The following is a 57,671-nucleotide window of genomic DNA, read 5'->3' on the forward strand; positions in this document are numbered from 1 at the left end:
GCCAATAATACCAGCCCGGTGATGCGGGCCAACTGTCTGCGCATATCCAAAATAAACCCCTATTCTGACATCGCCACGCCCACTCCCTGACGCTGGCGACGTACATCAAAACCACATAACCAAATCTGTACTCGCCGGGTTCTTCGCCAATGTGGCGCCCCAAAACGCGGCGGGTATATGCCTGTACGTTATGTAAGACCGGGAATTACCCCAATGGTTGAATATAACCTTCGTTATTTTTACCACCTCCCGCCGCACAGCACCACCGGGGGATTGTTACCCCAGGTTATGACGCGCCACCGGCAGCAGATAACGCTCTGTTTCGGCCAGTATTTGCGCCAGGTAGTCATTGTCCAATTGGCGGAACACTCGCTGAACATAGGGATCTTCCCCTTCTCCGGGAATGCGCTGATCGCCCTGCCAAGCCTGCAGCAATTTGGCGCGAGCCTTTGTTTGCGCTTCTTCTTCCCAGTCGATTTGCTGCGTTTCCGGCTGATAGCACTGACTCAGCCACGCCCAGCCGCTCTTGTTCAGCAACAGCAGCGGCTGACACAGACCGCGCTGATAGCCCGCCAGCAGTTCCGCCAGCTGCGCCTGCGCCTCTTCAGGCGCAAGCGCGGCAAAGCGCCAGGCGGAGTTCTTGCGACCGTACATGCGGCTCTCGCCGGTGCCGCCGGCGCAGCAGTACACCAGGTGCTCCAGCCACAGCAATATGCCGTCCACCGCCGACAACGTAGCGGGCCGCCAGCGCAACAGGCCGTCATCCTGCACCTGATGCAGCCAGCCGCTGAGACGTACGCCGGCGATATCGATATCCAGCTCCAGGCTGTGGCTCTGCGCGCGTTCCGCACGCACCTGCTCGGCCAGTTCGCTCATCTCTTCCTGCTGCTTTTGCCAATAGATCTCGCCGAAGGCGCCATAGGGCAACCCCCGGCGGCGCGCACCCGTTGGAATAGCCGCTCGGGATCGTCGCCGTCGATCAGGGTATTCAGCAGTTGGCTATTGAACTGGTAGCGGCTGAGGTTATCCAGCGTGAAGGGCTCTTCGTCCGGCAGCTCGGTCTCTTCCAGGATAAAACTGACACCCAGCCGCAGCTGGAAGAAGGCGCGAATAGGATGGCGGTAAAACCGCAGCAGCTCATCCAACGCTATTTGCTGCAGCGTTTCGGCGGGCAGCGGCTGGTTGAAGGCCGGGTGCGCCGCCCCGCGCCCGTCGGCGGCGGGCAGCCACTCGGCGGCATAGCTTTGCGCTTCCGAGCCCGGCAAGAAATTCTCGGCGGCGAACGGCATGCGCGCATGCCACTTCAGCAAATGCTCGCCCACTCGCCGGGCGCTGTCGTCTGCGGTGCGCGCCTCGTCTCCCGGCAGGCAATAGCTTTGCTCCAGATACTCCAGCAGCTCGGTAACCAGCACCGAAGGATAGCGCGGGCTGTTGTCCTGAATGGAACGGCCAATGAAGCTGATATACAGCCGTTGTTGCGCGGACAGAATCGCCTCCAGGAACAGATAGCGGTCGTCATCGCGCCGGCTGCGGTCGCCGCGCTTGACCTGCTGCGCCATCAGATCAAACCCCAATGGCGGCAACGTGCGCGGATACACGCCGTCGTTCATGCCCAACAGGCACACCACCTTGAACGGAATCGAGCGCATCGGCATCAGCGTACAGAAGTTGATTTGCCCGGCGAGGAAGCGCTGGCTGATGCGCTCCTGATCGAGGCGCGCCGCCAAATCGTCGCGCAGAATCGTCAAGGGCACGTCATCCGGATAGCGCGCCGCCAGGCCAAAATTGATGGCCTGCTGCCACTGCTGCTCGATCAATGCCAGCACCACTTCGGTATCGCTATCCGCTTCGAAGAAGGCATCCAGCAGCTGTCGGCACAGCGGTAGCCATGCCTCGAGCGAGCGCGCTTCGCTCAAGACTTGCCGCCAATGGCTCAATTGGGCCAGCAGATCCGCCAACTGCCCCGCCAGTTCGGCGACCAACCCGCTCGACTCGTCGTAAGGCAAAATGCCCTGCCAATCGCCGGCGTTGCTGTCCATCGCGTAACCGAGCAGCATGCGCGTAATGCCGAATCGCCAGGTGTGCTGGCCCGTGGCGGGCAGATCCAGTTCGCGCACGTTATCGTCGTCCAGCCCCCAGCGCACGCCGGATTCACCGACCCAGTGACGCAACAGGCGCAGCCCCTCTTCGCCAATGGCGAAACGGGCGGCCAGGGCCGGCACTTCCAACAGCGCCAGCACCTGTTCCGACGTAAAGCGGCTTTGCGGCAGATCGAGCAGGGAGATGAACGCCTGCAAAGCCGGATGCGCCTGTCGCGCTTTACGGTCAGAAATGGCGAACGGCAGGTAGCGCTCGGCGGGAGCATTGCCGAACACGGCCTGAATATAAGGCGTATAGCTGTCGATATCCGCCACCATCACGATGATGTCGCGCGGCGTCAACGCGGGATCCTGCGCGAGCATGGTCAGCAGTTGATCGTGCAGCACCTCCACTTCCCGCTGTGGGCTGTGGCAGGCGTGCAGGCTGAGGGAACGATCTTGCGGATCGAGCCTGCGCTTGCTGAAACTGCTTTCCAGCGTTTCCGCCGTGATGCCGATCACCGCGTGATCTTCCAGCTCCAGCATATCGCGTTGAACGGCGTGCAGCATGGTATCCGCCGGGATATCGACAAAGGCGTCGACCTCTTGCGCCCCTTCCATCTGCGACAGCAAATAGAGGTGATCGCGCCCGAGCTTGCCCCAGGAGGCCAGCAGCGGGTTACTGAGCTGCTGCTGCCCTTCAGCATCAAACAGACGCGCCGCGTCAGCCGGTTCGCGAAACAGCCCTTGCTCGCGCGCCTGATGATAGTGACGGCGCTTGCGGCTCTGCAAGCGGGCCAGGAAAGCGTAATCCTGAATGTCGCCCCAGTAATAACGACAAGGGTTGGTGAACATCAGGTGGATATCGATATGCCGCCCCAGCGCCTGCAGCGCCTCCAGATAGACCGGCGGCAACGCCGAGATGCCGCAGATAAACACCCGCGGCGGCAAACCGGGCGGACACGTTGTTGCCTGCTCCAGCGCGTGGATAAAGCGGCTATACAGATTGGCGCGGTGCCATTCCGGCTGCCCCAATTCGCGCGTGTACTCCACCAGCCGCGCCCAGAGCGGCGCCTGCCACTGCTGAGCCTCGGGCAGACCGTCGATGCGTTCGCCGCGCTGCCAGCTCTCCAGCCACTGCGGGCGATAAACCAAATACTGGTCGAAAAGGTCGGCAACCCGGCCGGCCAATTGGTGGATTTTTCGCTTGTCGCCGTCATCGGTGAGATAGTGCTGCAGTGGCGCGAACGCCGGCTGGGTCAGCATCTCCGGCAGCAGCCACATCAGCTTCCAGGTCATGGCGTCCTTGCTGAAGGCGCTCTCTTTCGGGATATCCGGCAACACGCGGGTGAACATGTCCCAAATGAAGGTCGCCGGCAGCGGAAACGCGACATTGGCGGCGATGCCGAACTGCTCCGCCAGCTGCATTTGCAGCCATTGCGCCATACCGGGGCTCTGAACCAGCACCACTTCCTGTTGAAAAGGATCGGCCAACGGATCTCTGGCTATCAGCGCGCTGGTCAGCGTTTTCAATAAATCCAGCTGATTGGAATGATAAACCGTGAACATGATGGCTCCTTTAAAACAAGATACGTACCGGCTCAAAAACGGGTGCAATACCAGCGGCTCAGCGTCGCCCACTGCCGTTGCGGAGTTTGTACTCTGACCGCCAATCGGCGGCAATCCGCATCCGCGCCGTCGAACGCCGTCTCGCGTCGCCAGCCTTCCGGCAGCGGTTCGGCATCGAGCCGACCGGTGACGGCGAACGCCTCCAACTGCTGATGCGCCATCACCCAGGCTTGCCGGTAGTGCCACTGGCGCTGGAACGACTGCAACAGCACCTGATGATACTGTAACAAGCCCAGCAGCGACACCGAGAACAACAATGCCGCCACCAACACTTCCGGCAGGCTGAAGCCGTTGCGGGATAACCGCCCTACGCAAGCGTTAACCCTCACAGTCGGCCGGCCTTTTCTCGGGGCAAAAATCCAGCCGGCCGCCCGGCTGCGCTTGCACCCTGCCGACCGATTCCGCACCGTCAAACGCCCCCCATTGATACAGCCAAAGCGGCTCACCGCCGCGCATCTCCCCAAGGCCGCGTACCGTCACGACGCCCGCTCTGGCAGACAGCCGGGCGCAGGCCGTCAGTTCCGCGCGCTGCCTGCATAACCAGGCCGCCGCACTCAGCTCGGCGCGCGGCCAACGCTGGAGCATGCCCCAACTCAGCGCGGAAGCGGCCTGATTGTAAGCCTGGAGGTAGCGCTGCTGATCGGCGGCCAGTAACAGCGCGTTATCCAATTGCCGGTGCTGGGCATTGAGCAACATCAACCCCAACGCCAGCAGCAACATTACCGCCGCCAAAGTACTGCCGCCTCGCTGGCTCCGCCGGTTCATGGCAACGCCGCCATTTCGATGCTCCCGCTCAGGCTGCGCCTGATACGCGCATCGCCGACAGAGCGCCCCGCCAGAGTCAAACGGCCCAGCGCACCGCCATGCTCCCCGCGCTCTATCGCCACATGAAACCGCTCAATGCGCACTTCGTCATGATCGAGCAGCCGCTCCCAGCCGCCGCCGTCGCATTGACTTACGCCGCGCTGCCCTTCCAAGCCGCCATTGCGCAGCCGATAACCGAAATAACCTGCATCCTCACCCGAGGTGAGCCATTGCCCGCTGCGGGTGATGTCGTAAGCGACGATAACGCAGCTGCCCGCCGCTTCTCCCGCCGCCTGGCCGATCAGCAGCGGGCGGCCGGCGCACTGCCCGGCACAGAAACCGGCGCGGCGCAGGTCTTTCTCAATACCGAACGCCAGTTGCCGCAGCGTTGACTCCAGCCGAAAATGCTGGCCGACGGCCACGTTTTGCTGGCGCAACAGCGGATAGGTTTTCGCGGCGCCGAGCGCGATCACGCTGCCGAACACCAGCGCCAACATCATCTCCGGCAAGGTAAAACCGCGTTCGACAGTCAGCATGGCGCGATCCCCCTTATCCGGAGCCCTTCGCTGCACAAACGCAGCCGCCCTCGGGCGGACAGCACCAGCCGCAGGCCGCCTGCCTCGTTGCTGAGCAGGATGTGCCCCGCCTGCGCGGTATTGCGCAAGCCGTAAAACCCGATCTCTTTGTCGGTGTAGCCGCTCAAAACGACGTCGCGGTAAGACGGTGAGAAAACGGAACCCTCGGCGGAAGCGCAATCCGGCGGCGGCACACCGCCGCCCAGGCACCAGGGCGTGCCGTTCTTGAACCACAGCAGCGTCGTGCGGTTGCGCCAGTTGGCGTCCGCCTGCAGTCGCAGTAAAAACGCCAGCAGCTGCTGGGCAGTATGTTCCAGACGCAACGTTTGCTGATGGTGGCGCCATTGACCGACGCCCCAGCCGGTGAGCATGCCGGCGATCAGGAGCGCCGCCAGCAGCTCAATCAGTGTCATGCCACGCTGGCGGTCATCGATGTTCGAGAGCGTATTTTTTTTCATGCGGCCAGTTTAAGGGCCGTAACAAGGCGGTAAAGCCGCATGCGCAAGCCTTGCGGCAAGCTGCGCAATGTTTTCCCTATAGCGACAAATGGCGACAATAAAATGCGGCGCGGCGCGCAATGCGGATAAAAAAAAGGGGACGCAATCGCTGCGCCCCTGGTGTGATGCGGTTAAGGTCAGATCGCGACCGGCGCCTTGATGGCCGGGTGCGGATCGTAACCTTCGATCTCGAAGTCTTCGAAACGGTAATCGAACAGCGAAGCCGGCTTGCGTTTGATCACCAGCTTCGGCAACGGACGGGGTTCACGCGTCAGCTGCAGCTTCGTCTGTTCCATATGATTACTGTACAGATGGGTATCGCCACCGGTCCAGACGAAGTCGCCGACGTCCAAATCGCACTGCTGCGCCATCATATGCACCAACAGCGCGTAGCTGGCGATGTTGAACGGCAGGCCGAGGAACACGTCGCAGGAACGCTGGTACAGCTGGCAAGAGAGCTTGCCGTCCGCCACGTAGAACTGGAAGAACGCGTGGCACGGCGCCAGCGCCATCTGGTCCAGCTCACCGACGTTCCAGGCGGAAACGATGATGCGGCGCGAATCCGGATCTTGTTTCAGTTGCTGGAGTACGTTGCTCAGCTGATCGATCTGACGACCGTCCGCCGCCCCCCAGGCTCGCCACTGCTTGCCGTACACCGGGCCGAGATCGCCGTTTTCATCGGCCCACTCGTCCCAAATGGTGACCTTGTTGTCACGCAGATAGGCGATGTTGGTATCGCCGTTCAGGAACCACAACAGCTCATGAATGATCGAACGCAGATGACATTTCTTGGTGGTCACCAACGGGAAGCCTTCCTGCAAATTGAAACGCATCTGGTGGCCGAAAATCGACAACGTGCCAGTGCCGGTACGGTCGGCTTTAGGAGTGCCCTCGGCGAGCACCTTGTTCATCAAATCCAGATACTGTTTCATTTGTCCCTCACGACAGTTGTTGCTGCGGGCGACGACGGTACGCCCAAATCATCATAATAACACCGGCCACCACCATCGGGATGGACAGGATCTGCCCCATGCTGATCACGCCGTCGAACAGGCCAAGCTGGGCATCCGGCTGGCGGAACGCTTCAACGATGATGCGGAATGCGCCATAACCGATCAGGAACAGGCCCGATACGGCACCCATCGGCCGCGGCTTGCGGATGAACAGGTTCAGAATGATAAACAGCACCACGCCTTCAAGCAGCAGTTCATACAGCTGGGACGGGTGACGCGGCAGCACGCCATACTGATTCAGCAGCGGCAGCAGAGAAGGATCGGCGGCGGCGAGCGCCACGTCTTCGCTGCGCGAGCTTGGGAACAGCATCGCCCAAGGGGTGTCGGTGGTCACGCGGCCCCACAGTTCACCGTTGATGAAGTTGCCGAGGCGGCCGGCGCCCAAACCGAACGGGATCAATGGCGCGATAAAATCGGAAACCTGGAAGAAGGTGCGTTTGGTGCGGCGAGCGAACCAGAACATCACCAGAATCACCCCCATCAATCCGCCGTGGAACGACATGCCGCCATCCCAGACTTTAAACAGATAGAGCGGATTATCCAGGAACAACGGCAGGTTGTAGAACAGCACATAGCCCACGCGGCCGCCGACGAATACGCCCAGGAAACCGGCGTAGAGCAGGTTTTCCACTTCGTCTTTGGTCCAGCCGCTGCCCGGCTTGTTGGCGCGGCGCACCGCCAGCCACATGGCAAAAACGAAGCCGACCAGATACATCAGGCCGTACCAATGCAAAGAAACCGGGCCAATGGAGAAAATGACCGGATCAAATTTAGGAAACGCCAGATAGCTATTGCTCATCTATCACCACAACATGTCTGTTATTTTTCCCCATGCGGGGGCGGCAGGTGCCAAACGTCGGCGCAGGTTGTCACACGCCTTTCAAACGGCAGCGTTGGCCGCTGCGGTTTGCAAGACGACGAACATGCGTCGCGCTGAGGTTGCGCATCATAACATAGGCTTAGCGCGGTCCGGGCCGGCAGCGCGGGAAAAGTTCTGTAAAAAAATCACATCGCGCGGCGATTATCTGCCGCCGCGAATCAACCCGCCCATGCCGCGTCGCTCCATAAACGCCGCCACCAAATGGCGCACTTCCGTGGTCATTTGGGTGTTCAACACTCGGTGCGCCAACACTTCGGCGTCGGCAAGATCGATATGCCGCAGCAGGTATTTGATGCGCGCCACGCTGCGTCCGTTCATGCTCAGATTGCGATAGCCCATGCCTACCAGCAACAGCGCGCCCATCGGATCGCCGGCCAGTTCACCGCACAGGCTAAGCTGCAGCCCGGCCGCTTTCCCCTGTTCGGCGATCAGCTTCAGCACCTGCAGCATCGCGGGATGCAGGCTGTCGTACAGCGAGGCTACCCGCGTGTTGTTGCGATCCACCGCCAGCAGGTACTGGGTCAAATCGTTGGTGCCTACCGAGATGAAGTCGACGCGCCCGGCCAAATGCGGGATCAGGAAAATCATCGACGGCACTTCCAGCATCACGCCGATTTTCGGTTTCGGGATCGCGTAGCCAAGCACCTCTTCCACCTCGCGCCCGGCGCGGTCAATCAAGCGCTTGGCCTCATCGACCTCTTCCAGGCTGGTGACCATCGGCAGCAAAATGCCCAGGTTGCCGGTGCCGGCATTGGCGCGCAGCATGGCGCGCACCTGTATCAAAAAAATCTCCGGCTGGTCCAGAGTGATGCGAATGCCGCGCCAGCCCAGGCAGGGATTTTCTTCGCTGATCGGCATGTAGGGCAGTTGCTTGTCGGCGCCGATGTCCAGCGTGCGCAGCGTGACCGGTTTGTTGGGGTAAAGCTGCAGCATGCCTTGATACTGCGCGACCTGTTCTTCTTCAGAAGGGAAACCGCTTTGCAACATGAACGGAATTTCAGTGCGGTACAACCCCACGCCGTCCACCCGGCCGCCCAACAGCTGTTCATGTTCCGGGCTGAGGCCGGCGTTCAACATCACCTGAACGCGTTCGCCGCTTTTCAACTGCGCCGGCTGTTCGACGTCGTCTTCCGCCAGCTTGCTCAGTTCCTGTTCTTCGCTGATCAGCCGTTGGTATTCCTGCACCAGCACCGGCTCAGGATCGACCAGCAGTTCGCCGCGATACCCATCGACGATCAGCAGCCGCTGGCTGAGCAGAGAAGGCTGGATGTCGGCGCCCATCACCGTCGGCACCCCCATCGCCCGCACCAAAATCGCCGCATGCGAATTGGCGGCGCCGTCGCGCACGACCACGCCAACCAGGCGATCCTGCGGCACTTCGGCCAGCAATGTCGCGGTCAGTTCATCCGCCACCAGCACAAAACGCGCCGGCCACTGGGTGGCCCCCTGAGTGGTGTCGTCGAGGTGGAACAGCAGGCGCTGGCCCAGCGCACGCAGGTCGCTGCCGCGCTCGCGCATATAGGTGTCCTGCAGTTTGGCGAACTGTTCGGCAAAGGCTTCTATCACCTGCTTCACCGCCCATTCCGCCACCGAGCCGTTGTCAATTTCGGCGAACAATTCGCGCTTGAGGCGGGCGTCGTTTAGCAGGTGAGAATAAAGATCGAAGATCGCCGCGCTCTCTTTTTGCGAGCTGGCGGCAAAACGCTTGCTGAAGCGGCGAAATTCCGCGCCGGCCTCTTCCAACGCCAACGTCAGGCGCTCGCGCTCGCTGGCGGTGTCCAGCGTCGACGCGCGGTAAACCTGATCGAGCGAAGGCTGGCTGCTGTCCTGCCACCCTTCCGCCACCGCTACGCCGGGCGAGGCCGCCAGCGCGCGCACGCGCGTTTGGCGATACTGGCCGAAAATGGCATTAAGCTGCGACTGTGAAAGGATCCCGGCCATCTGCGTGGCCAGGGTGACCATGAACGACTCTTCGCTTTCGTCGAACTGGCGCAGCTCGCGCTGCTGCACCACCAACACCCCCAACAGCTGGCGCCGGTGAATGATCGGTACCCCGAGGAAGGATCGGAAACGATCCTCTTTGACCTGCGGAACGTACTTGAAGCTGGGATGGCTTTGGGCATCGGCCAGGTTGATGGGTTCGGCCCGGCGGCCGACCAACCCGACGACACCTTCGTCAAACGCCAATGCGATAGTGCGCCCGCGCGGCTTTTTCAGCCCGCGCGTGGCCATCAGGTAGTAACAGCGGCGATCGTTGTCCGCCAGGTAAATGGAGCACACTTCGGTGTCCATCGCCAGACAGGTTTCATTGACCAGCAGATCCAGCGCATCCGTCAGACTGGCCGCCGCGGCCACCTTCTCTACAATTTCTCGCAAGCGCGTGAGCATAGTCGGCTTAACTTAACCTCTCTTTCGGCGATAAGCGGGGGCCTGCCGCGGCGCCGCCTGCTCTTGCATCGGCATCACGGTCACGGCGAATTCTTTCATCACCCGGCGGTAGACGTCGCGTTTAAATGACACCACCTGGCGCACCGGATACCAGAAGCTCACCCAGCGCCAACCGTCGAACTCCGGCGTGCTGCTGCGCTGCATGTTGATATCAGCGTCATTGCACAGTAGCTGCAACAAAAACCATTTTTGCTTTTGGCCGATACAAACCGGCTTTGTGTCCCAACGCACCAAACGTTTCGGCAATTTATAGCGCAACCAGTTGCGGGTCGAAGCCAGGATGCGCACATCCTTTTTACTCAGCCCCACTTCTTCGAACAGCTCACGGTACATCGCCTGCTCCGCAGTTTCGCCAGGGTTAATCCCACCTTGGGGAAACTGCCAGGAGTGCTGACCGTAACGGCGGGCCCATAAGACCTGCCCCTGACGATTACAGATTACGATACCAACATTCGGGCGGTAGCCATCATCATCGATCACCGGACTACCTCGATAAGCTTAAATTCGCATAGATGTCCTGATTGTTTCACACAAGCTACAGGCGGTAAACCACTGCTTTACGGCGCTGCGGGCCGGATAACATTGGGATAACTCACAGATATAGGCAAAGTTATAAACATGCATCGGCATTTCAGACCGGTTTTATTCACTTTTTCTGTGGATAGGTGTGTGTAGAACTCGAGGGATAAGCCGGTAAAACTCTCGTCCCCGAAAATCCCCCTCACACCGAAGAAACAATATTATTCCTAAAAACATATAATTAACCAATATTCCACAGTTATGTACAGGGCAAAAATGTGATCTATGCACGGTAAGGATCTTACCCTGGCGAAAGATCCACCAACGCCGTTTTTATCCACAGATTATCCGGGCAAGTTACGCACAAAACGGACAAATTCGTAAAAAACCGCCCGAGTCAAGGCTGTAAATTGAACCAGTGATCGGTAAAAATTTGGGTTATCCCATAAATCTGTGGATAAATAGGTGTAAGATCCTGTTTATTGTCGGTGGCTTCAGGTGAACAAGCCTCGCGGGTGCATTGTCGCCCGCGCAAGAAAAAGAAAAAAAGTCATGTAAAATCATGCTACTATTATTCTTTTCCCCAGGCGACTGGGGTTACCGTTTCCCGTGTATCTTTGCAGTACGTTTTTCAACCAAATTCGACAGGCTTGATTTATGGCGTTTTTATCCCCTCTGCCACCCCCGCCGGAAAATGAACGGCAGCTGTTCGAGCGCGCTCAGGCGCTGGCCGGCTTCAGTTTTGGCGAACTGGCCGCCCGCGCGCAGTTGCCGATCCCCAAGGATCTGAAACGCGATAAAGGCTGGGTGGGCATGCTGCTGGAGCTGTACCTCGGCGCCATGGCCGGCAGCAAACCGGAACAGGATTTTCCTGAGCTGGGCATTGAGCTGAAAACCATTCCTGTCGACGCCGCCGGCAAACCGCTGGAGACCACTTTCGTCTGCGTGGCCCCGCTCACCGGCAACAGCGGCGTCACCTGGGCCAGCAGCCACGTTCGCCACAAGCTGGCGCGCGTGTTGTGGATACCGGTAGAGGGCGAACGGCAAATCCCGCTGGCGCAGCGCCGCGTCGGTTCGCCGCTGCTGTGGAGCCCGAGCGCTGCAGAAGAAGAGATGCTGCGCCGCGATTGGGAAGAGCTGATGGATCTGATTGTACTCGGTCACGTAGAACGCATCACCGCACGCCACGGCGAAGTGCTGCAACTGCGCCCCAAAGCGGCCAACAACAAGGCGCTCACCGAAGCCATCGGCGAACAGGGGCAACCTATCATGACGCTGCCGCGCGGTTTCTATCTGAAAAAGGGTTTTACCGGCGCGCTGCTGGCAAGACATTTCTCAATCTAAGCGATTTCGTTTAACTCTGGTTTAGCTAACCCTGTCAGCGCCACGATAAACGCGTATAATTCACGCTTTGCATTTATTAAGTATTAAGGTGTGTCGGGCAATGTTCGAATGGATTATGGATCCCAATGCCTGGTTAGCGTTAGGTACGCTAACCATTCTTGAGATCGTACTGGGTATTGATAACATCATTTTTCTGTCGCTGGTGGTGGCCAAGCTGCCCAAAGCGCAACAGAACAAAGCTCGCCGGCTCGGGCTGGCCGCCGCCATGATTATGCGTCTGGCGCTGCTGGCCTCCATCGCCTGGGTGATCCGCTTGACGCACCCGCTGTTCACCGTGCTGGATCACGCCATTTCCGCCCGCGATCTGATCCTGCTGCTCGGTGGATTGTTCCTGATCTGGAAAGCCAGCAAAGAGATCCACGAAACCATCGAAGGCACGGAAGAAGAGCACCACACCAAGGTGCACAGCTTCTTCGGCGCGATCGTACAGATCATGCTGTTGGATATCATCTTCAGCCTGGATTCGGTGATTACCGCCGTAGGCCTTTCCGATCACCTGTTCATCATGATGGCGGCGGTGGTGATTGCCGTCGGCGTGATGATGTTCGCCGCACGGCCGATCGGCGAGTTCGTCAATCGCCATCCGTCGGTGAAAATGCTGGCGCTGGCGTTCCTGATCCTGGTGGGCTTCACGCTGATGCTGGAAAGTTTCCAGGTGCACGTGCCGAAAGGCTACATCTACTTCGCCATGTTCTTCTCCATGTCGGTAGAAGCGCTCAATCTGATGCGCAGCAAGAAAAACCGTTCGCCGGAATAACCCTACGCGGAGGCCGCCATCGGCGGCTTCCGCCGTTTCGTTGCCCCCCTCATTTCAGTTTTTCTTATCAGATAAAGACTTATCTGAGACGCTCTCTGCCAAGAGTTTGCTAATCTTGAAAGAACATTGTTTTCTGCATAATCGAGGATCCGCAGGATGAAAAAGTGGGTAATGGCAGTGTCTGCGCTGGTTATGGCCGCCGGTTTGGCGGGATGTTCCAGCGACTACGTCATGGCGACCAAAGACGGCAACATGATCCTGACGCAAGGCAAACCGGAGATCGACACAGACACCGGGCTCATCAGTTATAAAGATGAGAAAGGCAATCACCGCCAGATCAACGGCGATCAGGTTTCCCAGGTTATCGAACGCTAATCACCGCACGCCGGCTATCGCCCGCTCGAGCGCGGTAGCCCTCATTCGTGTCCGCACGGAATCCGCTTCCCCCATCTTCACCGCTTGGTTATAGTCAGGAAAGGCGACATCGCCGCCCGACGGACTTTGCGCCGTCTTCTGAATTGGGCTCCTGTTTCACCGGGCCGCACGGCCCGTCAGCGCTAACAAGAAAGGAAGGCCGTTAATGCAATACCACCGTATTCCCCACAGTTCTTTAGAAGTGAGCGTGCTGGGACTGGGCACCATGACCTTTGGCGAACAGAACAGCGAAGCCGACGCCCATGCGCAACTGGACTATGCATTGGCCGCAGGCGTGAACCTGATAGATACCGCCGAACTGTACCCGGTGCCGCCCCGCCCGGAAACCCAGGGCCTGACCGAAAGCTATATCGGCAGTTGGATCAAAGCGCGCGGCAATCGCGAAAAAATCGTCCTGGCCAGCAAAGTCTCGGGCCCGGTGCGCGGCACTGACAGCAGCATCCGCCCGCAGCAGGCGCTCGATCGCAAAAACATCCGCGCCGCTCTGGACGCCAGCCTCAAGCGGCTGAACACCGATTATCTCGATCTTTACCAATTGCACTGGCCGCAGCGCGCCACCAACTGCTTTGGCAAACTCAACTATCAATATACCGATGACAAAGCCACGGTCACGCTGCTGGAAACCCTGGAGGCGCTGACCGAGCAGGTGCGCGCCGGTAAAATTCGCTATATCGGGGTCTCCAACGAAACGCCCTGGGGCGTGATGCGCTATCTGCAACTGGCGGAGAAACACGAGCTGCCGCGCATCGTGTCGATTCAAAACCCGTACAGCCTGCTGAACCGCAGCTTTGAGATTGGCCTGGCCGAAATCAGCCAGCACGAAGGGGTAGAACTGCTGGCCTATTCCAGCCTGGCGTTCGGCACGCTGAGCGGTAAATACCTCAACGGCGCTAAACCGGCCGGTGCGCGCAATACGCTGTTCACCCGCTTCAACCGTTATTCAGGGCAGCAAACCCAACGGGCGATCGCCGAATACGTGGCGCTGGCCAAAAAACACGGGCTGGATCCTTCGCAGATGGCGTTGGCCTTCGTGCGTCAGCAGCCGTTCGTCGCCAGCACCCTGCTGGGCGCCACCTCGGTGGAGCAGTTGAAAATCAACCTCGACAGCCTCGACGTGATTCTGGATGAGGACGTGCTACAGGCGCTCGAAGAAATCCACACCCGGTTTACCATTCCGGCGCCTTGATAGCCTGAGGGCGCAGCCTGGCTGCGCCCCGTTTCACCGCCGCTGCGACCACCACAACGCGCTAATCGCCAGCGCAAACACCACGCCAAACCCTACGCCGACGCCCACCACCGGCACGCCCAGCTTCACGACCAAAGAATACAGGCCCAGCATCAGTAACATCGCGGCGTTTTCACCCAGGTTTTGCACTGCGATCGCATTGCCGGCGCCGACCGAATGTTTGCCCCGCTCCTGCAGCAACGCATTGAGCGGCACGACGAAGAAGCCCCCCAGCATGCCGATGAGCGCCAGCAAGACGTAGGCATTGAGCATGGTCGTTTGCAGCGCAAACACCGCGACCGCGACGCCGATCAGGATCCCGGCCGGCATACAGCGTTTCACCGTTTTAAGCGTGACGAAGCGCGCGGCGGCACCCGCGCCCACCACGATGCCGACGGCCACCATGGCGTTCAGCAGCGTTGGCGTGGCGTTATCGGCGATGCCGAGCGCCACCGGTACCCACAGCACCAGCAGAAAACGCAGCGTCACGCCGGCCCCCCAAAACAGGCTGGTGCCAATCAATGAGAAACGCGTCTGTCCATCGCGCCACAGCGTAACGCAGGCAGCAAAGAAGCTGTGCGTCATGGCCTGCGGACGCCACGAAGCGCCAGGACGCGCCGCCGCCAAACGCGGAATATACAGGTTGGCGACCACCGCTCCCGCGTAAACCAACGCGCAGGCCGCCAGCGCCGCCGCCACGTGCCAGTCCGCCAGAATACCGCCGGCCACCGAACCGGTCAGAATGGCCGCAATGGTCGAAGCCTCGATCAGGCCGTTAGCCTTGACCAGTTTCTCGCCGCTGGTGATCTCGCCCAGAATGCCGTATTTAGCCGGTGAATACGCGGCGGCTCCCACGCCGACCAGGCTGTAACCCAGAAACGGATTCACCCCAAAACAGATCACCAATGCCCCCGCCAATTTCAGGGCGTTGGCGAACATCATCACCCGCCCTTTGGCAAAGCTGTCGGCGATCTGGCCGACGAACGGAGCCAGAATGATATAGGTGGCGACAAAGGCCATCTGCAGGATCGGCTGGCTCCAGTCCGGATACAGCTGCTGCTTGATCAACGCCAGCGTGGCGAACAGCAACGCATTGTCGCCGAACGCCGAAAGGAACTGCGCGCTGATCACCGCGATCATGCCGCGTGACAACAAAGGGGATTCGGTCGAAGGATTCATCAGGCACTCTCCGGCTGTTCGGCCATATGACGCAGGGTGACGAAATCAGGTTTGCCGCTACCGAGCACCGGCAGCGTTTTCAACAGGCGAATATCGCGCGGCACCGCCAGCTCCGGGCTGCCCAGTTCGCGCGCCACCCGCAGCAATGCCTCGCGGGTAATGGCGGGATCGGTGGTGAACAGCACCAACGCCTCGCCTTTGCTGCTGTCGCTTTTGACCGTGGCGGCATGCAGTTTATCCGGCGACAGCCGTTGCGCCAGCAGTTCGACGCTCTCCAGCGACACCATCTCGCCCGCGAGCTTGGCGAAGCGCTTCACGCGCCCGCGAATGGTGCAGTAACCCTGCTCATCCAGGCTGACGATATCGCCGGTGTCATACCAGCCCGGCTGCAGCACGCCGTTCGCATCTTCCGCCGCCGGCGGCTCCAGTTCGCCGGGGCGTTCAACCCGCAGATAGCCTTTCATGATATTCGGCCCCTTCAACTGCAGACGGCCGCCGTTATCAATACCCGGCACCGCGATCAGACGCGCCTCCATCTGCGGCATGATGCGGCCGACGGTGCCCACCTTGGTCGCCAGCGGCACGTTGATCGAGACCACCGGCGCGCACTCGGTCACGCCATAGCCTTCCAGAATGCGGATGCCGTATTTGTCCTGATAGATCTGTTTGGTGCTGTCCGCCAGTTTCTCCGCGCCGGCCACGACATAGCGCAGGCGGGCAAAATCATACGGATGCGCGAAGCGCGCATAGTTGTTAAGGAAGGTCGCCGTGCCGAACAGCACCGTGCAGTTACGGTCATACACCAGCTCCGGCACCACGCGATAGTGCAGCGGGCTGGGGTAGAGGAAAATGCGGCTGCCGGTGATCAGCGGCGTAAGCAGCCCCACCGTCAGACCGAACGAGTGGAACAGCGGCAGCGACGACATGAAGCGGTCGCGCGGCGTGAAATCGGCGATGGTGCGGATTTGTTCTACGTTGGCCAGCAGGCTGGCGTGCGAATGCACCACGCCCTTGGGATGGCCTTCGGATCCGGACGTGAACAGGATCAGCGCCGGATCCTCCGGACGTTGCGGCAACGCCGCGCGCTGCGGCTGCAGCAAGTTACGCAGGATCCACAGCTTATCCGCCAGCGTGACCGTATCTTTCAGATCTTCCAGATACACCCAGTTAGCCTGTGGCACCTGTTCCGGCAGGTGGGTCAGCTTGCCTTTCTCCAGAAACTGGCGCGAGGTGACGATGGTCTTGATGCCGGCGGCCGTCATCGCGCTGTTCAGGCCGTTGGCGCCTGCGGTGTAGTTGAGCATCGCCGGGATGCGATTGCGCAGCGAAGCGCCGAAGATCGCCGCCGCGGTAATGGTGGCGTTGGGCAACAGCAGCCCAACGTGCTCCCCCTCGGCGGTAAAGCGCTGCAGAATGCGGCTGACGCCCAGCGATTTCTTGACTAGCGTCTGGTAACTGTCTTCTTTGAAAGCGATGTCTTCGATGCAAGGCTTGCGGCGCCCATAGCGGTGCTGCGCCGCCAGCAAAGCATGGAACAGCGTTTGCGGCTCGCGCGTCTCCATCCGCGCCCGCATCATGATCTGCATCAGCCGATCGCCCGCCAGCGCCCGGCGTTCACGCGCGCGCGGCGCTTCCGGCATCGACAGCGTGGTCGGCGGCAAGATGCGGATGCTGATTTGCGGGAACCAGCGGATCTTGAACACCCCGGCCATGCGGCCAAACGGGCTGAACTCCGGGCCATCGATCCGCACCGGCACCACGGTCGCGCCCGATTTGGCGGCGATAAACGCCGCTCCGTCGTAAATTTTCATCAGCGCACCGGTCACGGTGATGCGCCCTTCAGGGAACACCACGATCGGCCGTCCCTGCTCGACCATGCGCACCAGTTGCTTGATGGCCATCGGCTTGGTGGGATCGAGCGAGACAAAATCGATGTAAGGCCGCAGCCAGCGCATAAACCAGCTCTCGCCGATGCTGGCATAGACCGCAAACACCGGTTTTATCGGCAGGAACAGCGCCAGCAGTACGCCGTCGAGGAAAGAGACGTGGTTCGGCGTAATCAGTAATTTTTGCCGCTCGAAGTGCTGGACGTCCCCTTCGACCCGTACCCGAAACAACAGGCGAAACAGCGCGCGCAGCAGTGAAAAGATCATGCCCTTCTCCCTTGGCCATGGAGGCGTAAATCGTTGTAGGGAAAAGAATACTATATGGCAGGCAAAAAAAAACCTACGCATCCGCGTAGGTTGGTGCAATTGAAAATGGCTTCAGCATGCAAGGCACGCTGATTTCTCACCAATCAATACCTCTGGGATCACCTACTCTAGAGAGATGGCGTGCAGGAAACTACCGGCGAATCGCAAGAGTTCTGCTCCAAATGCAACCAGCTGTAAATTTCCCACGATCTGCTGTAATAACTCAATGAAACTTAAACCTTACCGCAGCGACGAAAATAAATATAACAACGACGAGCCAGTGACCCAGACGTGAAATATTCACTCATCGTGCGCTGACCTCGACCAGGCAGCTCATGGCGTTCGGCCCCTGCGTCAGCGGCGAGGTGCCGATATCCAGCGTCAGCACGTTCGGGTTGCCCGCCTGCTCGACCGGCCGACGCTGCGCGTCGAAACCCGGCTCGAACCAGGCACCGGTCGCCATCAGCACCACGCCGCGCGTCACGCCATCGGTGAGCGATACCCCCGCCAGACAGCTGCCGCGCGCGTTGCTGACCAGCACTTCGGCACCGTCCGCCAGGCCGCGCGGCGCCGCATCGTCCGGATGCATGTACAAGGTTTCTCGCCCGGCGGTCTTGTTGCCCTGCGCCAGCGGCGCCGGATCCATCTGGCTATGCAGGCGATCGCTCGGCTGAATGGAGATCAGGTGCAGCGGCCAGTTTTTGGCCTGCGGCGCGCCCAGCCACTCCACCGGCGGCCGCCACTGCGGATGCGGAGCGAAATCTTCGTAGCGATAGCCGGCGATCCGCTCGCTGAACAGCTCTATCTTGCCGCTGGGCGTTTGCAGCGGGTTAGCCTGCGGATCGGCGCGGAATGCGTCAAAAAATACGAACTCTTTAGCCGGCGCGGGCAGCTCGACATAGCCCCGTTGCCAGAAGGCCTCAAACTCGGGCCAGGCGACGCCGGCGCGCTGCTGCGCTGTGCCGCATTGCCGGTAGATAGCTTCGATCCAGGCCCGCTCGTCGCGATTCTCGGTAAAGCGCTCACGATAGCCGAGACGCTCCGCCAGATCGGCGAAGATATCGAAATCGTTGCGCGCCTGATGCTGCGGCGCAATGGCCTGATGCATCGCCAACACGTAGCGATCGCGCGACGAGCCGCCGATATCGTTACGCTCCAGCGAACTGGTGACCGGCAGCACGATGTCTGCCATTTTGGCCGCCGCCGTCCACCAGATATCTTGAACGATCACCGTGTCCGGCTTCTGCCAGCCCTCCACCAGCCGATTCAACTGCTGATGATGATGGAACGGGTTGCCGCCGGCCCAGTGCACCAAATGGATATCCGGATAATGCCGCGTCTCGCCGCAAAATTGATAGGCCTCACCGGGGTGCAACAGCATGTCGCAGATGCGCGCCACCGGGATCGCCAGCCCGGCCGGATTTTCGCCTACCGGCATGGTCGGCGCAGGCGTATCCACGCGCGGATTGCCGACGCCGTTCATCGAACCGTGGCCGAACGAGAAACCGCCGCCCGGCAGCCCCACCTGGCCCAGCATCGCCGACAGCGCGATCATCATCCAATACGGTTGCTCCCCCCGATGCGCGCGTTGCACGGAGTAGGAACAGGTGATGAAACTGCGCACGCCGATCAGTTGCCGCGCCAGCAGCGCGATGCGCGCCGCCGGAATGCCGGTAATGGCGCTGGCCCAAACGGGGGTTTTCGCCACGCCGTCACCGGTGCCGTTCAGGTAATCCGCCAGTTGTTGATAGCCCACGCAGTGGCTGTGCAGGAAGGCTTCATCCTGCGCGTCCAGCCGCTGGATTTCGTAAGCCAGCGCCAGCATCAGCGCCACGTCGGTATTCGGCCGGATCGGGATCCATTCCGCGTTGACAAACTCGGGACAATCATCGCGCATCGGGCTGATGTTGATAACCGGCGTGCCCTTGCGCGCCAGCTTTTGCAGCCAGGGCTTGAGCGCATGTTCCGCCGCGCCGCCGGAAGAGACCTGAGCGTTTTTCAGCGCCAATCCGCCAAACGCCACAAACAGCTCGCAATGCTCCACCACGCTAGGCCAACTGGTGACGCGCCCGGTCAAGGGCGAAAAAGTGCCGATCACATACGGCAGAAAGAACTGCGCCGCGCCCCAGCTGTAGTTGCCCTGCTGATCGACGCCGCCGCCGCCGCTGAAGTAGAACCGCCGCACCAGCGAGCGGGCATGGTGCAGCCGCCCGGCCGACGACCAGCCATAAGAGCCGGTAAACAACCCGGAGGCGCCGTAACGCTCGCGCACCCGGCGATTCTCTTGCGCCACCAAATCGAGCGCCAATTCCCAGTCCACCTCGACGAAATCTTCCCTGCCGCGCAGCGTACGGTCGCTGCCCTCGCGCTTTTGCAGCCACGAGCGGCGCACCGCCGGCTTGCGGATGCGTTTGTCGGAGTAGACCATCGGGACGATGGAATCGAGCAGCGGCGAAGGATCAGGATCGTCGACGAAGGGTTCACAACGGATAAGCCGGCCGTCTTCAACCACGGCGGTATAAGCGCCCCAATGGGCGAGCTGCGGATAGCGTTTAATGGACATGGCGTTCTCGGCGCAAATCGGAATGCACAGACGTTACCTCAGCCCGCCGCCAGTGCCAACGTACAAATTGCGCTATCGTTCGGTAGCAGTCGGTTATGCGTACAGACGCGAAGAGATTCTGCAACCGCCACCACAAGTTGCGCACGAGACCGCTTGCAGCCCCGGTTTTTTTCCGCAAAACTGGGGGATGTAAGCGATTACCCAGGATGTGTTGACTGATATGGCTACGATAAAGGATGTTGCCAGGCTGGCGGGTGTTTCCGTGGCCACGGTATCCCGCGTGATAAACAATTCCCCCAAGGCCAGCGAAGGGTCGCGCACTGCGGTGCAGGCCGCCATGGAACAGCTGCAGTATCACCCTAACGCCAACGCACGAGCGCTGGCGCAGCAATCCACCGAGACGCTGGGGCTGATCGTCTCCGACGTTTCCGATCCCTTCTTCGGCGCGATGGTCAAGGCGGTCGAGCAGGTGGCCTACGCCACTCACAATTTTCTGCTGATTGGCAACGGTTACCACGACGCCGAAAAAGAGCGTCAGGCGATTGAACAGCTGGTGCGGCACCGCTGCGAAGCGCTGGTGGTGCACGCCAAAAGGCTAAGCGATCAGGAACTTTTCGGCTGGATGCAACAGATCCCGGGCATGGTGCTCATCAATCGCACGCTGCCGGGGTTTGAAACGCGCTGCGTGGCGCTCGACGATCGCTACGGCGCCTGGCTGGCGACCCGACATCTGATCCAGCAAGGGCACCAGCGCATCGCCATCATCTGCTCCACTCACCAGATTTCCGACGCCACCGATCGTCTGCAAGGCTATCTCGACGCGCTGCAGGAACACGGCATTGCGGTGGATGAAAAGCTGATCGCCTACGGCGAACCGGACGAGATCGGCGGCGAACAGGCGATGACCGAATTGCTCGGCCGCGGCCGTTCGTTCTCCGCCATTACCTGCTATAACGATCCGATGGCCGCCGGCGCGCTGTCGGTGCTGAGCGATAACAGCGTCGACGTACCGGGAGAAATTTCGCTGATCGGTTTCGACGACGTGTTGATTTCGCGCTACCTGCGCCCACGCCTGACCACCATTCGCTACCCTATCGTGGCGATGGCCACCCAGGCGGCGGAGCTGGCGCTGGCGCTGGCCAACCGGCAACCGCTGCCGGAAATCACCAACATGTTCAGCCCAACGCTGGTGCGCCGCCACTCGGTCGCCACCCTCAACAACGCGCACGAACAGCCGTAATCATGCCGCCGCATGGGTGAGCCGTCACCCATGCGCTCAGATTGCGCAGCCCGCCGCATTTCTCGCTTTTGGATTTTTTCCGCTCCCTACGTTCGTGCAGATTGTTGGCACAATAACCTTTACGCTATATAGCATAAACACTATATTCGAAGCGCATCATGTGGCAAGTGGTGACCGTCGAACGATTCGACGACTGGTTTTTGGCGCTGAACAACGCCCAGCAAACAAGCATCCTGGCGGCGATCTTCAAATTACAACGTTCGGCCCGCAGTTGGCGCGGCCGCACGCCGATACGCTGCATTTTTCCGAAGCGGCCCGGCAGTTGAAGGAGTTGCGCGTTCAACATCGCGGGCGCCCTTTCAGGGTGTTTTTCGCCTTTGCCCCACAGCGGCAAGCAGTATTGCTGTGCGGTGGCGATAAAACCGGCGACAAACGCTTTTACCAGCGCATGTTGCCCATCGCTGCCATGGAATTTTCACATTATCTGGCAACCCGGAGGTAGTGCAGATGGCCAAACCGTTATCCCAACTGATCGACAAGCTCGATCCCGCCGTCGTTGCCGCAGCCAGGCAAAAGGCGGACAAGGAAATTTTCGAACTGCGGCTGGCAATGCTGAGGGAAGAGCTGGCGGTCTCTCAGGTTGAATTGGCGAAGCGGCTCGGTATCAGCCAACCCTCCGTCGCCAATTTGGAAAAGCGCGGCAGCGAAATAAAGCTGTCGTCGCTCAAACGCTATATCGAGGCGATGGGCGGCACGCTATCGCTGGATGTGCAATTGCCCAATGGCCAGCACCGCCGCATGACGCTGTAAAGCGGGCGCAAAGCGCCCGCCCGCTTATCAGATAAGTTCCAGCGCGATCAGTTCTTCGATGGTTTGGCGGCGGCGGATCAAACGCGGCTCGCCGTTTTCGAACAGCACTTCAGGCAACAGCGGACGGCTGTTGTAGTTGGAGGACATCGATGCGCCGTAGGCGCCGGTATCGTGAAACACCAGATAATCGCCGATCTGCACCGGCGGCAGCTCGCGGGTTTCCACGCCGCCGCCCGCCTGCTGGGTGAAGACATCGCCGGATTCGCACAGCGGCCCGGCGATCACCGTGCCGCGCAGCGGTTGTTCCGAGGTGTCGCGCCCATCGGCCGGCAACAGCGAAATATGGTGATAGCTGCCGTACATCGCCGGGCGCATCAGATCGTTAAAACCGGCATCCACCAGCACAAAGTGGCGGCTCCCCATGTCTTTTACCGCCCGCACCTCGGCCACCAATACGCCCGCCTCCGCCATCAGGAAACGTCCGGGTTCAATCTCCAACTGCACCGGGTGCCCCAGATGCGCGGCGATGCGCTCACGCGCCCGGTTCCACAAACCGAAATAGTGTTCGGTATCGATCGCCTCTTCGCCGTACTGATACGGGATAGACAGGCCGCCGCCGGCGGAAATGGCGCTGATGTCATGACCGAGATCGATCACCTGCTGCACCATCGCATCGCAGACGCGCTCAAGATGCTGGTAATCGACGCCGGAGCCGATATGCATATGCACGCCGATCAGCTTCAGGCCGTAGCGGCGGATCTTCTCCACCGCCTGCGGCAGGTCGGCATACCAGATGCCGTGCTTGCTGTTCTCGCCGCCGGTGTTGGTTTTCTGGCTGTGGCCATGGCCAAACCCCGGATTAATGCGCAGCCACACCGGATGCCCCGCGGAAGCCTGGCCGAGCTGATCCAGCATATCGATGGAACCGGCGTTGACCGGGATCTTCAATGCGCTGACGCGCGCCAGCGTCGCATGATCCAATACGTCCGCGGTAAACACGATATCGCTCGGCTCACCGCCCGGCTGAAAACCGGCCTGCAACGCCCGCTCGATTTCGCCGAGCGACACCGAATCCACTTTCACGCCCTGCTCGCGCATCAGGCGCAAAATATGAATGTTCGAACAGGCTTTCTGCGCGAAACGGATAGTGTCGAAGTGGCGCAGCTGAGCGATGCGCTGGCTGATGATGTCGGCATCATAAGCCCAGACCGGGCAACCGAAGCGCTGCGGCAAGGCCAGCAGGTTAGCGGCGTTCAACGCGGTGGAGGTGTCGTGCAACGGGCGTGGCATGGCGATATTCCCAATTCGAAAGTAACGGCAGATAAGGCCATAGTGCCGCACGCTGAATCGGGTGGAAAATATCTATTTAGCCGTAGTCTATTCATTTATGATATAGCTTTCTCTACAGTCGAGCAGCCTCGTCATGCACAGCATCTCTTTGCGGCAGATAGAAATCTTTCGGGCGGTGATGACCACCGGCAACCTGACCGAGGCGGCGGCCCTGCTGCAAACCTCGCAACCCACCGTCAGCCGTGAGCTGGCGCGCTTTGAGAAGCTGATTCGGCTGCAGCTGTTCGATCGGGTTCGCGGGCGCTTGTCCCCCACGGTGCAGGGCCTACGGCTGTTCGAAGAGGTGCAACGCTCCTATTATGGCCTCGATCGCATCGTCAACGCCGCCGCCGGCATTCGCCAGTTTCAGCAGGCGCAGCTGTCGATCGTGTGCCTGCCGGTATTTTCCCAATCGCTGCTGCCGGCGGTGTGCCGGCCCTTTATCGAACGTTACCCGGAAGTCAGCTTCAGCGTGATCCCGCAAGAATCGCCGCTGCTGGAAGAGTGGCTGTCGGCCCAGCGCCACGATCTGGGGCTGACGGAAACCACCCTGACGCCGGCGGGCACCGAGCGGGTGACGCTGATGACGTTGAATGAAGTCTGCGTGCTGCCGACGGGTCACCCCCTGCTGGCAAAAGACCTTCTGACGCCACAGGACTTCACCGGGCAGAACTTTATCAGCCTGTCGAACACTGACAGCTATCGCCACTTGCTCGATGCGCTGTTCGCCGAGCAGGGCGTCGAGCGCCGCATGGTGATGGAAACGCACAGCGCGGCGTCGGTGTGCGCCATGGTGAGAGCCGGCGTGGGGGTCTCGATCGTCAACCCGCTGACGGCGCTCGACTATGCCGGCAGCGGCGTGCACGTGCGGCCATTCAGCATCGACGTGCCGTTCACCGTCAGCCTGATACGGCCGCTGCACCGCCCTTCATCGGCGCTGGTGACGGCCTTTATCGACCATCTGCATCAACAGGCGGCACTGTTCTCCGCCCGCCTGGCCGCCGCCGTCAAACGGTGAAAACGGCGTGGGAATGTTGCCGCGGCCTTAGCGCAGCGTCGCCTGCCACTGCGGATCGCTGGCGAACCATTCCACCAGAAAGTCCAGCATGGTGCGCAAGGTGGCGGGCATTTGTCGGCGTGAGGTGTAGATGCCGTAGATACCCATCGATTGCGGCCGGTAACCCGGCAGCAGCTCCACCAGTTCGCCGCTGGCCAACAGCGGCGCCGCCGAATAGTAGGGCTGCAGGGAAATGCCCGCCCCCTGCACCGTACCGGCCATCAGCACCACCGATTCGTTGGCGCTCAGGTTGCCGCTGACCGCCACCGCCGATTTCACCCCCTGAGCGTCGAAATGCCACAGGCTTTTGCCGAAATAGGAATAAGTCAGGCAGTTGTGTAACGCCAGATCCTGCGGCTGGCGCGGCGTGCCGTGCGCCGCCAGATACGCCGGCGCGGCGCACACCACCGACGCGCAGGTGGACAGCGGCCGGGCGATCAGGTTGGGATCCAGCTCATTGGTGATGCGCAGCGCCAGATCGATGCGCTCTTCCACCAGGTTCACCGCCCGGTTGTTCATCTGCAGATCGACCGCCACCTGCGGATGACGCTTCAGATACTGGGCGACGGCCCCCACCAGCGCCGTTTGCCCGAGCGATTGCGAACAGGTGATGCGCAGCAGGCCGCGCAGTTCGTCGCTCTGCCCTTCCTCCACCAGATCGATTTCCCCCGCCAGCGCCAACATTTGTCGGCAGCGCTCCAAAGTACGCTCACCGGCGTCGGTCAGACTAAGCTTACGGGTAGTGCGGTGCAGTAAACGCGCCCCGGCCCATTGCTCCATCTGGGCCAGGTAGCGAGTGACCATCGCGCGCGACATCTCCAGCGTTTCCGCAGCGGCGATCATGCTGCCGCGATCGACGATGGTGACAAAAACCTCAGCGGCGGTAATGCGATCCATGATTAGTCCGATTTATGCAACGAATAATTGCTTATTATCCGGTTTTTCTATCGCTTTATGCAACCTAACATCATTACAACATTAACCGATACCTAAGGACCTCTGCCCATGTTTAAGAAATCACTGTTAACTCTGGCCTTCACCGGCGTCGCCACCCTGAGCACCTACGCCACTGCTGCCGATACCCTGACCATGGAAGTGTATAACCCGGGCGAGAAAAGCGTGTTCCCGGTGTCTTCAGAAATCATCAGCGGCAAACACGAAGTGGCGCTGATCGACGCACAGTTCCAGCGCAACGATGCCGAAGAGCTGGTGAAAAAGATCAAGGCGACCGGCAAGAAACTGACCACCGTCTACATCAGCCACTCAGATCCGGATTTCTATTTCGGTCTGGACGTGATTAAGGCCGCTTTCCCGGAGGCGAAAATCATCGCTTCGCCTGGCACCATCAAGGACATTAACGCCACCAAAGACGGCAAAATCGCCTACTGGGGCCCAATCCTGAAAGACAACGCGCCGAAAACCGTGATCGTGCCGCAGCCGCTGCAGGGCGACAGCTTCACCATCGACGGTCAAAAAGTGGAAGTGAAAGGCCTGAACGGCCCGACTCCCGATCGCACCTTCGTGTGGATCCCGGCGCTGAAAGCGGTCGTGGGCGGCGTGGCGGTCGCCGGTGACAATATCCATCCGTGGATCGCCGATAACCAGAGCGTAGAATCGCGCCAGCACTGGCAGCAGACGCTGAAAAACATCGAAGCGCTGAAGCCGCAGGTCGTCGTGCCGGGCCACTTCCTGCCGGGTGCCGCACAGACGCTGGCATCGGTGCACTTTACCCAAAAATACCTGACCACGCTGGAAGCCGAACTGCCGAAAGCCAAGGATTCCACCGCGCTGATTGAAGCGATGAAAAAGCACTACCCGACGCTGAAAGACGAATCGAGCCTGGAACTGAGCGCGAAAGTGCTGAAAGGCGAGATGAAGTGGCCGCAATAAGCGCCCGAGCGTGATTGAACCAGCCCTGGCGCCGCGGCGGCTTGCCGCGCGCCAAGCGAGGAGTAAAAATGACCGAAACCACTCTGCATTACATTTTCGATCCGCTGTGCGGTTGGTGCTACGGCGCCGCGCCGCTGGTGAAAGCGGCTCAGAGCCTCCCCGGGCTGAAGGTCGTGCCGCACGCCGGCGGCATGATGACCGGCAACAACCGCCGTCAGATTACCGACGAATGGCGCAACTACGTCATTCCGCACGACAAGCGCATCGCCGAGATGACGGGCCAGCCTTTCGGCGAAGCCTATTTCAACGGCCTGCTGCGCGACACCACGGCGGTGATGGATTCCGAGCCGCCGATCACGGCTATCCTGGCGGCGGAAAAACTGGCGGGACGCGGGCTGGACATGCTGCACCGCATTCAGCAGGCGCACTATCAGGAAGGGCGACGCATCGCCGACACGCCGGTGCTGGAAGCGTTGGCGAAAGAGCTGGGGTTGCCTTCGGCGGCGTTTATCGCCGAAATGCGCTTCAACAGCGGTGCGCCGACCGCGCAACACATCGCGGAAAGCCGGGCGCTGCTGGCCAAAGTGCAGGGCCAGGGCTTCCCGACCTTTGCGTTGCAGGATAGCGAGGGCCAGCTGCACCTGCTGCCGGCCGGCAATTATCTGGGCAATGTGGAAGCCTGGAAGAATCTGTTGGGCGCCGCCGCGCTGGCGTAACCCTTCTCGCCCCGGCCACCGGGGCGGGTCATTCGACCCGCACGAACCGCCCTTCCGCCCGCACATTGTGGCCGAACCCGCAATCCCCCGCGTATGCATCTCCAGCGCTTGCTCGCCAAACGCCATCGTCACGTCGCAGACCTGCGCGCTTTCCGAGTCATGTTGATGGTAGACGGCCTTGCCGTGCTCAATGGGCAGCTCGGCGGTGAAGTCGCCCATGTTCGGGCCGTAATACAGCCCCATCTGCGGCATGGCGTAGCCGGAAAAATCGATCAGCCAGCGCTCGCCCTGCGGCTTCACCACCACTTCGCTCCACACGCCGCGCCCGGCGTATTGCCAGTACACGCCGCCCGGCCCCTGCGGCTGCGGCCGCTGCGCCAGGCGTTGGCGCAACAGACTCATGTTGTGCTGCGATTTGTCATCGTGCGGCGCCAGCGCCAGATAGGCCTGCGCCTTGAGCAATTCACCGGCGTGCATCAGCGACAGCGCCACGTTGTTGTAAGCCGTGGCGACAGCCTGCTCGCTCAGACCGCAAAACTCGCTCCAGGCCGCCTGATCGCGAAAGATGTCGGCGGCTTTGGCGTAATCCTGGCGCTGATAGGCCTTTTTTCCCAGTTCGGCGTAGCTCGCCACCTTTTGGCAGTCGGCGGCGATGTCCGGCTCGTCAATGTGCGCCCAGACCCGGGCGCTGGCGAAGACGCCGCAGGTCAGCAACAGGGGAAACCAAGCCTTCATCGTTTATCCTTTCTGCAAAAATTCGGCGCCAGTATAACCGCCCGGCGCCGGAGTGTATGCCGCAATTGCGCTCACCTGCGCGCCGCCGGCGATTCAGCCGCCTTATTTCAAACGGTTAGCGGAGTCAAAACTGCTTACAGTCGCGGTTTGTTTGTTACCGGCCCGCAGCCCATGCTGAACAAAATATCGCAATTATCGAGCCGTTATGAACGCAACCCCCTTGCAGAGACACGCCATTTGGCAGTTGATCAAACCCTTTTGGGTGTCGGAGGAACGATGGCGCGCCTGGATGATGCTGATCGCCATCGTCGTCCTGTCGCTCGGCCTGGTCTATATCAGCGTGCAGATCAACCAGTGGAACCAGGTGTTCTACGACGCGCTGCAGAACAAAAACTACCCGGTATTCAAGGCGCAGCTGTGGCGCTTTACCTATCTGGCGCTGATCTTCATCGTGCTGGCGGTCTACAAGATCTACCTGACTCAGGGGCTGCAGATGCGCTGGCGGCGCTGGATGACGGAAAGGTTCATGGGAAAATGGCTGGCGCACCAGGCGTATTACCACACCGAGCAGCAGCAGATCGTCGATAACCCCGATCAGCGTATCGCTGAAGATCTCAACGTGCTGACTCAATATACCCTGTCGCTGTCGCTCGGGCTGCTCTCCAGCCTGGTGACGCTGTTTTCCTTTATCGACATTTTATGGCACGTCAGCGGGCCGATGACCTTCGCGCTCGGGCAACACGCCATCACCTTGCCCGGCTATATGGTGTGGTTCGCGCTGCTGTATGCGGTGTTGGGATCGCTGCTGATCTGGTGGGTCGGCAAACCGCTGGTCATGCTGGGCTTCAACCAGGAACGGTATGAGGCGAACTTCCGTTTCGGCCTGATCCGCATCCGCGAAAACAACGACGCCATTGCGCTGTACCACGGCGAACCGCGCGAGGCGCAGCAGTTGGGCGACCGTTTCGACACCATTCGCAGCAACTGGTGGGCGATCATGCGCATCACCCGGCGGCTCAACATCGCCACCAACTTCTACGGCCAGTTCGCCATCGTGTTTCCCCTGCTGGTGGCGGCGCCGCGCTACTTCTCCGGCGCCATCCAGATGGGCGGCCTGATGCAGATCGCCTCGGCCTTCGGCCAGGTGCAGGGCGCGCTGTCGTGGTTTATCGACGCGTTTAACGATTTGGCGACCTGGAAAGCCTGCGTTAACCGTCTGGCCGGCTTCAACGCCGCCGTCGATCAGGTTCACCATCAGCCGCGCGGCATTCAACTGCGGGAGGAGACCGCCCATCCGTTAACGCTGGACAACCTCAGCCTGCACTTGCCGGACGGCCAGCCGCTGCTGACCGGCGCCGAGATGACGCTGCAACGCGGCGATCGCCTGCTGATCGTCGGGCCTTCCGGCTGCGGCAAGTCGACGCTGCTGCGCGCCATCGCCGGTATCTGGCCTTACGGCGCGGGCGCCATCGGGGTAGAGGGCAACGCCAACATGCTGTTCCTGCCGCAGCGCAGCTACATTCCGATCGGCACGCTGCGCGAAGCGCTGAGCTACCCGAGCCTGGCGTCGGAATACAGCGACGCGCAGCTGATGCGGGTGCTGGAAAACTGCCGCCTGAAGCACCTGCAGCGCTGGCTGGACACCTCCGCCAACTGGAGCCATCGCCTGTCGCCGGGCGAGCAACAGCGGCTGGCCTTCGCCCGCGCCCTGTTGATTCGCCCGAGCATCCTGTTCCTCGACGAGGCCACCAGCGCGCTGGACGACGAAACCGAGCAACTGATGTACTGCCTGCTGGTGGATGAACTGCCGGACGTGACGCTGGTCAGCGTGGCGCACCGCAACAGCGTGGCGAAATACCACCAGACCTGCTGGCGCTTCAGCCGCGGCGAAGACCAACCGGCGCGTCTGGCGCTGAGCCCGTTGCCGGCCTAACTCACGTAGCCGGGCGCGCCCGCGCCCGGTTTTCGTTCAGATGCCGTCGGCCTGCGCGTCTTCGCACTTCACTCGGCGGCGTTCATGCCACAGGCTGGTCAGGCCGCGTTTACCGCACGCCAGCGCCACCTCGCGAAATTCATCCAGGCTCAGTCCGTCACGTTCCAGCATCATTTCCGCCGCCAGCTGCATGTTGACGCCGGTCAGCACTTCGCAATCACCCCGCGCATCCGCCAGTTCACAGGCGCTGCGAAACGGCGAACCGCCGAGCATGTCGGTCAGGAACACCACGCCGTCCGGCTGCGCCACCGCGACCAGCGCCGAGCGTAAGGCGTCCCTGAGCTGCGCGGTGCTCATCTGTTCGGGGAAATCGACCGCCGCGCAATGTCGCTGCGGCCCCACCACCTGTTCCACCGCCTGCAGCAGCCCGGAGGCAAAGCCGCCGTGGCCGGTAATCACAATGCCTGGCATATCCCGCTCCTCACAAAATGCCGATAAATTTGCCCGCCACGCCGATCGCTACCGTGACGCCAATCAGCTTCACCGGCGAGAATCCGCGCTTCATCAGGAAGAAAATGAGCAGCGTGAAGCACAGCGGCAGCAAGTTGGGCATCAACTTGTCCAGCACGTCGGTCTGCAGTGCCACGCTGGCCTTGCCGGCATGCATCACCAGCGGCGTGGACAGGTGCACGTACGAGGCCACCAGCGCGCCGATCACCGTCATGCCGACAATGGAAGCGGCGTGAGAAATGCGCCGGGTATGGGTCTTCAGCAGCGCCAGCGCGCTGGTGCCGGCCTGATAGCCGTAGTGCGCCAGCCCAAAACGCAGGCCGAAGTGGAACAGGTTGAACAGCAGCAGGAAGACGATCGGCCCGAACAGGCTGCCCTCCAATGCCAGCGAAGCGCCTATGCCGGCGCAGATTGGCAACAGCGTCAGCCAAAACAGCGCGTCGCCGATACCGCCGAGCGGCCCCATCAGCGCCACTTTCACCGCGCGAATAGTGGAGATCTTTTCCTTGTTCTGCTCCATCGCCAGCACCAGGCCGGACAGGAAGGTGACGTCGAACGGGTGCACGTTGATAAATTCCATGTGCATCTTCATCGAGTTGGCCAGATCCTGCGGGTTGCGGTGGATCTTGCGCAGCGCGGGGATCAGCTGATACAGCCAGCCGCCCGCCTGCATGCGCTCGTAGTTGAACGACGCCTGCAGCAGCAGCGAACGCCAGGCCATGCGGTTGATGTCGCCGCGCGTCAGCGCTTCGGCGGGCCGGCTGTCCAGATAGTCGTCCTGCTCCACCTGGCTGGTGGCCAGCGCCTGCGCCATACGCTGCTCGGCCTTTTGCGCCAGCAGATCGTCGGAATCGTTAAATGCCATCTTCGGCGTCCTCCTGCGGAGCGGGCCGGGCCGTCGCCTCTGCCGCGCCGCGTTGCGTGTTGAAGAAATCAATCAAAGCGATCGCCAGGGCGCCCAGCGCCACCGCCAGGATCGGCAGCTTGAGAAACGTGACCGAGATGAAACCGAGGATAAAATAGGCTACGTAGGTTTTTTTCATCATCACCTTCATCAGCAGCGAGAAACCGATCGCCGGCATCATGCCGCCCGCCACCGCCAGCCCGTCCAGCAGCCAGCCCGGCGCTTTCTGCACCATGGCGCTGGCCGCATCGGCGCCGAAGTAAATCGGCAGGAACGCCACCACGAAATAGAAGATGAACAGAATGCCGATGCCGAGATAGTTCACCCGTTCGATGCCGCGCCAGTTCAGCTCCTTCACCATGCGATCGCAGCGGTGCATCATCGGTGAGAACAACGTAAACAGCAGCGTGATGCAGCCCTGCACCGCGATCGAGAACGGCACCGCCACGCCGATCGCCACTTTAGGATCGGCTTTGGTCAGAATGGCGAATGCGGTGCCGATCACCCCGCCGATCACCACGTTAGGCGGTTGGGCTCCCGCCAACGGCACCATCCCCATCCACACCAGCTCCAGCGTGCCGCCCACCAGCAACCCGGTATAGACATCGCCCAAAATCAGCCCCACCAGCGGCCCCATCACTACCGGCCGGTGGAAGTGGGTCAGACCGTCGAACAGGTCAACCCCCGCCAGCCCGGCCAACAGCGCAATCAATAACGCATCCGTCAACATGCTTTCCCCCTGGCTCAAAAGAGCAGTTTGCCGATCGCCTCACCCGCTTCATCCGGCACCCGGCGCACTTCGCACTCCACGCCCAGTTCCGCCAGCGCGCGGAACGCGGCCACGTCGCCGTCGTCCAGCGACACCGTTTTGTGCACCTGCCGCTTCCCCTCGGCGAAGTGCATATTGCCGACGTTGACGAAACGGATCGGCACCCCGCCGCGCACCAGCGTCAACACGTCCTGCGGCGTTTTGCACACCAGAAAGATCTTCTGCCGATCCGCCGCCTTGTGGATCACGTCAATGGTTTTCTGCAGCGTGAAATAACGGGTCTGCACCCCTTCCGCCACCACCATGTCCATCAGGTTCTGCTGCACCGGATCGGCGGCGGCCTCGTCGTTGGCCACCACCACCAGGTTGGCGCCGAGGGTATTGGTCCAGGTCACGCCCACCTGGCCGTGCACCAGGCGATTGTCAATGCGGGTCATTAAAATGTTCGGCATGCTAGCGGCCCTCCGGGTAACAGGCGGCGTGGTAATCGTCGAGTACCTGCGTCACTTTATGCAGCACCCACTCCTGCGGATCGGCGCTCAATTCGCCGGCATTCAGCGCCCGCGCCTGATCCGGCAGGTACTGGCTGAGCAGCGCCAACGGCGCCGGGTTGCGGCGCAGGTTATCCAGCAAGCCGTCGACCGCCTGCTGCACCTGCGGCTGCGGCCAGTAGTAACGCACCCGATCGCTCAGGCTGTAGTGGCGATCGAGATACTGTTGGAGCGGCGTGCCGTGGTAATAGCGGCTCCACTGCTGCGGCTGCTCGCGCATCACCTGTTCCAGCGTGGCGCGCAGCTGCGACGACTGGCGTTCCCCCAGCCATTCACGCTCGATGCGATCGAGGGCGAACAGCGCTTCTCGCAGCGCAAAGGTCAGCGCCGGCCCCACCTTCAGGATGGCGAAGTGATCGCGCACCAACTGGCGATAGGCCTGCGGCGGTTGGTAATCCGTAGAGTGCGCTTCATAGATCATGCCCGGCTGCCGTTCGATGAAATGGCTCAATGCGTCGGCGCGCTGCGGCTGATAACGTTCGACGCTGTGGTGATCGAACTCGACGCCCGGCTGCACCACCAGCGCAATGGTTCGCTGCCAGGCATCGTTCAGCTCGGCTTTTTGCCAGGCGATACGGTGCATTTCCAGCGTTTGCGCCACCGCCTGCGGCGTGGTGACCTGCAGGCCCGCCAACGCCTCCTGCGCCCCGCCCGGCACCGGCACCTCGGTGCCGATCACATAGACCGGCGCTTCGCCGCCGCTCTGCGCCCAGGCGCGTTCCGCCACCGCGCACAGGCGCGCCGCACGCTCGGCGACCGCCGCATCTCCCAGGGGCGAGGGATCGCCGGCGCACGACATGGAACAATCGAGATGAATTTTGCGAAATCCGGCGCGAACGTAATCGTCGATCAACGTTTCCGCCAGCGCCATCGCTTCCTGAGCCGGGCGATCCTGCCAGGCGTTCGGCCCCAGATGATCGCCGCCCAGCCACACGCGCTCGCGCGCCAGGCCAACCTCATCCGCCAGACGCCAAAGCGCATCGCGGAACTGGGCCGCCGTTTGGCCGGTATAGCCGCCGAACTGATTGACCTGGTTGGAGGTCGCTTCCACCAACACCGGCGTGCCGCGGCTTTTAGCCTGCCGCAGCGCGGCCTTCAGAACCCAGGGATGGGCGGAACAGACGGAAAAAATCCCGACCGGCATACCGGCCTTGTGCTGCTCGACAAGCTGTAACAAGTGCTGCATGAAGCCCCCATGCAGGCGCCGTGCTACCGATCGGCGATGATGACCTCCACGCCCAGCTCGGTTAACGCCCGCTCGTAATCGTCCGGAAGACGGCTGTCAGTGATCAGCCGATGGATTTGTCCGGCTTCGCGAATCATGCAAAAGCTCTTGCGACCGAATTTGCTGGCATCCGCCACCGCGATAATCTCGCGCGCCACCTCGCACATCACGCGATTGAGGTGCGCTTCACCGGGGTGAGGCGTGGTGATGCCGGCGCTCAGATCGAACCCGTCGACGCCCAAAAACAGCTTGTCGAAGCGGTACTGACGCAATTGCTGCTCGGCAGCCGGACCGTAGAGCGAGTAAGAGTTGCGGCGCACGCTGCCCCCCAGCACCATGACTTCCACCCCGTCGTTTCCCGAAAGCTCATAGGCAATGTTCAGCGCGTTGGTCATCACCACCAGATCGCGCCGCCCCTTCAAGAACGGCACAATCTGCGCGGTGGTTGAACCGGAATCGAGGATCAGCGCCTCGCCGTCGCGCACATAGCCGGCCGCCGCGTTGGCGATCAGCGTTTTGACATCGCGATTCAACCGCCCTTTGTCCCGCAGCGGCCGATCGAAAGCGAATTGCTGATTGAGCATTGCGCCGCCGTAAGCGCGCAGCGCACACCCTTTTCGTTCCAGAAAGCGCAGATCGTTGCGGATCGTCACCGTGGATACTGCAAACTGTTTGCTGAGCTGTTCCACACGCACGCTGCCGTGCTCGCATAACAGATCGATGATGTGTTCACGTCGCTTTGCGGTATTCACTGGCATGAGCTGCGGTCCTCAGGTTTCCGGTATCGCCGGGGAGAAGATGGCTTTCGCTCTACTGCGCTGGCATTACAGCAAAGCGAAAGCAATGAAATTGTGATCGGGCTTACAGCCCCGTTTTAGCAAAAAAACCGCCAAAAAACCTTTCGAATCGAAACGAATCGAAAAGCAAAAAAATGGAATGGGAGAAAAATGAAATGCCATGACGAGCATGAGCGCCGGAGAGCAGCCGCACCGGCGGCGGCAGAAGTGAAAGCGCTGCAGACCCCGTTCTGCGCCATGACTTTTAGTTCGCTAAGTGACCAGGATCACATAATGGTAATTATCCCGCGGCCGGTGGGGGCCAGCCCTCTCCATCCCGCCGGGCCATCCCCTTGTCAGCACGAGCCATCTTCCCTACACTTGCGATCAGATATCGGCTTCTTGTCGGTACGTAAGCGTTAACGTCAATCAACGCATCACGCCATGCAGCGCTGATTGTCTGCATGCCCTGGTGCGAGGAACTCATGCCGCAACCCGCTTCATCGTCATCATCCATCGCGACCCCGCGTCGCCGTTTGCATCGCCCTGTTTTGCTGATCGTTGGCATCATGCTGATCGCGGCTAACCTGCGCGCCGCCCTCACCAGCGTCGGCCCGCTGCTGGAACAGATTCAGCAACAGCTGGCGTTGTCCGCCACCGCCGCCGGCCTGATCAACTCGCTGCCGCTGATCCTGTTCGCCGTCCTCTCGCCACTCACCCCGGCACTGGCGAAACGCTTCGGAATCGAACGCACCCTGGGCTTTGCCCTCGCACTGCTGGTTTGCGGCATCGCGCTGCGTTCCCTGCCGCAAGACGCCATGCTGTGGCTGGGAAGCGTTCTGATCGGCGCCGCCATCGCCTTCGCCAATGTGGTGCTGCCAACGCTGGTGAAAAGAGATTTTCCTCATCGCGCCGCCGCGATGATAGCGGCCTATGCGGCGGTGATGTCACTGGTCGCCGCCATCGCCTCCGGTCTGGCGGTGCCGCTGGCTTCCCTGGCCGATCTCGGCTGGCGCTTCTCCTTGCTGTGCTGGGGATTACCTGCGCTGTTGGCGCTGTTGATCTGGTTGCCGCAGCTGCGGCGCACAGCCATACCCGCAGCCAAAGAGCCACAATCGGCAGAGCCGCAACGCTATCGCTCTCCCTGGGGCAGCGCGCTGGGCTGGCAAGTGGCGATGTTCATGGGGCTGCAATCGATCGCCTTCTACACCATTATCGGCTGGTTCAGCGCCTTTGCCGTCAGCCACGGCGCCTCAGCCCAGCAGGCGGGCTTCGAGCTGTTCGTTTATCAGGTGGTGGCGATCGTCGCCAACTTTGTCATGGTGGTGATTTTGCCGCGGGCGCGCGATCAGCGGGCGATAGCGCTGGGCAGTTCTCTGCTGATCTTTATCGGCGTCGGGGGATTATTGGTGCAACCCGCCAGTTCACTGGTGTGGCTGACGTTTGCCGGGTTGGGAGCGGGGAGTTCGCTGGTGCTGGCACTGTCGTTTTTTGGATTGCGCAGTCAGCATCATCATCAGGCGACGCTGCTGTCGGGCATGGCGCAATCCGTCGGTTATCTGTTGGCCGCGCTGGGGCCCACCTTATTCGGCCTGTTGCACGATCTGACGGAAGGCTGGCGCTGGCCGTTGATCGCTCTGCTATGCCTGACCGTCTTGCAAATGCTGTTCGGCGCGCTGGCCGGCCGCAGCCGCGTGATCGGCTAACGTCGCTGAGCGATGGGCCGCGCCGCTTCGGGGGCGGTATCCTGCCATAAATCTTCAATAAAGGCGCGCTGCTCATCGCTCAGCACCCATGAAGGCGGAATTTTTTGACTGCGCGCGACGCTGAGCGCCCTCACGGTTTTTAGCCTGCTTCTTGTTCACGAATCGTCTTCCTGCTTAACCTGCTAACTCAGTAACCAGTAAATCACGGCAGCGGTTAGCAGCCAGAACAGCCCACTAACGATAAACACGCATAGCCATGCTTTACGTTTGATATTTGATCCATCCTTGCTCACCACAGCGCCCCTAACCAATAGATTAAACCATTCAAAATAAAATTATTGATCTATTTTAACGATCAATAAAGTCGTTTTTTCCTATGGAAATTTAAAAAAATGCTGCTACCCATAGGTCTGCATTGCCGAATCAGCCAGAACGGCACCGTGGATATCACTGTTATCGGCAGGCGAGAACGTGTTTTGATAGGCGAACGAATGCGCAGTGTGCCACACCTTTAAAGGTCAAAATTAAACCACCAGTAAATAATTCAAACATCAATTATTTGACTGGTCGTAAGCCAAATCGGCAGCAGACAGCATTGGAGGAGGGAGAGAAAATGAAGCGACGCACTGAAATAATGCGCGGGAGAAGCGCCGGCCCGTTTTGGTCTGGCACGGGCCGGCGTAAGTTAACCGATCCTGCTGACGGAATCCCGGCTGGCGTGTTCACGCTCGCTGCCGGTCAACTCGCGTAAATGGCCTGAGCGCATCTCCAGCAACCGATCGGCGTGTTCGAAATAGTGATCGTCATGGCTGATGGCGAACACCGTTTTGCCTAACGCACGCAGCGCCGGCAACAGTTCGCGATAGAAAATGCGCCGGAACTGCGGATCCTGATCAGCGGCCCATTCATCCAACAGCAAAATATCGCGTTGTTCCGCCACCGCCAGCAACAGGGCCAGACGTTTGCGCTGCCCCTGCGACAGTTGCGGGTTGGTCACTCTGGCGCCGTCGAACTGCAATTTGCTTTTCATATTCAACCGTTCAAGCCAATGCGCGACCAGCGCCGCATCAGGTTCGCCGCCTTCCGGTCCTTGTAAACGATCGAACTGATGAAAATCGGTGAAAATCGCTGAAAACAGCCGGCGATAGTCCGGCATATCCGCCGCGGTCTGTGCGACACCATCCAGAACGATGTGCCCGCTTACCGGCCGATACAATCCGGTCAACAGCATCGCCAGCGTTGACTTGCCGCTGCCGTTGCCGCCGATAAGAAACACCAGCTCACCGCGCCGCAGCGTCAGATTAAGCGGCCCGACGGTAAAACCGGGCTGTTGTTCCGCATCTGCATAGTGAAAAACCACGTCGCGCAGCTCCAGCGTCTGCCAGGAACGGCCAACGGCGGCTGGAAACCCCGGCTGATACTCGGCCAGACGTAGCGCTTTCAGCTTGTTGAAGGCCACTTCGGCGCCGACCAGCGTCGGAAACGCCCCCACGGCCTGCAGTAAGGGCGTGCGCAAGAACAGCAGCGTCAGCGAGTAGGTCGCGGCCACCGTCGAGTCCGCCCATCCCAAACTGTTGGCCATAAAGAACACCAACCCGATCGCCCCCAACATCATGATGTTTGACCAATTGAGCGCACTCAAATGGAAGGTATCGGCGCGAATGATATGGTAGCGATAGGCTTGCGCGTCGGGCTGATAGGCCTGCTCGTATAACGCCTGCGCCCGTTTGCGGTTCAACGTCAGTTCCTTACGGCCGTCAATCACCGATTCATAACGATGATAGAGACGCTCTTCTGACTCGCGCAAACTGGCCATATGGCGATAAACCCGTGACACCAGGCAGCCGCTACCCACCACTGTCACCGCCACCCAAACCGCCGTGACCGCCAGCATTTTCGGCGATAACCACCCCAGATAGGCCGCTGCCCCCAGGGTCAAAATCACCCCTTGCACCAATTCGGGCAAGCGCACGAAGGCGATGGTGATATTGCGGATGTCACTGGACAGACTGGCCAGCAATGAGGCGCTGCCTAACTGTTCGAGGCGCTCGATCTCGGTATCCAGAATGCGCTTCACCAGTTGCCCACGCAGCCGATAGACGAAGTAATGGCCCAATGTGGTCAGCGCCAGCTGTGAACCCAACGTGACCGCTATCAACAATGCCAGCAGGGCGAGAAACATCGGCAACACGGCCAATGGGTTGCCGCTGACGTCCATCAGATATTGATTGATAAAAGCAATGATACCGATGCCTAAACCGGCGCTGGCCATGGTCAATGCCATAACCGCCAGAAATGGCCAACGATACTGGCGATAAACCACCCGTAACAGTTCCATGAACAAACCTCTGAAGTCGCGATCTGGCAGGCATTGTAAGCGGCGTGAGAATGAGATCAAGACGAATTCTCATCGCAGCTTATCAAGCACCGGTTGGGGTGAGACGTTATCGCGGTTGCCGCCTGCCGGCGGCCAATTCGCAGCATCGTTCGCTCTGGGCGCTAAATATTCGCCAATTAAATAATCTGCTAAAGAAAATAGATCTATAAAATCAAAATACATTCACTAAAAAAATAACAAAAATAAAAAGATAAAATAAACCCATGCTTTGGAAAATAAAATTATTTATTTTCTTTGCCGCCTATTATGTTCCAATGCTTTAATAAAACTTCATGATGGAAATCGCCAGTACCAGATACGCAGGAAAGGAAAATGAAAAAAAGGAAATTCCTTAGCCAGATTGAAATTGAACAACTGATTGCCGCCGTGCATGAGGGTAAAAATAGCATTCGAGATCGTTGTTTACTATTAATGTGCTTCATTCACGGCTTGCGGGTGAGCGAACTGCGATCATTACGCCTGCAAGATATTGATCTTACCTCCCATCGGATCCATATATCTCGGCTAAAGAACGGTTTTTCCGTTCAGCACCCCATTCAGCCGCGAGAACGACAGGCGCTGTTAAACTGGCTGGCCCAGCGGGCGAACTATCCTGACGCCAATTCCCCATGGTTATTTCTGTCGCGCCACGGCGGGCAAATTTCACGTCAGCAACTGTATCGCCTAATGAGAATGTACGGTGAAATGGCCGGTATTAGCGTTCAGGTTCATCCTCACATGCTGCGACACTCCTGCGGTTACGCGCTTGCAGATAACGGGGTCGATACGCGCTTGATTCAGGATTATTTAGGGCACAAAAATATCCAGAATACGGTGATCTACACCGCCACCAATGTAGAGCGATTCCGCACGATCAGCATTTAATCTTACGATGGAAATAACGGTGCAGGCGCTCATCTTCTTTTAACATGCGCATCGAGTAAGGTAAAAAATATCGGATGGGAAAATGCAGCCCGGCACGTCAACAACGGTCTAATTCAGCACTATTCCAACGCCGAGCTGCTTTCATCCACCCGCCCAGGGGAACACTTGTTTGATTGTTTTTTCAACGCCTATGCTACCTGCTTATACCCTGTCATTAACGATTAAGTCCCCTTTGACCACTTCCCGCCAAATTGTCGCGTAATATTGCCGTGCAATGAAAATAGTTCGCTGTCATTCTTCACCTGCAGTTTGCGCATGGCGCTGCATTTATGCGCGCTGATCGTCTTGATGCTGCGGCGTTGCAATTCGGCAATTTGCCGCAGGCTCATGCCGTTGAACAAAAAGGCCAACACATCAGTCTCGCAGCGAGTCAGCTTTCGGGTGAACACCTCATCTGCGCTAACCGAGGGTGCCAGAAAAGTCCCTATCTGTGGGCTCAACACTCGCTCCCCAAGCAAGACCCGATTAAAAAACTCCGCCACCAGCGGTAAAGCGTCATCTCTGGCGACGATGCTGACATTGGGCTGAGGCAACAATCGCCCTAACTCTTCTGCATTACGGCAACGGGTATAGGCAATCACCCGTAATTCGGGCAGTTGCGTGCACAGGGCCAGCAACGCTTCCCTGCCCTTAGCGGGCGTCTCATCTTCACCGTCCAGTTCGGTAATCAGCACGTCAGCCTGCTGATAGACCACGCTATCCACTACCGCACGTACGCTGGTTTCCTTTACGACGACTTTTATCTGGGTTGGCAGCGTTTTTAAAAAACTGGCCAGCCCTTCCAGCGTCAATGGACATCTGTCCATTAATGCTATGTTCAGCGGTTGCTGACGCCATAAATGCATAATCTGCTCCTATGCTTGCTTGCCCACGAGACCTCGTGCGCTTGCCTAGCGAACCAAGGATGAACCTTGCGCAGCCATCCATTTCCCCTGAAGATACAGTTCACCATCGCTGTGAAACCCCAGCTTCAACATCGCATTGCGTTTATGGGTGCTGACGGTGCGGATATCACGGCACATGGTCAGCGCCACGCTGGTCACGCTCTTACCGGAAAACAGTTGGGTCAACACATCCAGTTCCTTCGCCGTCAGCGGTTTATCGGCGCCAGCCTCATGCAATTGACGTTGGCGTACCCGGTGGCTGAAGCTGCAACTGCCTGTCAGGACTTGCTGAACACAGTGGGTCAATGCAATAGCCGGTTCCTGCTTCAGCATCAGGCCGCGAATGCCGGAAGCGATGAGCTGCCGCAACAGCCTCGGTTCATCCAATGCCGTACAAATGACAATCGCGGTGTCCGGCGAGTTTTCCCGCACCTCGGCGATCAGCTTGAATCCCTCCAATACCGACTCTGATTGACCACACAGCTCCATCACCAATAAACGATGCGGATGCTCAGTCAATAAGGCTCTCAGTTCCACCAGATTCGCCACCTGCCGAATGTTTCCAGGTTGGAGACCGCAGGATTCAATCAACCGGTTTCTCATCCCCAGAGCCGTCATGGCGCAGGGTTCCATGACAGCCACGGCGCCCGCCGCTTCATTGCCCGCCGCCAAGGCCATTCCATTGGGATAATTGATTTTCATATCATCACCTTAACTCTGTCGTTAACCTTCCGCCCACGCCGGTCCTTTTGTCCCATTGCCTACTGATAGACAAAAGTGACCTGCAGAGCGCCGTCTATTGAACCTGGCGTCGATCCGCCATGGGTGCTGTATGCCCGCGCACGCAAATCGAATCTGGCATTATTCGTCGCGCGATCCACCAGTTGCGTCATGCTCTTGCCATTGCCCAGGTTGGCCCCTTGGCTATTCTGCAACTCAATTTGCACCCGACGAGAGCCGCCGTTGCTCTTGTACAAGCTGGCGCTTTCCTCGGCGGGCGTCCCGCTGAAGGTCGCGACGACAGAGGTGGTGGTGCTTGGGCAGTTTTTTAACGTCAGAGGAAGCTCTATCCAGGGGCTGAAAGCCCCGGACGTCGCCAGGGTAGCAGCGGAAATATCGTCTCCCAAATTGACGGACACAGTGCCGTTCGCACCGTCGATTTCGCAGGGGGCGGCTTTAATGTTGCCGCTAATCACTATTTTCGATACCGCGTGCGCCGCCGGTACGGTCAAAAGCAACGCGCCGGTCAGCGCCAGGTTGCAGCCAAAACGATTACACATTTTCACCATAATCTGCTCCTTGTCGTTAAACGCAGGGGCCCGTCAGCCCGCTGCCGTTGAAATATCCGTTTATTGGATTTCGGCCTGAATGGTCGCCGTGGCATTAAACTGCCCCACTGAAGGGGCTTGCCCGGTGGTATTGATCGGATACACGCTGATCTGAGAACTGCCCTTTTGGTCGGGATAGTTGAAGTCATCGATGGGCAAGCGCCCGCTCTGCGGCCGTATCACATTGCCCTGCATATCCTTAATCATCACGCCGATATCGCGGTTGCTGGTCTTCAGCGCCTCCGGCATGTTGCCGTCGGCCTCGCCGCGAAATGACAGACTGACTTTGACGCCCTCGGAAATATTGCGACAAGACAGCGTCAGCGTTCTCTCTTCCGGTGTGAAACGAGGTGGCATCGCGCCTTTCGTTTGGAAATGGGTGCTGACGATATCGCCAAAGTCGATCACCACCGTCTGGGGACTGATCTCGCAACTCTGCGGCACGGTGACGGTCCCGCTCATAGAGATGGTGGAAACCGGCGTATCGCTTTTCACGCCACTCACTACCGATACATACGTTTCCACCAGTCGGGTATTCGGGATCGCCGTCACGCCAACGAAGGGCCGACGGAAATACAGATGAATGCGCCCACGCGCGCCGCTGTTGTAGGGCGAACGGGCGCAGGATTCATCATCGCCATCCATGCTGGTCTTACGGTTAGTCTCATTGGTAAAGGGTGCAGCAAGGTATTCATTGCGCTGCCCCGCCACGAAGACCTCGCTGGCGACGCCCAGATATTCGTTCAACGCGTAATACGTCAATCCGCCCTCCTGAAATACCGGGTTGGTCAACAGCATTTTGGCGGTGATGTAAGAAGCCGTGCGAGCGGTACATTCGCATTTCACATAATACGAACCGGGCAAGTTCCATGCGTTCTTATCCGCGTTCTTGATAATCCGCCCCGTCACGTTTTGCGATGGGTCGCTTAAGCTTGGGGAAAAGGCAAATGAAAAGCCGTGCGTTCCTGATATCGGCGTACACTGCCCTGGCGCCGCCTGCACCTGCTGTACAGCCAGTATTGCGCACGCCAGCAGCCCACCGGCGATCGCCCTGCGTTGAATCGATATTCCTGTCGCCATTGTCTGCACCTTATAAACACAGTCCGTTAACGAGACGTATTCCGCCGCTCTCTGGCTGATTAGCCAATTGATAGTTAGCCTGACACTGCTGAGCCGCGTCATTGCCCCACTTAACCTGCAGCCGGCCACTCTCCGCCATGCCGGCCAAATAAACCTGCCCGCCGTCACCGACAATGCCGGCATTATCAGAGGGGCTATTGAGATTGCTGACGGTGGCGCCGAACGGCACCGGATTGCCACTGCGCGTCAGTAACGTCAGCAACACGCGGGCACCGACATCCGGATTGAAGCTGGCACGCACCACGGCGCCACGGGTTGGGATCACCGTTTGGCTGCTCAAGGTCATATCGACATCCTCGGCGAAAGACTCGCCGTCCAGGCCGACGATATTGCGCCGATAAGGCGTCAGGTAAGGCACAACCGCATAGCCGCGCCAGTCGGTGCTGACCCCGGTCTGGTTCAAAACATCCACCCCTGAAGCGCCGGGCGCCTGCACTAATGCCACCGTATCGCCCAGCGGCTGCGACAGCGTGACGCCGTTTTGGTGCACCAGAACACCGCCCTGCACGCCGTAGCTCACCTGTTGGCGATGGCGATCGTAGCCATACCCCAGGTTCCACTCGGCGAGGGCGCCTTTGTAGTCCGCCTGAATATTGCCGTTCGCCCCCACGCCCCTGCCGGTGTAGCCCTGGCTGATGCTGTAGTTCAGGTTGTTGCCCGGCAAAGCGGTGCCGCTCAACCCAAGATTGTTGCTGGTGGCGCCGTTGCGGCTGGCGTTCATGTTGTAGGTGGCGTAGCTGCCAGGCAGCCATTTGCTGAGCGGCACGCTGACGTTGAAAGCCACGATATGGTCGCGAATATTGCTGCGGTTGCCGTTGTTGTCATACCCGTTCTGGCTGAAGGTGTAATTCAGTCCGTAACTGACAGCTTCCCAACTGTTGTTGTAGCTGAGGCTGACCGACTGCGAACGACGATTGTCATTCCAGTAGTCTTCGTTAAACAGGCTGAGCGACAGCGTTCCTCCCAGATCCCACAGGCTCTGGCTCATCGTCAACTCGGCACGGCTCTTTTTGTGATCGTTATAGATCGCGCTGTTGCCGCCGTAACTCTCCAGCGCCTCTTGCAGGTTATAAAAACCACGCGTGGAATAGCGGTAGCTGGCCAAGCTGAAGTTAGTGCCGGTTTCAATGAAGTTTTTGCCGTAACGCAGGCGCCATGATTGCCCTTGCTCTTTCGGCCGAGTTTCCTGCTTGGTCCATGCCTGAGTGACATCAGCGGACAGCGCCTCCCACCGCCCCCATGTTCTGCCCCCACCGCAGAAACCAGAGACTGGTACTTACTGGCGGCTTGCACGCCGCCGCTACAACGTGGCCCCCCACGGCAAACCGTAGATGCCGGTGGCCTGGCTGAACGGACGTTCATCAACGCCGCCGCTGTATGAACGGTATTTCCCGCTGGTCAGGCTGTATTTGAAACGCCCTTCGCGCTGAAGCACCGGCACCACGGCGTAAGGCACCACGAAATGTTGCTCCTGCCCGTCAGCCTCACGCACGCTGACGTTCAGATCGCCGCTGCCGCCCGTGGGGTACAGATCGGTAATTTCAAACGCACCCGGCGGCACATAACTTTGATATATCACGTAGCCGTTTTGCCGGATCACGATTTGCGCGTTAGTGCGCGCAATCCCGCGCACCACCGGCGAGTAGCCCTTCATGCTGTCCGGCAGAATGTCATCTTCAGAAGCCAATTGCCCGCCGCGGAACTGTACGCTGTCGAACACCTCGCTGGACGTTGTGCTGTCGCCCAGAGTCAGGCGGCTTTGCAACGCAACAATATCGCGCTGCAGATAGGTATTGATTGAACGCCAGGATGAAGCGCCGCCGGTGTAGTGATTCCAGATGGAATAGTTACGCAAACGCCAGGCGCCCCAGTTAATGCCCGAGCGCAGATTGAGGTAATAGTTATTGTTGTTCTGCCGTTCGCTGTCGCGTGTTTGGCTATTGGCGCCGCTGAAGTTGTAATTGACCAACAGCGCCGGTATGCCGGAGTCCCATTTATCCGGAGAAACATAATCGCGCGCATTTAAGTTCAATGCCGCTTGCGGAATGCTCAGATTCAATCTCAGCTGATTAAACAGGAACACCGCCGAAGCCTGAGGAATGGCCTGCGCCAGATTGACGCAGCGCTCCTCCGCCGCGATCGCCGGGAACATGGAGACTCTCACCCCCAATTCGGCCAATTTTTCCGCGCTGAAACAAGGCTGCAGCGCTTGCTTTCCGCCAGCCGTCGGCATCAGCCGGAACTCGACGTCGAGACTGTCAACCTGTTCGCCGTTAAGGTAAAGATCGACCCGATAAGTGCCGGGCGCCTGGCTGTTGTTTTCCTCAAATACGGAGAGATCGGCGCCGCGCAGCGCCGGGTTGTCAATCTCTAACAGCGCCGGGTTGAAGTAATCGCGCGCATGCGCCGCACCGATTGGATAAAGCAGCGCCACCTGGCAAGACATCAAACCGGCCAAAATCGATCGTGTCCCTGGTAAACCAATGCAATTCGGGTTATTCATCCTTTTAACTCCCTGTCCCGATTGGCTCAGCCGCCTAAAATTCAGGTAGGCCGAACGCCGGCCCCAGCGTTACTCCGGGGCCAAAAAACACGCATCGCGGCCCGGCTATAACGTGCCGGTAAAGGTCTGGCCGGTTCCGCCATAGTCGTTGATGATTTGCCAGCTCAGGCTGCCTCCCCCACCTTGCGCCATCGGTAACGGAAAACTGGCGGTAGCTTGCGGCGCAACCATGGTGTTGCCGGTAATGGCACTGCCGTTCAGCTTCAAATTAAAAAAGGTGAGGTAATAGGGTGAAGGGTTGGTCACCTGCAGCCGATCGCCGCTGCGCCGCCACGTCACTTTGCCGGCCGCTTCTTCCGGATTGCCGGCCAGCCCCTGGGGACGATAAATCAGCTTGATGCGGGTCTTGATCGCAATTTGCAGCGTGTTTTCTTTCTTTTCTACCGAAGGAATAGACTTCACATTCAGCCAATACAGCGATTCTCTGTCCGTCGGCAAATTGCCGCCCGCACGCACTACGCGCAGCAGGTTATTTTGGCCGCCGTCCAAGCGAAACAACGGAGGCGTGATGATGAAAGGCGCTTTAGCGCTTTCACCTTCTTGAGCATCGACCCAGGATTGGATCAAATAAGGCACCGCATCCGGATTATTGATATTCAGAGCGGACTCTTTTTACCCCGTCGTATATCAGCCGAGTCCCGCCCACGATCACGCCGGCCTGAGCCGGAGCCCAAAGCGCCATCAATAACGCTGCCGTCAGCGCAAAATATCCCGCTTTCATTTTGTTACCTTCCCCGATGAATAAAGAGCCAGAGACGCAGCCTCTGGCCCATTTTTCTAACGCTCACACCGACATAACGGCGTGAATTTACTGATAGACAATAGTGAAGTTGGCGGTGGCGTTCGCACTACCGACAGAGACGGTGTCGTAAGCGAAGTAGCGCGCCACGAAGCCCAGAACGTTGTCTTTGTTCTCTGCCAGCGCATATACGCGGGAATCGTTGCCGATATTGAGTACGTTGCTGCCGTCGTCCAGCAGCTGTACGCCAATGCCGCCTGCCACCCCAGGGGTGCCGGCGCCGGTCAGTTTCAACAGCCCGGACTGACCCTGCACCTGAGTGCCATCAAAGCGAACGGTAGCGCCAGTCACGGTGTCCGGGCAGTTTTTCAGGATCAGGTTGAACGCTTTGGCGCCAGCGGTGGCGCCAGCGTTAGGAAACGCATCTTTAGCGATTTTGCCCAGAGCAACCTGCTTGTTCTGGGAATCCGGATCGACGGTGCAAGACTGATCGGTAATGGTGCCAGTGATATTCAGCGCGCCGTCAGCAGCAAATACAGAGGTGGTAAATGCAGACGCGGTCAAAACAGCTACAGCCAGCAGATTCTTTTTCATCCTACTTTCCTTAAAATTATGCAAAATATGCATGGTTTTATTTCCGACATATCCTTAATGTCATTCCCTTTTATTTAGTTCCACGAAGAGCAAATACCCTTGACCAAACTTATTGATGGCCTAAGGCTTATTCACCCAAACGATTCATTTTGAACTAAAGTGACTCCTTTGGTTTTTAAAACCAAAAAACAAATAAAAGACAGAATTTAAAGCCAAATAGAAAACAAAATAACCTCAAATCAGACCAAAAAACCAAGGGATTGGCCGATTGATTTAAACTGACTTTTCTTTGATTAGGATTTTGCTTAGATGGCTGGAGTGCGGAAGAAATGAAACATGAACACAACGCTATGTTTTTAAATAAAATTTTCCTTTATCAGGCAAAGTGAGCGTAGGAATATTGACATTGTTTTTACGCGTCCTTACAGTATGTTTCAGTTTAGTTCAAAGTGACTCCTTGTCGTTACTCTATTAAATCGCGCTTACCAAATTTCTTTAAAGCGCTGTGCATTGCTGGCGGTATAAATCACTGTATTCTGAATATTTCGGTGCCCGAGGTAATCCTGAATTAATCGGGTATCGATACCTCGGTCCGCCAACGCAAATCCGCAACCATGCCGCAGCATATGCGGATGGGCGTTAATCTCCAGTTTCGCCACCTTACTGTAATGACGAAGCAGGCCGTAAATACGTTGGCGCGACAAACGCCCGCCCCGATTGGAAAGAAATAACCATTCCTGATCGGCCCAGCGGTGTTGCCGGCGTTTATCCAGCCAACGCCGCAAACATTGCCTTTCTCGCAGATACAGCGGATGCACCGTGGAAAAACCATTCTTCAAACGATGAACATAAATGTTACCGCCTTCCAGATCGATGTCCGACAAACGCCATCCCCCAATTTCGCTGGCGCGGCAACCATGAATAAAACACATATAAATCAGACAATAATCGCGTTCTGGATTCTTTCCATGCAGCGTGACCTCAAGCAGTCTCTCCACTTCAGAAGGCGTCAGATGTTTACGATTAGACATACAACCTCTATTACTTTGATCGGAAAAATGTGGCTGTCATTTTCCTTTTACATCACCACAATGGACACTCAGGGTTTCCCCTGGCTATGGATAGGTTCCTGCATCCAGCGCGGAGTATAACGGATTTGCCAAACGCGAACAGTGTACAGGGATTAATCCCCCTTCAGCGCCTCCCTTGAGGCCCCCTCATTAATCAAAACCGCAGCTCAACTGCCACCATCAGAAATAATAAGGACGGCATACTTCCCGATTCACTTTAGTTTGCGTTAATACTTCCATTTCACACATGCGCTGAAATTGGCAAACAAACCGACAAAACAAAGAAAAATCCTAATAAAATCGCGAGGCGCCATGGGTTTCAAAGCGTTATACGGCTCGTAAAAAAACGAAATAAATCCGCCGGCGCGAACGTATCTTAACCAAACTGATAAGTATTAATCTTTATGTGAATCGATAAGAGGAACGGTCAGGGCAGGAGGAAATAAAGTCACGATGGGGAATAACCCAGGCCTGACCGCATCACACGGCCGCCTGGGGGAGAATTATTGACTGGTCATAACGTGACACAGCTCGCCAAGGGTCAGGTCAGGCCGTTCGATAAACATTTCCGCATTGAGCGTAATGCCGAACTCACGCCTAACCAGCAGCATCAACTCCATATAATCCAGGCTGTCCAACCCCAACTGTTGCAGCGGCATATCGGCCGACAGCAGCGTTCTGTCCAATCCTTTGGCTTCATACAACAGGCCGCAAATCGCCTCATACAATCGATGATACTTTTCCATAGGCCCTACCGTTATTCATTGTGATAACCAAATACCAGCGCCGCATTAGCACCGCCGAAACCGAAGTTGAGACTCATGACATTGCGCAAACGACCGCGACGATGCCCCTCGCGAATATAATCAAGATCGCATTCGGGATCGCTCTCGTGCAAATGGCAGGTTGCCGGCATCATTTGCTGCTGCAATGCCTGTAGGCAGACGATCGCCTCAAAGCTGCCGGATGCGGCGAGCAAGTGCCCGGTATAGGATTTCGTGCTGGAAATCGGCGTGCGATAAGCATCGCGCCCCAGCGCCGCCTTGATCGCAACGGTTTCGTTCACATCGCTTTGCGCCGTCGACGTGCCATGCGCATTGATATAGTCGATCTCATGATTGCTTAGCCCCGCCTGCTCCAGAGCCCGTCGAATGGTTTTCACCTTGGCCTGCGGATCCTCCGCCGGCGCGGTAAGATCAAAAGCGTCTGAAAAGTTGCCGTATCCCTTGACCTCCCCCAGTATTGTCGCGCCGCGCGCTAAAGCCGCCTCTCGCTCCTCAAGACACAACACGGCGGCCCCTTCCGCCAACACGAAGCCGCTGCGCTCCCGGCTGAACGGGCAACTGGCCTTGGTGATATCCTTTTGCTCCCGACTCAGCAAACGCAGCGCGTCGATGTTCCATATCGCGCCATTGCCGCTCAGTGATTCCGACGCGCCGGCCAACATCATTGAAGCGCGGCCGCTGCGGATCACCTCAAACGCATCGCCAATCGCGATGCCGCCGGTCGCGCAGGCCGCCGCCGGCGAGCCCTGATAGCCCCGCAGCAACCAATGTTGGCCGCATATGGCGGTCGCGATATTGGGCATCGCGTGAAAACAGCCAAACAGCTGCCCCATGCCGGATTGCAGATAATCCGCATTGTTTTGCATGATCTCATCCTGGCCGCCCCAGCCGCTGCCGATAATCGCCCCGCACTCCAACGATGAATAAAAGTGCGCAGGCCCCACAAAACTGGATGAAAACGCCATGTCGACCGCCTCCGAGGCGGCGGCCAGCGCCAGCCTGGCGAATCTGGGCAGCCGGCGGCTTACCCGCGCGGCAACACCTTCCAACGCCGGTTCGGCCTCCAGCAAAGCAAAAAAGCGCGCGTGGATCCCCGCCGCCGATTTATCGTGATAGCGATAGGCCAAACGGTTGGCCATGATAGCCTGCCAGTTTTGCTGCGCGTTGCCACCCAGCGCGGTGACGGCGCCGTAACCGGTGACCACCACACGTCTTGTATTCCGTTCTTTGTCCATGCTTACTCCCCTTGCCCGGATGCGAAAGCCTCGTTGCCGCCCAGCGCCAGCCAGAGCTGCATCGTGGCGTTCAGGTAGCGATATTGCAGTGCCGACAGTGAATTCTCGCTGGCTAACACCGCCTCTTGCGCGTCCAGCAACGTTTGCAGCGCGACGGAACCGGCCTGATATTGATGGCGGGCCAATGCCACGGCTTGTCGTCCCATCGCCAGATGCCGCTGCTGATTGCCGATTTGCCGCTGCGCTTCCAGACGTTCCCGCATGGCGCTGTCTACCTCAGCCAGCGCGCGGTAAACCGCATCGCGAAATTGAATCTCCGCGCGCTGCGCCTGCAACGCCGCTTTGTCGCTGGACAAGCGCATCTTGCGCCACTCGATGAACGGCAGCGTCAACGTCGCACCCAGCGAGCGCGAAGGTTCACTGAACCATTGGCGGAAAAGCCCGCTGCCGGCATCCAGTGCGGCATCCAGACTCAGCGTCGGATAAAAACGCAATGTAGCGGCCTCCGCACCGGCCAGCGCCGCCCGCAGGCGCCGCTCCGCCGCCTGCACGTCCGGCCGTCGCGCCATCACCGCCGCCGGCAGACGTGGCGCAATGGGCACCTCGTTGATCGGTAGCGCTCGCCTTTCGCTGTATCGCAGCAAGGGTGAACGGCCGAACAACAGCGCCAGCGAGTTGCGAGCGTCTTCCCGCTGCCGTACCAGTTCATCCCGTTGATTCTCCCGCGCCAATAGGTTTTGCTCCGCCTGCAATAACTCGAATCGGCCGACGTCGCCGGCGGTGTGACGTGCCGCCACCAGCCGTACAGTCTCGCGCGCGAACGCCACCGCCTGTTGTTGATGGGTGACTTGCTGATTCAAATCGGCGATCTGCCAATACCCGCGAGCGGTAGCGCCGATCAAAGTCAACGCGGTATTGCGCCGATCCAACTCCGAAGCGACGGCCAGCCACTGAGCCTGCTCGCGAATACGCGCCAGCTTGCCCCATAAATCCAGTTCATAACTCAATGACAGCCCTGCGCGGTAACTTTCTTGCGGCCGCGCCGCGCCGCGCAATGCCTTGGTATTGCGGCCACTCAGGCTGGCGGCCAGGTCGGGGGTCGCATTGCCGGCTACCAACCCGGCCTCCAACATCGCCTCACGCCACTGCAATCCAGCCAGCGCCAGATCCTGATTCGCGATGAGCACGCCATCGATCAGCGAGGAAAGCTGCGGATCATTGAAGTTTTCCCACCAGGCGACGCCTGCCCGCAATGAACCTGAACGTTCATCGACCACGCGCCACTGCTGCGGCAACGACGGTGGCGCCGTGGCGTCGATCGGCCGCCCTCCGCAAGCGCTCAAAGACAGCATGACCAGTCCGTAAATCCAAAGTCGGTTCATTCTCGCGCCAACGCCTCCACCGGCTGCAGGCGCGCGGCGGCACGGGCTGGAAAGAAACCGAACCCGACGCCGATCAACGCCGAGAACCCGCAGGCCAGCAGCAACGGCGGCCAGGTAAAGATCATCGTCACCTGCGGCGCCAAGCCGCTCAGAATCCCTTTAACCAGCGCGGCGCAGGCGATCCCCAACACGCCCCCCAGGCTGCAGATCACCACCGCCTCAATCAAAAATTGCCGCATAATGTCTTTCTCAGCGGCGCCCACCGCCAATCGAATGCCGATCTCATGGGTTCGTTCCGTCACCGAAACCAACATGATGTTCATCACCCCCACCCCGCCGACCAGCAGCGAGATGGCGGCAATCGCGGTAATCAGCAATCGCATGGAGTCGGAGGCACGCTGAATGGATTGCGTCAGCTGATCGTCGGTCAGTGTGAAAAAATCCCGCCGGCCATGTTCTACGGTCAAACGCCGGGTCACATCCCGCCTTGCCGCTTCCAACGTCAATTTTTCATTCACTCGCATCACAATCGATTCCAGCGGCATATCGCCGGCGATGCGGCCAGTCAGGGAGGTATGGGGCAGCCAGGCAAGCGGTTGAGAACCGGCGTATTGGGCGCCGCGGCGCTGCGCGACGCCGATCACCCGATAAGGCACACCCGCGATCAGCAAAACCGCGCCCACCGGATCTTGCCGGGAAGAAAACAGAGCCTGTTGCAGCAAGGTATCGATCACCGCCACCGGTGCGCGGTCACTCAGATCCTGCGCAGTAAACAGGCCACCGGAAAGCAGCCGAATGCCCTGCGTGCGGAAATACCCTTCGCCGACGCCCATCACGGCGAGCGGCACCTGCTTGCCTTCGCGCACGGCCGACAGTTGAGTGCTGATAACCGGCGAAACGCTGTCGACATAAGGCAAGGCCGCCAGCAGCGCTGCATCCCGCGCACTCAGCGAACGCGCAAAATCGGGACGCGTTTTTTCCCATCCCAATCCGGGACGAATGTCCAACGTGCTGGAGCCGAGCTGGCTGATTTCCCTGAGGATGCTTTGACGCGTGCCTTCACCGATGGCGATAGCGGAAACGACCGCCGCAATGCCGATGATGATGCCGAGCATCGATAATAATGCCCGGACCCGATGCCCTAATAATGCCCGCCAAGCCATGCCGAGCGCCTCTCGCAGCGCCGCCCAAGGGCTCATGCGTTTCAGCGGCGCAGCCAACGCCAGCGGCCTCTCGAACGCAAAACGCTGTCGAGCGGCATCGTGGCGACGATCCGCCACGATCTCGCCGTCGCCGATCTCAATGATCCGCTGCGCCTGCTCGGCGATCCGCCGATCGTGCGTCACGATGACCACGGTGTGTCCGACTGCGTTCAGCTCATGCAAAATGGCCATCAGCGCCTGACCGCTGGCGCTATCCAACGCGCCGGTAGGCTCATCGGCCAAAATGATTTCCGCGCCGTTCATAAGAGCTCGGGCAATACTGACCCGCTGCTGCTGCCCACCGGAAAGCTGCGCCGGACGATGGCCACCGCGCTGCGCCAACCCGAGGCGAGCCAACAAATGCGCGGCCCGCAGGCGGCGCTCGGCGGCCGGCATGGCGGTATACAATGCAGGGATCGCCACGTTCTCACCGGCCGTCAGATAGGGCATCAGATGATAGCGCTGGAAAATAAAGCCGATATGCCGACTGCGGAGCCGCGCCAGGCGATTGCCGTCGGCTTGCCCAATCGCCACCCCGTTGATGTACACGTCCCCCAGAGAAGGCTTGTCCAGACAACCGATAATATTCATCAACGTCGATTTTCCGGAGCCGGAGGCGCCGACGATAGCGACCATTTCTCCCCGCTGAATGCTCAGGGAAACGCGTTTGAGGACCGTGATTTTCTGCTCTCCGGCTTGAAACTCGCGCGAAACGTTCTCCAAAACGATAATGGGATCCGTGCTAGCTGACATGCTCACCCTCCGTATCTGACTGGTGTTCCAGCAGCACTTGCTCACCCACTCTCACGCCTTCCAACACTTCCGCATAGCGGCGATCGCGCTTCCCGATGCGCACGCTGCGCGCGACAACCCGCTGGCCTTCCAACACGCTGATCTGATAGCGCTCGCCATCCAGAGCCTCTCCCAATGCCGCCATCGGCAGCCGCACCACCCCCGTGGCGCGTTCGGTAATGATGAATACCTGCGCCGTCATCGAGGTGCGTAATCGGCGTTCGCCGTTGGCGACGGCAAATACGCCGTTGTAATACACCGCCGCCGTTTGCTGGCTTGAATTTCTGCCCAGCGGGTCGGCTTCCAGCGCTTCTGCCGGCGCTTGCTGTATCGCGCCCATGACCCCCTCATATCGGCGGCGGGGATCGGCGGCGACATAAAACCACAGCGGCTGCCCCGCCCTCACCTGCAAGATGTCATTTTCCGATATGCGGGTATGCACCATCATCGTATCCACGTCTGCCATCACCAAAATGGTCGGTGCGCTTTGCGATGAGACGATGGTTTGCCCTTCCTGAGTGACGATACCCAGCACTTCGCCGTCGATAGGCGCGGTAATACGGGTAAAAGCCAGGTTGGCTCTCGCCGTTTCCTGCGCGACTTCGGCCTGAACGATCTGCGACTCGTTCACTTTCAACTGCGCCAGTTGCGCGTCGTGCTGCGCCTGCGCTTTTTCCAAATCGCTGGCCACGCCGGCACGATCTCGCGCCAACGCCCTTTGCCGCGCCAACTCCAGTTGGTACTGCTTGAGCTGCGCCTGACTCGCCAATTTCTGCGCCTGCGCGCTGCGTAATTCGGCCTGCGACTTGCGCAGTTCGTTAAGTTGCAACGTCGGATCTATCTCGGCCAACAGCTGGCCCTGAGCCACTCTGTCCCCCGGTTTGACATACAGTTTTTTCAGTTGGCCGTTGACCTGCGCGCCAACGTTCACCTGCCGGGCCGGTTTCAAAATGCCGGTAGCCAACACGCTTTTTTCGATGTCGCCGCGATCGACGCGCGCCGTCTGCGGCGGTGATACGTCAGGCGCCCGATTCAACCCTAACAGCCCGCCGGCCAGCCCCCCCAACACGATCGCCACCAGCGCCACACGCCGCCAGCGTTTCTTTCCGGGCACGTCACTCCACCTCAGCACAGTCATTCATCCTGGTGTCGACGGCGGCCAACAACCGGCCCTGCGACAAGTGCAGCACCCGATCAAACAACGGCAGCAGCCGCGGGTTATGCGTCACGGTCACCAAGGTTTTACCCTTCTCACGGCAATGCGCTACCAGAGCCGACATCACCGCCGCAGCGGTTTTTTCATCCAGATTCGCCGTCGGTTCATCCAGCACCAACACCGGACAACGGCTGTACATGGCACGCGCCAGCAACAGACGCTGCCGTTGCCCCAGCGACAGCCCGGCATGGCTCTCTCGCACCAGAGCGTTCACGCCTCCGGGCAGCTGCGCCACCGCATCCGCCAGCCCCAAACTGCATAGCGCCTGTTCCACTTGTCTCTGCTGGCCCGGCGCCGACGGGGCGAACAGCGTGACGTTTTGCAATACCGAGGCATTGAACAGAATGTCCTCCTGGCTTTGCAGGAAGAACAGCCGCTGCGCGGCGGCGTTAGCCAGCACGCGGCCATCCAGCGTCAGTTCCCCCCGCTGCGGCGTCAACAGACAGGCGAGCACCTTCAGCAAGGTGCTCTTGCCCGCGCCGGAACCGCCGCAGATGGCGATACACTCGCCCCGTTCCAGCGTCAGCGACAGGTCGCGCAAAACCGGTTGGCCGGCGTCGTACGCGAAGCTCACCCCCCGATACGCCAACTGCACATCAAAATGGTTCACGCTTTCGTCGCCAGACCCGGTACGCAGAGATACGGCAGGAAACAGATCCCGCGCGCGCTCATCGATCACGTGCAGTTGGTTTTTCTGCAGGACGGCAAAAAAGATCTTGCTGGTGTAAGAGGTAAAAATTTCGCGCAGAAAGCTGTAGGCGAAGAATGCCCCCAGACTGAGTTCGCCACCCTTTAGCAGCGGCAGCGCCAGCAGCATGAACACCACCATTTCCAGGCTGCCAATCAGTTGATAAATGCTGCCCTTGACCTGCTCATAGACTTTTTGCCGCTGCAGGCAGTTGAACAGCGAACGGGCATGCTCGGCAAAGCCCTCTTGCCGCTGGCCGGCGAGCCCGGCGGACTTGATGGTCGAAAACCCCTGAATGGTTTCCAGAATAAAATCATTCTGCGCCGCCCCTCTCACCTGCAGCTGCTGGGTGAAGTGGCGATCGCGATAAATGGCCCAAACGCTGATCGCCCCCATCAGCAGTACGCCGGCAATCGGCACCAGCGCCAACATCGGGCTCAAATAGCCCATCACCGCCAGCGCGATAGCAGCGATGATCCAGTCGGTGCGCAGGCCGTTATCCAGCTCGATTTTCTGGCCGGCGGCCATCTGCCAGCTGGTGAAACGACTGAAAATCTCGCCGGGCGCGCGCTTGCTGAAGAAATTCAGCGAATTTTCCAGCAGGCGGGAAAACCCGGCGGCGCCGTGCAGCAACACGAAGTTTTTGATAAAACGCTCGGTGATGATGCGCGCCATCAGGGCCAGCGCCGTGGATGCCACAAACGCCAGCAGATAGTAGGCGTAAGGAAACGCGACCTCACCGGCCATGGCGAACACCTGATTGATCGCGCTGGCGACCATCATCGGCATGATGAACAGCGTCAGCGAGATAAGAAACGTCATCGCCGCCAGGCGATAAATGCCGGCGATGCCGGCGGTATCCTTCAGGCTTAAACTGGCGAAAGCACCGCGTCGGTGGCTCCGCGCGGCGGGGGTAGTGGACGGTAAATCGTCGCGATCGAGCACCAATGCGTAGCCGCTGATTTCCGCTTTCAAAGCGGCGTACGGCAGCAGCTGTTGCCCCAACGCCGGATTCATTACGCACACGTAACCGCCCTGACGATATGCCAGCAATACATAGTGGCCCGCGCCGTAATGCAGAATCGCCGGTAAAGGCAGCGCCGCCAGATCCCGGTGCTCGAACGCCACCGGATAAGCCGGCAACGCCAGCTCCCCTAAAATGGCGCACAGCGTCGCCAGCGAAGTGCCGTGTTGCGAAGCGGGGTAACGCTCACGCAGTTCCGTCAATGGCGCGCGAACGCCCTGCGTTTCCGCCAGCATGGCGATGCAGGCCAGCCCGCACTCATTGATTTCGCTCTGCAAGACCGGCGTAGGGAGGGTGTTTTCCATGCGTAGTGATATCCCTGACTTATTCGTTGATAAAAAATAAAGAGTGCGAATGCCACAGCAACCAATCATCCGCATGTCGCCACAGGGTGCGCTCGACGATCTCCGGCACGGCGCGGCCGACCAGCTCTGTGGCAATCGGTTCTTCTATGTGAATGCGAACGCCGCGATCGTAATAAAGCGAATAGCACACCACTCGAGCCCGCATCGCTCGGGATAATCGAACGATGCCGCTATGCAAATGCGCTGGCCGGTTGAACAAACGGCAAGCCAGTTTGGCCGAGGCGTCCCGGGTGCTGTTCAAGGTGTAATCCGGCGTGATGTCCGGGAAGAGGATGATGTTGCGCCGATGCTCCGTCGCCTCCAGCAGCGCCTGCGACAAGGTGCCGGCAATATGCCGGGGATCGTCGTGAATCGAGCAATAGTCGAGCCGCTGCCGCCATTCCCCCTCAGGCGCTCGCCGCGCTAACGTCTGTGCGTCGCCGGAAACGATCACCGTTGCCCGCCCGGGATAAACGCCCGCGCCGACCAGCGTCGCCAGCACATCGGAAACCGTGTGCATCGGCGCCAACAACACCGGCACCCCGGCGCGATGCAGCGGCTCCACCACCTGATTGAGCTGTGAGGTGCACTGCGCCAAATGCTCCATCAACGCGGCGTTGCGGGCCTGGATCGCCGCCAAATCCAGCCATTGTCGCCGCTGCATCAGCCAGGCGAAGTCCAGCCTGCCGTCGCCCAACAGGCTTTGGCGATTCGCCTCAGCGACCGCTTGCCGGTGGCGAAAACGGCGTTGCTGCAGACCCCACCTCAACCGCCTCTGCATCTTTAGCCACAGGCGATAATCCACGCGCCGCAGCAGAGCGCACGTCAGACTCCGGCTCACCCCGGTGCGGACAGCCGAGAGACGCGCCACGGCGTCCAGGCCGTTACGCCAGGCCAGAAAGCCCCGAACCGCGAGCAGGCGCATCAGGGGGCCAGCGGCTTATCGTGCTGCAACAGCGACAGCAGTTGCTGGCTGAAAGCGGAAAACTCACGGTCTTGCAACGCCAGCCATTT

At 59.5% G+C, this 57,671-nt stretch carries 49 protein-coding genes and 5 pseudogenes (2 of these 54 running past the window's edge); 13 read left to right on the forward strand and 41 right to left on the reverse strand.

The genetic code is table 11. The features are described 5' to 3' along the window. The 10 genes and pseudogenes from ptrA to rppH form a co-directional block, all read right to left on the reverse strand. Positions 1-44, reverse strand: the start of a protein-coding gene (ptrA, locus tag SERRSCBI_RS19085; protein WP_042785784.1) for a pitrilysin. 2,845 nt of this gene lie to the left of the window's left edge; only the first 44 of its 2,889 coding nucleotides appear in the window; the start codon lies at positions 42-44; its stop codon lies off the left edge, out of view. Between the two features lie 232 nt (positions 45-276). Next, positions 277-3,647 (reverse strand): annotated as a pseudogene (gene recC, locus SERRSCBI_RS19090) (exodeoxyribonuclease V subunit gamma). Between the two features lie 32 nt (positions 3,648-3,679). Further along, the gene (locus SERRSCBI_RS19095; RefSeq protein ID WP_042785273.1) at positions 3,680-4,036 is read right to left on the reverse strand and encodes a prepilin-type N-terminal cleavage/methylation domain-containing protein; all 357 of its coding nucleotides are present in this window, start codon (positions 4,034-4,036) and stop codon (positions 3,680-3,682) included. Beyond that, on the reverse strand, positions 4,026-4,472 hold the full coding sequence (locus SERRSCBI_RS19100; RefSeq protein ID WP_015378916.1) for a YgdB family protein: 447 nt from the start codon (positions 4,470-4,472) through the stop codon (positions 4,026-4,028). Before SERRSCBI_RS19100 ends, SERRSCBI_RS19095 begins: the two co-directional genes overlap by 11 nt. After that, positions 4,469-5,047, reverse strand: coding sequence for a prepilin peptidase-dependent protein (locus tag SERRSCBI_RS19105; RefSeq protein ID WP_033644851.1), 579 nt, complete (start codon positions 5,045-5,047; stop codon positions 4,469-4,471). The genes SERRSCBI_RS19100 and SERRSCBI_RS19105 overlap by 4 nt, the downstream gene beginning before the upstream one ends. Continuing rightward, positions 5,041-5,544, reverse strand: a complete 504-nt coding sequence (locus SERRSCBI_RS19110) for a prepilin peptidase-dependent protein (RefSeq protein ID WP_042785274.1) — start codon at positions 5,542-5,544, stop codon at positions 5,041-5,043. The genes SERRSCBI_RS19105 and SERRSCBI_RS19110 overlap by 7 nt, the downstream gene beginning before the upstream one ends. 176 nt (positions 5,545-5,720) lie before the next feature. Beyond that, on the reverse strand, positions 5,721-6,515 hold the full coding sequence (gene thyA, locus SERRSCBI_RS19115; RefSeq protein WP_015378919.1) for a thymidylate synthase: 795 nt from the start codon (positions 6,513-6,515) through the stop codon (positions 5,721-5,723). Between the two features lie 7 nt (positions 6,516-6,522). Then, the gene (gene lgt / locus SERRSCBI_RS19120) at positions 6,523-7,395 is read right to left on the reverse strand and encodes a prolipoprotein diacylglyceryl transferase (protein WP_015378920.1); all 873 of its coding nucleotides are present in this window, start codon (positions 7,393-7,395) and stop codon (positions 6,523-6,525) included. 222 nt (positions 7,396-7,617) lie between these two features. Next, positions 7,618-9,864, reverse strand: a complete 2,247-nt coding sequence (gene ptsP, locus SERRSCBI_RS19125; protein ID WP_033644849.1) for a phosphoenolpyruvate--protein phosphotransferase — start codon at positions 9,862-9,864, stop codon at positions 7,618-7,620. A 12-nt stretch (positions 9,865-9,876) separates the two neighbouring features. Continuing rightward, a complete protein-coding gene (rppH, locus tag SERRSCBI_RS19130; RefSeq protein WP_004931849.1) occupies positions 9,877-10,404 on the reverse strand; it encodes an RNA pyrophosphohydrolase in 528 nt (175 codons plus the stop codon). Positions 10,405-11,100: 696 nt separating this feature from the next. On the opposite strand from rppH, the gene mutH reads away from it, so the two are divergent. The 4 genes from mutH to SERRSCBI_RS19150 all read left to right on the forward strand — a co-directional run bounded on the left by mutH (position 11,101) and on the right by SERRSCBI_RS19150 (position 14,225). Further along, positions 11,101-11,787 (forward strand): DNA mismatch repair endonuclease MutH, encoded by a 687-nt coding sequence (gene mutH / locus SERRSCBI_RS19135; protein WP_033644848.1) that lies wholly within the window; start codon positions 11,101-11,103, stop codon positions 11,785-11,787. Positions 11,788-11,887: 100 nt separating this feature from the next. Beyond that, positions 11,888-12,604, forward strand: a complete 717-nt coding sequence (locus SERRSCBI_RS19140; RefSeq protein WP_042785275.1) for a TerC family protein — start codon at positions 11,888-11,890, stop codon at positions 12,602-12,604. Between the two features lie 156 nt (positions 12,605-12,760). Continuing rightward, entirely contained in the window at positions 12,761-12,979 is a 219-nt protein-coding gene (locus SERRSCBI_RS19145; RefSeq protein WP_016929923.1) for a YgdI/YgdR family lipoprotein, read from the forward strand. Between the two features lie 205 nt (positions 12,980-13,184). Further along, positions 13,185-14,225, forward strand: a complete 1,041-nt coding sequence (locus tag SERRSCBI_RS19150) for an NADP(H)-dependent aldo-keto reductase (RefSeq protein WP_033644844.1) — start codon at positions 13,185-13,187, stop codon at positions 14,223-14,225. A 33-nt stretch (positions 14,226-14,258) separates the two neighbouring features. On the opposite strand, the gene lplT is transcribed toward SERRSCBI_RS19150, so the two are convergent. The 3 genes from lplT to SERRSCBI_RS19165 all read right to left on the reverse strand — a co-directional run bounded on the left by lplT (position 14,259) and on the right by SERRSCBI_RS19165 (position 20,198). Further along, entirely contained in the window at positions 14,259-15,443 is a 1,185-nt protein-coding gene (gene lplT / locus SERRSCBI_RS19155) for a lysophospholipid transporter LplT (RefSeq protein WP_042785276.1), read from the reverse strand. Then, positions 15,443-17,596, reverse strand: coding sequence for a bifunctional acyl-ACP--phospholipid O-acyltransferase/long-chain-fatty-acid--ACP ligase (aas, locus tag SERRSCBI_RS19160; RefSeq protein WP_042785277.1), 2,154 nt, complete (start codon positions 17,594-17,596; stop codon positions 15,443-15,445). Before aas ends, lplT begins: the two co-directional genes overlap by 1 nt. Before the next feature lie 343 nt (positions 17,597-17,939). Next, positions 17,940-20,198 (reverse strand): molybdopterin guanine dinucleotide-containing S/N-oxide reductase, encoded by a 2,259-nt coding sequence (locus SERRSCBI_RS19165; RefSeq protein ID WP_042785278.1) that lies wholly within the window; start codon positions 20,196-20,198, stop codon positions 17,940-17,942. A 220-nt stretch (positions 20,199-20,418) separates the two neighbouring features. Here SERRSCBI_RS19165 and galR point away from each other — a divergent pair, with 220 nt between their 5' ends. The 3 genes and pseudogenes from galR (at position 20,419) to SERRSCBI_RS19180 (ending at position 22,248) form a co-directional block, all read left to right on the forward strand. Continuing rightward, complete coding sequence (gene galR, locus SERRSCBI_RS19170; protein WP_033644840.1) at positions 20,419-21,438, forward strand: HTH-type transcriptional regulator GalR; 1,020 nt, start codon at positions 20,419-20,421, stop codon at positions 21,436-21,438. 158 nt (positions 21,439-21,596) lie between these two features. Next, positions 21,597-21,940, forward strand: a pseudogene (locus SERRSCBI_RS19175) (type II toxin-antitoxin system RelE/ParE family toxin). Positions 21,941-21,945: 5 nt separating this feature from the next. Continuing rightward, positions 21,946-22,248, forward strand: a complete 303-nt coding sequence (locus tag SERRSCBI_RS19180) for a helix-turn-helix domain-containing protein (protein ID WP_025304078.1) — start codon at positions 21,946-21,948, stop codon at positions 22,246-22,248. A gap of 27 nt (positions 22,249-22,275) precedes the next feature. Here SERRSCBI_RS19180 and lysA read toward each other — a convergent pair whose 3' ends face one another. Further along, positions 22,276-23,538, reverse strand: a complete 1,263-nt coding sequence (lysA, locus tag SERRSCBI_RS19185; protein ID WP_042785279.1) for a diaminopimelate decarboxylase — start codon at positions 23,536-23,538, stop codon at positions 22,276-22,278. A 133-nt stretch (positions 23,539-23,671) separates the two neighbouring features. On the opposite strand from lysA, the gene SERRSCBI_RS19190 reads away from it, so the two are divergent. Next, entirely contained in the window at positions 23,672-24,595 is a 924-nt protein-coding gene (locus SERRSCBI_RS19190; protein WP_042785280.1) for a LysR family transcriptional regulator, read from the forward strand. A 27-nt stretch (positions 24,596-24,622) separates the two neighbouring features. Here the strand turns inward: SERRSCBI_RS19190 and SERRSCBI_RS19195 are convergent, their stop codons facing one another. After that, positions 24,623-25,531, reverse strand: a complete 909-nt coding sequence (locus SERRSCBI_RS19195; RefSeq protein WP_033644836.1) for a LysR family transcriptional regulator — start codon at positions 25,529-25,531, stop codon at positions 24,623-24,625. Positions 25,532-25,639: 108 nt separating this feature from the next. Between SERRSCBI_RS19195 and SERRSCBI_RS19200 the strand changes: the two genes are divergently transcribed. Together SERRSCBI_RS19200 and SERRSCBI_RS19205 are read left to right on the forward strand one after the other, a co-directional pair. After that, the gene (locus tag SERRSCBI_RS19200; protein ID WP_033644835.1) at positions 25,640-26,524 is read left to right on the forward strand and encodes an MBL fold metallo-hydrolase; all 885 of its coding nucleotides are present in this window, start codon (positions 25,640-25,642) and stop codon (positions 26,522-26,524) included. Positions 26,525-26,592: 68 nt separating this feature from the next. After that, positions 26,593-27,240 carry a DsbA family protein gene (locus SERRSCBI_RS19205; RefSeq protein WP_033644834.1) on the forward strand — a complete coding sequence of 216 codons (648 nt, stop codon included), beginning with the start codon at positions 26,593-26,595 and terminating at the stop codon, positions 27,238-27,240. 28 nt (positions 27,241-27,268) lie between these two features. Here the strand turns inward: SERRSCBI_RS19205 and SERRSCBI_RS25170 are convergent. Continuing rightward, positions 27,269-27,975: pseudogene (locus SERRSCBI_RS25170) on the reverse strand (tetratricopeptide repeat protein). A gap of 205 nt (positions 27,976-28,180) precedes the next feature. Here SERRSCBI_RS25170 and SERRSCBI_RS19210 point away from each other — a divergent pair. Further along, a complete protein-coding gene (locus SERRSCBI_RS19210) occupies positions 28,181-29,908 on the forward strand; it encodes an ABC transporter ATP-binding protein/permease (protein WP_042785281.1) in 1,728 nt (575 codons plus the stop codon). Between the two features lie 36 nt (positions 29,909-29,944). Here the strand turns inward: SERRSCBI_RS19210 and agaF are convergent, their stop codons facing one another. Genes agaF through agaR form a run of 6 tightly spaced genes read right to left on the reverse strand, consistent with a single transcriptional unit; the run spans position 29,945 to position 34,625 of the window. Beyond that, positions 29,945-30,379, reverse strand: a complete 435-nt coding sequence (gene agaF, locus SERRSCBI_RS19215) for a PTS galactosamine/N-acetylgalactosamine transporter subunit IIA (protein ID WP_033644830.1) — start codon at positions 30,377-30,379, stop codon at positions 29,945-29,947. A 10-nt stretch (positions 30,380-30,389) separates the two neighbouring features. Continuing rightward, positions 30,390-31,283 carry a PTS system mannose/fructose/sorbose family transporter subunit IID gene (locus SERRSCBI_RS19220; RefSeq protein WP_033644827.1) on the reverse strand — a complete coding sequence of 298 codons (894 nt, stop codon included), beginning with the start codon at positions 31,281-31,283 and terminating at the stop codon, positions 30,390-30,392. After that, positions 31,273-32,052, reverse strand: coding sequence for a PTS N-acetylgalactosamine transporter subunit IIC (gene agaW / locus SERRSCBI_RS19225; RefSeq protein WP_042785282.1), 780 nt, complete (start codon positions 32,050-32,052; stop codon positions 31,273-31,275). Before agaW ends, SERRSCBI_RS19220 begins: the two co-directional genes overlap by 11 nt. A gap of 14 nt (positions 32,053-32,066) precedes the next feature. Then, positions 32,067-32,543 carry a PTS N-acetylgalactosamine transporter subunit IIB gene (gene agaV / locus SERRSCBI_RS19230; RefSeq protein ID WP_004931808.1) on the reverse strand — a complete coding sequence of 159 codons (477 nt, stop codon included), beginning with the start codon at positions 32,541-32,543 and terminating at the stop codon, positions 32,067-32,069. Position 32,544: 1 nt separating this feature from the next. Then, positions 32,545-33,828 (reverse strand): D-tagatose-bisphosphate aldolase, class II, non-catalytic subunit, encoded by a 1,284-nt coding sequence (locus tag SERRSCBI_RS19235; RefSeq protein ID WP_042785283.1) that lies wholly within the window; start codon positions 33,826-33,828, stop codon positions 32,545-32,547. A gap of 23 nt (positions 33,829-33,851) precedes the next feature. Next, positions 33,852-34,625 (reverse strand): transcriptional repressor AgaR, encoded by a 774-nt coding sequence (agaR, locus tag SERRSCBI_RS19240; RefSeq protein WP_033644822.1) that lies wholly within the window; start codon positions 34,623-34,625, stop codon positions 33,852-33,854. Between the two features lie 503 nt (positions 34,626-35,128). On the opposite strand from agaR, the gene SERRSCBI_RS19245 reads away from it, so the two are divergent. Continuing rightward, positions 35,129-36,349: an MFS transporter gene (locus tag SERRSCBI_RS19245; RefSeq protein ID WP_042785284.1), complete on the forward strand. Its 1,221-nt coding sequence runs from the start codon at positions 35,129-35,131 to the stop codon at positions 36,347-36,349. Positions 36,350-36,531: 182 nt separating this feature from the next. Here the strand turns inward: SERRSCBI_RS19245 and SERRSCBI_RS25290 are convergent, their stop codons facing one another. Together SERRSCBI_RS25290 and SERRSCBI_RS19250 are read right to left on the reverse strand one after the other, a co-directional pair. Continuing rightward, positions 36,532-36,645, reverse strand: a complete 114-nt coding sequence (locus tag SERRSCBI_RS25290; protein ID WP_071883595.1) for a YmiA family putative membrane protein — start codon at positions 36,643-36,645, stop codon at positions 36,532-36,534. A gap of 389 nt (positions 36,646-37,034) precedes the next feature. Next, positions 37,035-38,687: a multidrug ABC transporter permease/ATP-binding protein gene (locus tag SERRSCBI_RS19250; protein WP_042785285.1), complete on the reverse strand. Its 1,653-nt coding sequence runs from the start codon at positions 38,685-38,687 to the stop codon at positions 37,035-37,037. Between the two features lie 372 nt (positions 38,688-39,059). Here SERRSCBI_RS19250 and SERRSCBI_RS19255 point away from each other — a divergent pair, with 372 nt between their 5' ends. Continuing rightward, entirely contained in the window at positions 39,060-39,611 is a 552-nt protein-coding gene (locus tag SERRSCBI_RS19255; protein ID WP_033644817.1) for a tyrosine-type DNA invertase, read from the forward strand. A 221-nt stretch (positions 39,612-39,832) separates the two neighbouring features. Here the strand turns inward: SERRSCBI_RS19255 and SERRSCBI_RS19260 are convergent, their stop codons facing one another. From SERRSCBI_RS19260 to SERRSCBI_RS19335, 17 genes and pseudogenes are all read right to left on the reverse strand, one after another. After that, positions 39,833-40,516, reverse strand: a complete 684-nt coding sequence (locus SERRSCBI_RS19260; RefSeq protein WP_042785286.1) for a response regulator transcription factor — start codon at positions 40,514-40,516, stop codon at positions 39,833-39,835. 45 nt (positions 40,517-40,561) lie between these two features. Continuing rightward, the gene (locus SERRSCBI_RS19265; RefSeq protein WP_042785287.1) at positions 40,562-41,257 is read right to left on the reverse strand and encodes a response regulator transcription factor; all 696 of its coding nucleotides are present in this window, start codon (positions 41,255-41,257) and stop codon (positions 40,562-40,564) included. A 59-nt stretch (positions 41,258-41,316) separates the two neighbouring features. Further along, the gene (locus tag SERRSCBI_RS19270; RefSeq protein WP_156965113.1) at positions 41,317-41,844 is read right to left on the reverse strand and encodes a fimbrial protein; all 528 of its coding nucleotides are present in this window, start codon (positions 41,842-41,844) and stop codon (positions 41,317-41,319) included. A 60-nt stretch (positions 41,845-41,904) separates the two neighbouring features. After that, positions 41,905-42,963 (reverse strand): fimbrial protein, encoded by a 1,059-nt coding sequence (locus SERRSCBI_RS19275; protein ID WP_071883576.1) that lies wholly within the window; start codon positions 42,961-42,963, stop codon positions 41,905-41,907. 10 nt (positions 42,964-42,973) lie between these two features. Beyond that, the gene (locus tag SERRSCBI_RS25180) at positions 42,974-43,288 is read right to left on the reverse strand and encodes a FimD/PapC C-terminal domain-containing protein (protein ID WP_255352677.1); all 315 of its coding nucleotides are present in this window, start codon (positions 43,286-43,288) and stop codon (positions 42,974-42,976) included. Then, a pseudogene (locus SERRSCBI_RS19280) lies at positions 43,262-45,526 on the reverse strand (fimbria/pilus outer membrane usher protein); the annotation flags it as partial. The gene SERRSCBI_RS25180 and the pseudogene SERRSCBI_RS19280, both read right to left, overlap by 27 nt. Before the next feature lie 105 nt (positions 45,527-45,631). Beyond that, positions 45,632-46,307, reverse strand: a pseudogene (locus tag SERRSCBI_RS19285) (molecular chaperone). An 87-nt stretch (positions 46,308-46,394) separates the two neighbouring features. Further along, a complete protein-coding gene (locus SERRSCBI_RS19290) occupies positions 46,395-46,919 on the reverse strand; it encodes a fimbrial protein (RefSeq protein ID WP_042785288.1) in 525 nt (174 codons plus the stop codon). Between the two features lie 482 nt (positions 46,920-47,401). Continuing rightward, entirely contained in the window at positions 47,402-47,950 is a 549-nt protein-coding gene (locus SERRSCBI_RS19295) for a tyrosine-type DNA invertase (protein WP_033644811.1), read from the reverse strand. Positions 47,951-48,492: 542 nt separating this feature from the next. Continuing rightward, a complete protein-coding gene (locus SERRSCBI_RS19300) occupies positions 48,493-48,735 on the reverse strand; it encodes an acyl carrier protein (RefSeq protein ID WP_033644937.1) in 243 nt (80 codons plus the stop codon). A gap of 11 nt (positions 48,736-48,746) precedes the next feature. Then, positions 48,747-50,009: a beta-ketoacyl-[acyl-carrier-protein] synthase family protein gene (locus SERRSCBI_RS19305; protein ID WP_042785289.1), complete on the reverse strand. Its 1,263-nt coding sequence runs from the start codon at positions 50,007-50,009 to the stop codon at positions 48,747-48,749. A 2-nt stretch (positions 50,010-50,011) separates the two neighbouring features. Beyond that, positions 50,012-51,361, reverse strand: coding sequence for an efflux transporter outer membrane subunit (locus SERRSCBI_RS19310; RefSeq protein WP_042785290.1), 1,350 nt, complete (start codon positions 51,359-51,361; stop codon positions 50,012-50,014). A gap of 26 nt (positions 51,362-51,387) precedes the next feature. Then, positions 51,388-53,346 (reverse strand): MacB family efflux pump subunit, encoded by a 1,959-nt coding sequence (locus SERRSCBI_RS19315; RefSeq protein WP_042785291.1) that lies wholly within the window; start codon positions 53,344-53,346, stop codon positions 51,388-51,390. Continuing rightward, entirely contained in the window at positions 53,336-54,457 is a 1,122-nt protein-coding gene (locus tag SERRSCBI_RS19320) for an efflux RND transporter periplasmic adaptor subunit (protein WP_369795938.1), read from the reverse strand. Before SERRSCBI_RS19320 ends, SERRSCBI_RS19315 begins: the two co-directional genes overlap by 11 nt. A 43-nt stretch (positions 54,458-54,500) precedes the next feature. Next, positions 54,501-56,618, reverse strand: coding sequence for a peptidase domain-containing ABC transporter (locus SERRSCBI_RS19325; RefSeq protein ID WP_042785293.1), 2,118 nt, complete (start codon positions 56,616-56,618; stop codon positions 54,501-54,503). Positions 56,619-56,637: 19 nt separating this feature from the next. Beyond that, complete coding sequence (locus tag SERRSCBI_RS19330) at positions 56,638-57,582, reverse strand: ABC transporter (protein WP_042785294.1); 945 nt, start codon at positions 57,580-57,582, stop codon at positions 56,638-56,640. Next, a protein-coding gene (locus tag SERRSCBI_RS19335) for a DsbA family protein (RefSeq protein WP_042785295.1) crosses the window boundary here: on the reverse strand, positions 57,582-57,671 show its 3' end. It continues 576 nt past the right edge of the window; the window shows 90 of its 666 coding nt (coding positions 577-666); its start codon lies beyond the right edge, outside the window — the gene reads right to left on this strand; the stop codon is at positions 57,582-57,584. Before SERRSCBI_RS19335 ends, SERRSCBI_RS19330 begins: the two co-directional genes overlap by 1 nt.

The organism is Serratia sp. SCBI (assembly GCF_000747565.1).
Lineage (GTDB): Bacteria > Pseudomonadota > Gammaproteobacteria > Enterobacterales > Enterobacteriaceae > Serratia > Serratia ureilytica.

Excerpts from the sequence above, each read along its gene's own strand:
- SERRSCBI_RS19100 (WP_015378916.1), bottom strand. The coding sequence starts at position 4,472 with ATGAACCGGCGGAGCCAGCGAGGCGGCAGTACTTTGGCGGCGGTAATG.
- SERRSCBI_RS19105 (WP_033644851.1), bottom strand. The coding sequence starts at position 5,047 with ATGCTGACTGTCGAACGCGGTTTTACCTTGCCGGAGATGATGTTGGCG.
- SERRSCBI_RS19110 (WP_042785274.1), bottom strand. The coding sequence starts at position 5,544 with ATGAAAAAAAATACGCTCTCGAACATCGATGACCGCCAGCGTGGCATG.
- thyA (WP_015378919.1), bottom strand. The coding sequence starts at position 6,515 with ATGAAACAGTATCTGGATTTGATGAACAAGGTGCTCGCCGAGGGCACT.
- lgt (WP_015378920.1), bottom strand. The coding sequence starts at position 7,395 with ATGAGCAATAGCTATCTGGCGTTTCCTAAATTTGATCCGGTCATTTTC.
- ptsP (WP_033644849.1), bottom strand. The coding sequence starts at position 9,864 with ATGCTCACGCGCTTGCGAGAAATTGTAGAGAAGGTGGCCGCGGCGGCC.
- mutH (WP_033644848.1), top strand. The coding sequence starts at position 11,101 with ATGGCGTTTTTATCCCCTCTGCCACCCCCGCCGGAAAATGAACGGCAG.
- SERRSCBI_RS19140 (WP_042785275.1), top strand. The coding sequence starts at position 11,888 with ATGTTCGAATGGATTATGGATCCCAATGCCTGGTTAGCGTTAGGTACG.
- SERRSCBI_RS19145 (WP_016929923.1), top strand. The coding sequence starts at position 12,761 with ATGAAAAAGTGGGTAATGGCAGTGTCTGCGCTGGTTATGGCCGCCGGT.
- SERRSCBI_RS19150 (WP_033644844.1), top strand. The coding sequence starts at position 13,185 with ATGCAATACCACCGTATTCCCCACAGTTCTTTAGAAGTGAGCGTGCTG.
- lplT (WP_042785276.1), bottom strand. The coding sequence starts at position 15,443 with ATGAATCCTTCGACCGAATCCCCTTTGTTGTCACGCGGCATGATCGCG.
- aas (WP_042785277.1), bottom strand. The coding sequence starts at position 17,596 with ATGATCTTTTCACTGCTGCGCGCGCTGTTTCGCCTGTTGTTTCGGGTA.
- SERRSCBI_RS19165 (WP_042785278.1), bottom strand. The coding sequence starts at position 20,198 with ATGTCCATTAAACGCTATCCGCAGCTCGCCCATTGGGGCGCTTATACC.
- galR (WP_033644840.1), top strand. The coding sequence starts at position 20,419 with ATGGCTACGATAAAGGATGTTGCCAGGCTGGCGGGTGTTTCCGTGGCC.
- SERRSCBI_RS19180 (WP_025304078.1), top strand. The coding sequence starts at position 21,946 with ATGGCCAAACCGTTATCCCAACTGATCGACAAGCTCGATCCCGCCGTC.
- lysA (WP_042785279.1), bottom strand. The coding sequence starts at position 23,538 with ATGCCACGCCCGTTGCACGACACCTCCACCGCGTTGAACGCCGCTAAC.
- SERRSCBI_RS19190 (WP_042785280.1), top strand. The coding sequence starts at position 23,672 with ATGCACAGCATCTCTTTGCGGCAGATAGAAATCTTTCGGGCGGTGATG.
- SERRSCBI_RS19195 (WP_033644836.1), bottom strand. The coding sequence starts at position 25,531 with ATGGATCGCATTACCGCCGCTGAGGTTTTTGTCACCATCGTCGATCGC.
- SERRSCBI_RS19200 (WP_033644835.1), top strand. The coding sequence starts at position 25,640 with ATGTTTAAGAAATCACTGTTAACTCTGGCCTTCACCGGCGTCGCCACC.
- SERRSCBI_RS19205 (WP_033644834.1), top strand. The coding sequence starts at position 26,593 with ATGACCGAAACCACTCTGCATTACATTTTCGATCCGCTGTGCGGTTGG.
- SERRSCBI_RS19210 (WP_042785281.1), top strand. The coding sequence starts at position 28,181 with ATGAACGCAACCCCCTTGCAGAGACACGCCATTTGGCAGTTGATCAAA.
- agaF (WP_033644830.1), bottom strand. The coding sequence starts at position 30,379 with ATGCCAGGCATTGTGATTACCGGCCACGGCGGCTTTGCCTCCGGGCTG.
- SERRSCBI_RS19220 (WP_033644827.1), bottom strand. The coding sequence starts at position 31,283 with ATGGCATTTAACGATTCCGACGATCTGCTGGCGCAAAAGGCCGAGCAG.
- agaW (WP_042785282.1), bottom strand. The coding sequence starts at position 32,052 with ATGTTGACGGATGCGTTATTGATTGCGCTGTTGGCCGGGCTGGCGGGG.
- agaV (WP_004931808.1), bottom strand. The coding sequence starts at position 32,543 with ATGCCGAACATTTTAATGACCCGCATTGACAATCGCCTGGTGCACGGC.
- SERRSCBI_RS19235 (WP_042785283.1), bottom strand. The coding sequence starts at position 33,828 with ATGCAGCACTTGTTACAGCTTGTCGAGCAGCACAAGGCCGGTATGCCG.
- agaR (WP_033644822.1), bottom strand. The coding sequence starts at position 34,625 with ATGCCAGTGAATACCGCAAAGCGACGTGAACACATCATCGATCTGTTA.
- SERRSCBI_RS19245 (WP_042785284.1), top strand. The coding sequence starts at position 35,129 with ATGCCGCAACCCGCTTCATCGTCATCATCCATCGCGACCCCGCGTCGC.
- SERRSCBI_RS19250 (WP_042785285.1), bottom strand. The coding sequence starts at position 38,687 with ATGGAACTGTTACGGGTGGTTTATCGCCAGTATCGTTGGCCATTTCTG.
- SERRSCBI_RS19255 (WP_033644817.1), top strand. The coding sequence starts at position 39,060 with ATGAAAAAAAGGAAATTCCTTAGCCAGATTGAAATTGAACAACTGATT.
- SERRSCBI_RS19260 (WP_042785286.1), bottom strand. The coding sequence starts at position 40,516 with ATGCATTTATGGCGTCAGCAACCGCTGAACATAGCATTAATGGACAGA.
- SERRSCBI_RS19265 (WP_042785287.1), bottom strand. The coding sequence starts at position 41,257 with ATGAAAATCAATTATCCCAATGGAATGGCCTTGGCGGCGGGCAATGAA.
- SERRSCBI_RS19270 (WP_156965113.1), bottom strand. The coding sequence starts at position 41,844 with ATGGTGAAAATGTGTAATCGTTTTGGCTGCAACCTGGCGCTGACCGGC.
- SERRSCBI_RS19275 (WP_071883576.1), bottom strand. The coding sequence starts at position 42,963 with ATGGCGACAGGAATATCGATTCAACGCAGGGCGATCGCCGGTGGGCTG.
- SERRSCBI_RS19290 (WP_042785288.1), bottom strand. The coding sequence starts at position 46,919 with ATGAAAAAGAATCTGCTGGCTGTAGCTGTTTTGACCGCGTCTGCATTT.
- SERRSCBI_RS19295 (WP_033644811.1), bottom strand. The coding sequence starts at position 47,950 with ATGTCTAATCGTAAACATCTGACGCCTTCTGAAGTGGAGAGACTGCTT.
- SERRSCBI_RS19300 (WP_033644937.1), bottom strand. The coding sequence starts at position 48,735 with ATGGAAAAGTATCATCGATTGTATGAGGCGATTTGCGGCCTGTTGTAT.
- SERRSCBI_RS19305 (WP_042785289.1), bottom strand. The coding sequence starts at position 50,009 with ATGGACAAAGAACGGAATACAAGACGTGTGGTGGTCACCGGTTACGGC.
- SERRSCBI_RS19310 (WP_042785290.1), bottom strand. The coding sequence starts at position 51,361 with ATGCTGTCTTTGAGCGCTTGCGGAGGGCGGCCGATCGACGCCACGGCG.
- SERRSCBI_RS19315 (WP_042785291.1), bottom strand. The coding sequence starts at position 53,346 with ATGTCAGCTAGCACGGATCCCATTATCGTTTTGGAGAACGTTTCGCGC.
- SERRSCBI_RS19325 (WP_042785293.1), bottom strand. The coding sequence starts at position 56,618 with ATGGAAAACACCCTCCCTACGCCGGTCTTGCAGAGCGAAATCAATGAG.
- SERRSCBI_RS19330 (WP_042785294.1), bottom strand. The coding sequence starts at position 57,582 with ATGCGCCTGCTCGCGGTTCGGGGCTTTCTGGCCTGGCGTAACGGCCTG.